Source organism: Brevibacillus laterosporus DSM 25, from assembly GCF_002706795.1.
Classification (GTDB): domain Bacteria; phylum Bacillota; class Bacilli; order Brevibacillales; family Brevibacillaceae; genus Brevibacillus_B; species Brevibacillus_B laterosporus.
Genome location: NZ_CP017705.1, coordinates 2912501 through 2966565, shown reverse-complemented (window position 1 = coordinate 2966565; position 54065 = coordinate 2912501). Strand labels below are relative to the sequence as shown.

The window sequence follows — 54065 nt, the reverse complement described above, 5'->3', positions numbered from 1 at the left end:
CAACTTCTCAACACGCAAGCGTTGTTCTTCGGTCGCCAGTGAACTGTTAAGCATCTCTTCATACCGTTTAATCAAGCCTTGTAGAGTTGTCATAGCCCTTGATTGGGCGTTTAGGAATGCAGCCTGTTTATCCCAGGCATGTTGATACTCCCATTCTTCTTCTGTTCCAAACATACCTGGCTTATCTTTCTTTAAAACTCTTGTCTCATCGTCCTGATCTCGTACAAACATAATACGTTGCGCTCTCACAATCGCTGTGTACTGGATAACGATGTTTTCCCAAAGCATGTCGATAGAAGACTTGGTTTCTATCTCCAGCATGATATCTGCTGTTTCTTCTGGGAAGTATTTACGGAAGAAGCCGTGGGTTACAGCGTTGCTATTTCCTTTTGGAGCTGATCCTCCACGATTGCCTACGGCGTTTTTATTTCCCTCTGGCGCTCCAGCATTTGACTCACTTTTCATTGTAGTACTACATTGACCTGATTGTAGTACTACATTCCATTTGTCTCGGCTTTTCCAGTTGCTTATTGTTTTTTCTTTTTCGCCTAGTTGGTCAGCAAGCTCTCGATTGCTAATGTTTCCGCCACTTTCGAACCATAACTCCAAGGCTTTGTCGCGGTTTGGACTTCTTGCTTTTGCCATTACATGATCACCACCACCTATTGAGTTTGTTTTGCAAATACACTCTCATTTCCGACCACCTGATTAGATTTAGAGAGATTAACGTTTGCGAATTAGTCTAGGTTCCCAATTACCCATTTTCTCTCTCACTCGATTCATTCGTTCCTGCATTTCTTCAAATTCACATTCGAACTTTCCGATCTCTCTATTAAGTTCTTTCAATTTCTCTAACCCCTCAATATCAATACTAATTGTTGCTTTTGCTGTAGTGCTTGCCACATTAATCATCCTTTCTACGCATACCATTTACTTGCTTTTTCAAACACTTCAACACCTGATCCATAGCCAAGAGAACGGAGTAGATCACACATCAGTTCATCTGCTTTTTGATGTGCTATTTCCTCATCGTAGGAACCTTTTGGAAATATCTCTTTCATGCGCTTTTCAAATTCATCTGGAGTCATGTTCCTTATCCCTCCTGATTTTCACTTATATGAATTAAATAGATTAAAATTGGTAACCACCCTATTAGTAGCACCACCTTTTCTTTAAAAGAGAACTTAAAATCTGGTAGTAATGATGCTGGAATTAAGACCATACAACCAAGCATGAGGTAACACGATAGAAAAAAGAGAAACACTACTAAATCTTCAATCACCATTTACCCCCTCTGAATCTGGTTGATTAAGACGTTTCTCTAGCTTTAATTTAAGATCGTAATGACCTGAATCATCCTCATAGGTTGCAAATTCATAGTTTTGATAGTCAAGAGCGCTAATGATTAATTCAATTTCTTTATCGCTTAAAGAAACACTTTTCAATTCAGCACCTCCCTATCGTTTTACCCTTCTACATATAGGTGGCTTTTGCATGACAAAAAAGCCACTCATCAAGAGTGACTTCTTTTTTATGAAACATTTTTAAAGCAAAAATTCAGCCATACGTTTTTTAAATGGCTTTCTTAATATTCAACATATCCAAAACCGTGAATCGGAAAATCAGAGTTGTTTATAATATGGATATAGTAACTCCCAGGAGGAAGATTGGGAAATGTTATCTTAAAATCTCCTTCAATTGTAATTTGACCATATACCTCCTTAACGGATACTTCTCCATTAGGATTCATAAGCTTGTATGTCACCTTGGGGTACCCATCTCTCTTGCCATCCCCCCTCCATTGAAGAAGTGTAAAAGTAACATCAGTTGTTGAGCCCACCCAAAATTCTTTTGTTTTTGTTTCCCTCATAAGACGGCTCAACTCATAACTCATTCTTAATTCTTGTGTTGATGCAGTTTGAAGACTAACGCTCTTAGGTTTAACCTGCTGATTTTCACTTGCTGACACGCCAACAGAAAAAGTCGATAATCCAGCTACTAGAGCCATAGCTACTGCTGTAGATTTGAATAGTTTCACTACATTCAACTCCTGTTATTTTTTGTAATATATGTATTATATTATAATAAATTAAAAATATTTTGAATCATTTTTTGAAATTTATCTCTATTTATTCAAAAAATAATAAATATACGATTCTTTTATGATCAAAAAAGCCTATCCGACAAGGAATAGGCTTGAAACTACACGATTTGCAATTTTATTTTGTGCCCGTGTTACCAGTGTTTGAACACTACTTCTCGAAATACACAAAAATCTAGCCGTTTCCTCAAATGAAAATCCTTCACCGTGAGTTAGGATATAACACTCTTTTTCTCTTGGTGACAGGCAGCATAACGCGTCCTCTAGCTGTTCTTTTTCCCACTCTGTAAGATTACACGGACTGCCTGCCGTGCCTCTATAAACAAACGCCTGCATTCTTAATGGATCTACTAGTTTTTCTCTTTGATAGGCTGCTCTTCTCTCAATTCCACGTTTACTCTCTGGTCTACGTCCTGTTTCCAGCCATTCAATTACATACTCTACATCGCTAATCATTTCAGAGAGGTAGCGTCTTTCTGATTCTGTCACATCATCAAGAACTGTCTCTGTTGCTCTTAGATCAGCGTATGCTTTTTTCAATTTCTTTCTTGTCTCTTTGTACTCTTTTAAAAGTTCTTGCATTGTGTTCATCTTCCGTTCCCCCTCACCATCTGCTCATGGTATAATAGTTTTAGCGAACACATGTTGCTCCCGGTGAGGGGGCTTTTTTATTGCTCATTTTCTTATGAATTGTTGTAACAATCCAAGCATTTAACCTCTTCGCTTTCATCTACATTCACTCTATCTAAAACCTTTTTACATCTGATGCATCTCAGTTTTTTGGTTCCGTCACCAAATCTCAGCAAAAACGTTAATGGCAATATATTGATCTCAGTAATGACGTAGCCGTAACCATCTCTCAAATCATGTATTTGTAACCCAATGCACCAGCTCCGCCAATTAACCCCAACAACAAATTTCTTCCAATTGTTTATTTGTAGTGTTTGGGCCATTCCGCATCCTCCGTCTTCTCAGCTGCCAAACCAACCTCGTACATTATCGTCCCTTCCGTTCCTTCTATTACCCAATCGTCGCAATAGTGATCATGCTCTGTCATAACTACCCCTAGTTGGCTATATGCGCCATCTATGAACGCTTCTTTCCAGCATCCACCACCTATTAACCAGTGACTGCAAGTCCAACAGTTTTTCTCTTGATCAATCTCTCTGCTCATTGGCTGCCACCATTCCTTTTCTGGAGCTTACGATAAAATTCTGCGTTTCCGAAACCCGTCACATCCTTGAAGTCAAATAATTGTTGGCATGAAGGGCAATAAGGCAGCATTTTTCCCTTTTGATAAGACCGTTCAAGGTTTTTAAACAAAACTGAATGTGGCTTTTCTTTGAACCATTGCAATCTTTGCTCTTCCATGAGTCTATGCTGATAATTCAAGTGATCGTAGTGTTTTGCCATATCCAACATTGCTTCAAATGGATCTACAACCATGCCACACTCGCAAGTGATTTCACGATTAACCGTATCCACGGTGTATTTACGGAATTCACAAGTGCATTTTCGTTCTTTATTGCGTTCAAGCCGGATAAAATTGAGCTGGATAAGTTTGTCAGATTGGTTCTCACTCACTCTGTTCATTGGCTACCCCCTCGTTCTCTACCATTCCGTACTGTAATTTTCCGTTTCAGCCATATAACCGCACATTCTATAAACCCGTATATTGTCCATCCAATACACAAAGCAATTATTAATGGGTAAAACCAGAGTTTGTTGTACCACTTATCAGGAGTTATATCTATCCCACCGATCATCCCGCATCCTCCCTTATCACAAGTAATGGTTTGTTAGAATATTTCCCCACACTTATCACACAGATAAAACAATGCTATTTCGCCTTCGTAAGGATCGATATAATCTTGAAATTGGCAATGCATCAGCCCTCCACAGTCGCATGGTTCTGGTTTGTTGAAACAACCATAGCAATCTGTGTCTCCAATTACATGCTCTGTTGCTTCGATTTCAAATTTTAATTTCACTCCGCACTCTCCTTATCGCAAGCAATGGTTTGTTAAATCAATACATCGCTACACATCCATCTGTTCGGGGTGCTTCCCTTTGTTCCAAAGTTCAAGATAGTATTCAGAATCGTCCAAAGTGCATTCAATATCACTGATCCGTTCTTGCAACTCGACAATCCGCGCCTTTCCTTTCTGGATAGACGTCTCTAAGCAAGGTTTGCATTTAGAATCTGTAAACGGTGTGCCTCCGCAAGTGCATGTATTCATATCGAACTCCTCCCTTTCAGCAATGGTTTGTTAAATCGCTTGAACAATATAAATTTCTTTGATGTGTGATTTTCCTATGTCGTAACACTTCGACCCTTGGCACCATGAATTCTTTTTCTTGTTGTAAACCAGTTCATCGTAGTGGCTAAGATAAATCCAATGATCTGTGACAATTACCCTTCCATCTTCATGAACCAAAATGATAGGCACGCCCTTTGTCCACTTTTTACTAGAGCGTGTTGTTTCAGAGTTCTTTGAGTCTTCATATTTCGTCATTTCTTCCAACTTCTCGATTTTGATTAGGTTGACCATTCCTGCACCCCCATCTGCAAATCGCGGTTCGTTTTTTCAATTTTTTCTCCATGAATTTCGTTGTACGAGACATCTACATAACGAATGGGGTTTGAACCGTCCTCATATGCCATAGAATCAATGAAGTTTCCAAGCTCTTTTCTTTGTCTATCCCCTTCATTCGATTCTTCCCATCTCTCTTTACTGCCATCTGGAGCAACAAAGAAACTTTGATAACCGTTCAAGTGGCTTTCTATTATTGGAGAAACTAGTGATCCAAATAGCTCCTGGGCCTTGTTATGAACCAGCTCCAATTTGTCCATTGCATAGTCAGAACCTGTTACCACAATAGCGTTGTGTTTGATAGTCCCCATTCTTTCCTCCCATTTATCGTGCGTTGTATTTAGTTCTCATCTGGCGAGCAATCTGGGCAGCATTCATGAAGTGAATCCCGAATCATCCGCAACTGCTTTTGCAAATGAAGCGAATCCCGAATCATCCGCAACTCCTCTTGCAAGCCATGAATCTGTTCGTTGATTTGCTTCATTCTTGCTTTCAGCTCTTCAGGCACATCTTCAATATCCGCGACGCAATTATTCGCCCGTGACATATGACCAGAACCGTGACCCATGCTTGCTATAGCTTTGAATAGAAAGTTCTTCTTGTGTTCAACGGTCATTCCGATCTGAACAAGCTTAAATCCGCTATCTAAATTTAGATTTTCATGAATGTCTAACTCGCCCACATACATATCCCTGCCCTGTCTATCTTTTACAAAGTATTCTCCAGACCCCTCATGAAGGTAAGCTAGCAATACCTCTCCCTTTTCTACTTCACTTAACAGTTCCGTCTCGTCCTTGTCATGATTATGGACAGAAAACGATTCAAGAGTGCGTACCGTGATAATTTTATCCATTTCAAAAGCTCCCCTTTTCAATTTACAAATCGTGTGTTGTTAAATTAGCTTTTCATCAAGTAACCCCAATTCGTAAGCAACTCGCGCTGTTTGATGATCTACAAGTTTGCCATTAACCGTATTTGCATAAGGGGAACTTTCTTGCTTTTAGGATCGTACCACCCCGTTTCAATCTCCTTTTCAGAGAAAGGGTGTCCCTCCTTCCAGATCGCTTTATCCTCCTCAAAATCGTAGGCATGCCATTTCTTTATCTCTGGCCCTATCTCACTTGCATGGCAATTTTCACAATGGTATGGACCACATTGCACCATTCCAACACCAACATCCACCCAATCAGCTTCACACTCAGTTCCACAATAAGGGCACTTTTTCGACGGCGTGTCATAAGCTCCCATTTTAAATCCCTCCTACAGCAGCTCTGGATTTTCGTAGATATTGCCGATAACTTCTGCATAATGCTTCACTCGAAATAATAACCAGCTACCACAACAAAGCTCCATTTGCTCGTTGTAACCTACTTCATAATTGCCATTGACGGTTATCGAATCATAAAAAGGATGATCGCTTATTTGAACAATATCTCCTTTATAAATCTCTTTGCCTTTCCAATCCTCTTGAGTCTTTCCTTTGTTTAGCCATTCTTGTTGTTCTAGCTTAGTTAAATCATCCCATTTGGTCTTGTCGTGGAGTCCGGTGTATTGGCGCATCTCAACTTCATCGAGGTATAAATTAAAATTAGTTCCCTTTGGGAGGTAGTTTGATTCATCCTCAAAGTCATCAAGAGTGTAGAACCGTGAGAGGTTAGAACTTTTTCCATCACTTACATAGGTACTAAAATCAATTGAAGAAACCCCTAACATAATGCCTTTCTCTTTCCAATATGCTTGAAACTTTATCTCCCTCATTCTAGCGCCTCCTATTTTTGTCCCAAATGATAGAGATATGCTCTATCAAAAGGAGTGTGATATCATGCAATCACAATATCGTGTCTAAATAGTCCGTCTTCGGCAGGTTGTAGAGCTGGTGGCATCCGATCTTTAGGTAATTGCAAAAGTAATTTACCTTTTTTACTCCAACCAGCCTTTTTAAAACCTGCCGCATGAAAGCATCCGCCCTTTAAATGAGCCCCTACATAAGTAATGATTCCATCTGCTGGAGGCTCACCCCATAAATGCTTAGTAATACCCAAAGCCATAACTATGAGGTGGCTTGATAGATAACTTCCCTCGTTGCGAAATATTGTGCATTCCCATGCGTTCCATCCATCATCCCGTATCCCGCACCATGTTACCCATAGAGCCTTTTCATCTTCCGTGAGCAAAACTAGATTTTTACCTGGTCTACAAAATTGATTGCTTCCTGGCTTTTGACGGGTGTAATGCCTGTCAGCCAGCTCCAGCGCTCGTTTATCCCCTTTATGAATCTGTACCCAAGACATTGCTGCCCCCTTTCTTTTTTCTCAGTTAGATGAAATAACCGTACTTATCTATCGCTTTATATGAATGTTGAGATCCTACTTTCCTAAAAATCACTACAGCATTAGGAAAAGGTGCATTCCATTTACTGCCGCCGAACTTCAGACGTCCTTTAACTAATCGAATTTCACCTTTCATACAATGGGCATGCCACCAACTTGCATCTGTTCTTGCTGGAATTAAACACACTACAGTAGCTCCATTAAGAGACGATTCGTAAGCTTTCTTTATCCACTTACCTATCTGTCTTCCATAAGGGGGATTCATCCAACAAATGCCCGTCCATTCTTGCTGTAGACCATCCTCATCAGGGGAGAAATACCTTTCGCATTTTGCGTTTTCTGGTAGTGCGCAAACGTCTAACTGGAAGCCAAACTCTTTGTTTAACTGGTTGAAGAAATCTTGCGGTGTCTCCCATAAATCAGTACTTGAAGTAAACATTCCCTCGTTTATAGCCATTTCTCATTCTCCCTATTTTTGTCCCAGCTCCTCGCACTACAATGGCAACAAGGAGTGATATATCATGCAAAAATCGTTTTATTATCTAGTGCCGTGTAGCCGATCTGCTAGGCTAATTCGAAAGTTTCGACTACACAGCATCCCTTTTGAAGTTGAAGCTATTCCAAACAGAGATAACGTTCGTTTTGTTTTTCCTGATCTACCCGTGCGGCAGTATCATGTCGTGCATTTGGTGTTTGGAAGAGCTGGTGAAGCTTATCCATTGTCTGGAGAGTAACTCTTGCACTCCGCCCACTCTCTAAGCGCCTGAGCATCGTCAATCTCTATCCATGTAAAGCCGTAGTTCATTCGGTTTCCATCTCCTCACGAATGACTTGTTTCTGCCAATCTAGTTGCTCTTTGTTCAACATTTCTTTAACTATTTGATTGTCCTGTGTATTCATCAAGGCTCACTCCTCTTGATTTATTGACTTACCTAGCTAACGTGTCCGAACACGCCACCTCTACGGTTTCCAATCTCTCCATGTTCGTTTTGATCCATGATGAGTATTGCTACCTCGTTAACATGTCTTTTTACCGTTTTAGCGATATCGACAATAGATTCTCCTTTTCTCCATAACTGCCGTACCGTATCTATTTCACTTTCCATCCAGATGAAGTCGTACTCTTCACAAGCAATGTATAATGGACGGCCTTTGAAATTACCTTCACCAGCTAATTTGTTAGCTTTTTTCGCTGAGATGTACCCCATTCACGCCACTCCCATCATCCGATCTACGTATACCAGGTAATCCAGTGAGGCCCTTTGAGATTTCTGAACCAAGTAAGCGTAAACTTCGAACTCGTCATAAGGGATGCTTTTACGGCCTCCTAGACGGGCGTTAAGCACGTAAATTCGAATGAATGAGTATGGGACAAAGTAAACCTCCCTCTTACTTGCAAACTCGATTAGAAAGAAGCACAGGGCGCCATTTAATTCTGTCTTTGCCAAATGTTCTAACTGGTGATCACCGATGTTTGCTAGTGAAAAGCTCGTATGACTTTTAGTAGACTTTGCCTCAAAATAAATTGCTCTGCCTTTGTATACTCCGTAATAATCGACTGTTGATTTTGAATCATAAACAGCTTTTTTGATGTTTGTTCCTTCTGTTTTCAACACTTTTACAGGAGTGGGGCGTTTATTAATTACTGCAATATCTTTTCGTTCGTATTGCTTATTTGCTAGTTCTAGCATTTGCTCAAATGCCATTCCTCTATTTGCATAGCTCGTGTTCACTCTCATGCTCTCCCTCCGTTTGCTCAAAATTCTTTCAATGCTTCACTTGCAATTATCCAGCAATTTTTCTGTAAACGTCCCCAAGTCTCATTCGATGTAGCTGCGCAAAGTTCAATCTTTAATAGCGCTTTTCTCAACCGATCAATTTCTGAGAGTAAGTTCGGGATATCCTGCCGAGCATTTATGATAAAATCAAGATCATTCTGAGTTCCTGCTATAATAAATCCCCTATCAATGAGCATAAAATCTCCGTTCCTTGCTCTCTCTTTCCAAGAGCCTGAAGTAGCTTTCCCTACACGTTCACGGATTTCTTGCAACTCTTCCTTGGTCATCATGACCTAATGCCTCCCATCTAGCTTGAACCTCTGCCAAGCCCTTCTGATAGTCTTTCAAACTGCCCTCCAGAATTCTTTTGGAGTAGTCATACTGCACGTTTTTAATATCCTCTTCTAGCTCATGTACGTATTTTTTAAAGTAGTTAATTTGTATAGCTAATACTGCTTTATCGTCGTTCATCTTCTATGCTCCTTTAAATCCACCGAACATGTTCATTTGACCATTCGCATCTTCAATCTCCCGAAGTAATTTGCCTCGTGGGGTCCATCTCTGTAAAAACTCTTTTGCCTTTTCAAAATCTTTAGTTGCAGTGTTCCGGTAAGAGTTAACAGCGAAATACTCTTGGTAATCATTCCACACTGCTTTAAACACTTTGAACACAATTTGTTTATATGCTGGACTTTCTTTACCGCCGATAATCTCCATCACTTTGCGTTTGCAGAGCGAGTTTAAAACTTGTTGTTGGCTGTAATCTACTGTCTTGGTTTGCTCAAGGTTGAACAATCTATTTTCGATTTCTACCGTCCGTTTATCAATCATCACAATGGCTTGAAGCTCTTTACTCATTCCAGCTAGAGGGTTATTTATTTGCTCCTTCATCTGCTTGAACTGGTCCAGGAACTTCACTTTCATTTTCATCGCTTCCGGTGTTACATAACTCATGGCCACTAGAGCAAAAGCATCCTCGGTAAGGTCATATTTGGGATACCACTGTTTGTTTTGTTGGTGCTGATACTGGGTGTGTGCAAAGTTGCGTAGACCCCATTCACTTTCTCCTGCTTGGTCTAATTTCTCGATTTGACCGTCGATATCTCTCAATACATCTGCATGACGCTTATCGAATACCTCAGCGATTGTTAGACTATCAGTAACTACCTGGTTGTTTTGAATAAAGACTAATTGATTCATGCTTGATTCCTCCTAAACAGCCTGATTTAGTGAAGGCTCATATTTTTCCAACCGTTGTTTAAGCTCCTTAATCTGTTCTTCCAATTGACTTTGAATCTCTAAGACTGTCAGGAACTCATTGATTCGTTGTTGCCCAGCTTCTTGCTTTTTGACCATAAATTCAAATGCATCACGTTCGTTCATGAGGCGTTGAAGATCAAAAAGTGAGATTGCATCTAGCTGACCCTGAACAATTTTTGCTCTTAAATCATTGATTTCTTCTTTAGAAAATCGTTTAAACATTTGATAAAACCTCCGCATCTCGTGTTCTATAGTTCAATCCTTCACCTTCTAGGGTCGCCCGGTAGTCTGCTGTCATTTGGTACAACCTAGAACCTGTAGCTTCGTCAATGACGCACATATCCTTAAAAGTACGTTCTGATGAAACCAATATGGGCAATTTGTTTAAATAACGATAGTTAACGATTGCGAATAACTGCTCAGTCTGGAAATCCGTGGGTTTTTCTCTCCCTTTGAATAAGTCATCTAAAAATAGCACCCTAACCGTTTGTAATCGTCTAATCTTCGTATCCAGAAGATCAAAGTCATTCTTCAACTCATTAAATCCTTCAACCCATGGGAAGTAGATAACAGGTATACCTTTCTTAATCAGGTTGTTTGAAATCGCCATGAGAAGGTGAGTCTTTCCTGAACCTGGCCTACCTAATAGGGCTATGCTATTTTTCCGTTCCTTTTCGATTTCTTCAAAATTCCTAAAATATGTGGCTGAGATATCGAACGCTTCCCGTATTACGTTTGGCATTCCATCCACGCTAAAGTTTTTAAAACCAAGCTTTCGGAACTCTTCAGTAATTTGACTGGATTTGAACATACGCTCTATTCTCTTGTTTTTCTGACATTCACACTCTTTCCAAACCTCGTATTTTAGAGAACGATCCTTTTCTATCCCAAAGGCATATTCCTCATATGACATCGTCCCCCCAAGATCCTTGCACTTTGGGCACTGGTGTTGAATTTGTGTTGAGGTGGGCGAAACGTTCCGTGTTGCTTGTGCCTTTTTTTGCAATTCCTGAAACATCTGATTGAAATCTCGTCCTACCCTTTCCATTTTTCCCCTCCTGTTTGGAGTTCTGTAGTCTAATCATTCCTTGTCTTGCTTCAGGCTCGCTTGTATTGCTGATGATACCGAATGCGTACTCGGCAGGCTTATGACCGTAGTTCATGATGTATGTAGATAGTGCATAGGTTACGATCGCCTGATTTGCTTCTGCTGATTGTTTTGCATTAGCAGCCTGTTTAGCTAACCTACCCCATAGTCCTTCAAGAACGCTGTTTGCTATCTTTCCTGATTTTCTTTGAAGTCTCACCAGATCGAAGTATTCAACAAACAAACGATTCGGTAATTCAATCCGGTTGAGGAGCTGTTGCGAGTCAACAAAAGAGGTAATGTCTTCGCGACTCCGACAAGATTCTTTTATATGTTTTACTTGTTGTTTAACTGATGTTCTATTAGCGTTGTTCGGTGCGCTGTTCGGTGCGTTTGTACCTGCGTTGTTCGGTGCGTTGTTCCCATCTTCTTCATCACCCAAAACGCTTGGTACAACGTCGTTTTCAGGTTCGTTAGGTGCGTTATTAGGTGCGTTAGCACTTGCGTTGTTCGGTGCGTTGTTCGGTGCGTTAATTTTTGAGTAGTTTTCTAGCTGCTGAAACCCGTCATAATTTACAATTGTGATTAGTGAAGCTTTGTTGCCTTTGTATTTTATCTGCTCCATTTTGATTAGGTGGCTCTTCGATAATCTGTCTAGTGAAGTCCTGATCTGCTGGTAAGTCCATCCCATTACTTCAGGTAATTTCCTAACCGAAACAATAATTTGTCCTCTCTGACACTCGTTAGAAGCCTTGTAATTCGCACCTTTCATCAGGAAGTTATAAAGCACCTCATCTATAAAATGTTCAAAGGTTATACGGGGGATGACCACGAAGCCCGCCCCGTATTTATCTGTTGTGTCCATCCTTCGTGCTCCCCTCTTGTTACGATGCTCCTCGATACAATGGAAGCAGCACCTTTTCTCTGTAATCCCGAAACGCTTGACGCCCTTCTTTCGTGTGGTGAGCCTTCCAATGACACGTACCTGTTTGAGTAGATGGCCCGCAAGCTAAGGCAAGGTTATGGGCCTCTCCAGTGCCTCCCTCGCTTCTAAAAATGATGTGGTGTGCTTGTAACCATGTAGTCTTACCACACAGCACACAACGCCCTTTGTCTCGCTCCATTACTTCTTTGTAGACCTGGGGAGTAATTCTCCCCTGATCTACCCGTTTTTTCGTTCTACGCTTGAAATTTGGCTTTTGTACGGCTCTTACTTCATCAAACATTCCCATGTTATCAACCCCATTCTTACTCCGTTTCTTCTTGTGCCTCTGGCTCCGTTTCTTCCTCTGCTTCTATCACTTTGTAATCTGCATCAAAGATATTGTCTGACTCAATTCCGTTATCTCTACGTGGTTTTAATACAGCTTCATCAAGTGCTAATTTCTCTTGTACCTCAATGCTGATAGGCATGTATTTTGCCATTTCTTTAATGCATGTTTTCTTTGCCATAGCATCAAAGTGATTTGTCCATGGTCCCACTAGCTTATTGTTTTTCTTTGACTTCGAATGTTTCAAAGCATGTAGCTGACATTGTTCTGCTGTGAGTGTCATGAAATCAAATGCTCCGTCTTTTAACCTATAAGCTGAATAATATCTGACTGCTTTTCCTTCATCTTTAGGATTGCGTTCTTTGATACGGGTAATTGCTTGAGCCATCATGATTTCTAAGAAGTCATCTTTATTAGGTTGAAAATTTTCTAGTAGATGTAACATGTCAAAAGGGACATGGACTAACCTTTTATCTTCACCTTTTAAGTAGATAAACAGATCGTTCTCGTACACTGTTTCTGCATAGATTTTTGATACATCACCTGTGCGCCGAATCAAGTCGATCTGCCCTTTATAACCGATTTGGAATTGACATTCCCATTTTCCAGTTTCGTTATCCTTAAATGGAACAAGGTACGCATGTCCCATTAAATTAGGTTCAAGTCCAAGCGTTGCGCAATTCATCACAGCCCCTACTATTGATGCTGAAGTACATTCTGCTAGCTTTGGAGTGCGGCTGATTGCTGTTAGTGTTATCCTCGCAAGCCTTTCTGGTGTCATATGCTTAGGAACAATTGATTTAATCGCTTGGAAGTTATCTGCAAGCTCCTTTTTGATTGTCATGTTGAAGTTCTCGGCTTTGGTTTGCGTTCTGGCCGCAAGTTGTTTTGAGATATCAGACTGATCTACTTTTTTATCAGTTGTCATTCTTATTCGTCTCCTCCAATAACCCTAAATGTTCTGCTTCTCTTTCCGGTTTTCCAAGAGAACTTTAATTCACCCTGAAAGTAAGCTAACTCATGATTTTTCATGTATCCTTTGATTTGGTTCACGGCTGTCTCTTCACGTTTCATTGCATCCTTCTTTTCGGCCCTTGCTTGATAAAGCATCTGTATACTGTCATAGGCTTCTTCTGGAAGTTCAATGCTAGATTGTGAGATAGATTCAGGATATTGGTCACTCAGATACTCAGTGTCTTGTTGAGAGTATGCTGGAGGTACTTTTGCTTTTATATGGTTATTCCAAAACTCACGTTCCACCGTAATTAGGTTTTTGATTAACTCATCATCTCTCTCGATGACTCGCCATTGAAAATCCCAACCACCGATAAGCACTGCTATAAACCATCTATCTGCTCCTGTAACAGCCATATAGTGATTGCACTGAAGGATATATTCTGTAGGAGCTTGTGTTCCTAACCAATCATTCCGACAATACTCAGCCGTGTTCTTGCATTCTAGCCCTGCATTTTGACCTGGGAGCCATCGATCAATATTAGCTAGCATAAAATCATGTTCCGGATGCTGAAATATTGCGTTTTGTCGCCATACTTTATATCCGGTGTCTCCTGCAAACCAATCAGCTATAAGTGGCTCTAACATACGTCCTGCTTTCATTTTTGGATTGTCTTCTACTGGTGAAGCTTCACCTAATTTCTCAAGGTACACAGCCATTGGTGATCTATAACGGCTCATCTGGCAAATAGCTGCTACATCAGAACCACCAATGCCTAAACGTCTATATTCAAGCCATTCCTCATATCCCATATTCCTTGTATCTACTAATCGTTGGGCTAGCACCTCTTTCACCCCTTCTCGCCAAGTCCTGTATATTCAGCAAGCACTTTATTACTGATAATTTGAACCGGCTTCCAATTTGGGAAGTTCCGTTGCATGTATGCAATTGCAAACCGTTTTAATGTTTGTTCATCACTTAAAGCTCTGTATAGCTCAGGGAGAGGAAAAGTGTGCTTCATTACCCCAGTTCACTTAGAAGTTGATTTGTAAGGTCTTTAACTGCTTGTCTGTTTTCTTGCATAGAGCGATCTGCAAGTGTGTCTCTTAGGTACAACATTTCCTCAATATGGCTATCTAAATGTCTGAATAAGTTATCTGCTTGCTCATCAAATGCTGTAATTCCACGTCGTATATAACGTTGTCTGGTTGGTTCAACACGATCTGTATACTCTGGAAAATCAAGCAATGTTGGCATGATGTTTTCCCTCCCGTACTAAGGCTGCTACATGATCTTCACGACGCCATAACTCTTCCCGTAAATCACTTCTTGTTGATTCCATTTCAGCAAGCTCTCTACCGATCTTATTGATTTTTTCTTCTAAAGCTCGCATGTCTTCATCCATTGATATAATTTCTGTATTCAAGCGCTCGATAGCACGATTTTGTTCATTTAGCTCCATTTGAACGGTTCTAATATTTCGTTCCATGCTTGTCCAACCTCCGATTATTTGGTATTGTAGAGGTACAAATTTTTGTTACGATGCCGTCTGTTGCGAGCAGGCGGTTTTTTCATGCTCTTTTATCTGTTCTGTAATCCAACGGGTAACTTGGCGATAGTTCTCATGGGCTTGATGATCTCCTGCTGTTTTAGTAATCATCATCAATCGCTGGTATCTTTTTAGATCAGCAATTAAGTCCTCATAGTTCACGCTGTTCCCTCCTTTGTAAGATTCTTTCAATTTGTTCAACTTGTCTTGCTAACTTAATGTTTAAAACCTTTTCTGCTATGATTTGCTTCTTTTTAGCGTCAATAGGATCGCCATTCTGGAGGCTTATCGTAGATTGATCGAGCATCCCATTTACAATGTGATATAGCTCCTCTTCATCCAAACCATCCAGCATTTCTTTCACCCTCTCAACTCCTTTACACCATTACTGATAGAACATTTTGCATGATGGACATCCCATCCATTCCACAGAAGAACGCTACAGCCACCTCCTTCGCTCCTGTGGCTTCTATCCACGCTAGTCCCGTTTGGAAATCCAACGTTTTCTTATCTGTCTCCAGCTTGCTTATGCAACTTCTTGAACGATTGAGCTTTTCGGCTAATTGCTCTTGGCTTAACCCTGCTCTTTCTCTGCAAGCGTGCAGTATCGCTCCGAACTTCTTCACTTTTCTCTCTCCTTCTTCAAACTTGTTCCAATTTGTTCCAAATAAGAACAGCTAAATTTGATAAGTTGTTTTACAATTAAAATGTGTTCATCTTTCATGCTTTCCCTCGGGCTGCTCACCTGGGGGAATTTTTGTAAGCTTGTCCACCATGCCCATACTGGGCATTTAAGCTGTAGTTGCATTTTTTTGTTGCTCTCTTTCGTGAATATAAATATTCGCTTCAGCTAAAGCTCTACGATAGTTCTTCACTTCTGGCAGATCGGCATTATCGTCATACCACTTGTCTCTTTCATCTGGTGTCATAAACGGAAGTGCAGACCTGATTTTTATTGTCGTTAATCCAAGTTTTTTTACATATAAAGGCCGATCTTCTCTTTTTGCTAAGAAGCTTGCTTTGGATATGAGGTCTACAAAGTCCATTTCTAAAGCGCTGGCTAACTTTCTAAATGCTTCTGGTTCAATCAGGAATCTTTCTTCTTCCTCCATCTCTGTAATGTAATCAATGCTTACATCTGAGATGTTAGATAGTTCATCAACCGTCATCTTTTTTGACTCACGTAGTACTTTGAACCAAGGACCGAATTTTTCCATTTTCCCATCACCTCTTGACCTATTTATATGTGGTGATGTTAATGGGACAACCCTAGATGATATTGACATTTGTTTTCTCCTTTCAGGTAATTATGGTTGGTGTAATCACCTATGCTGGTTGTTTAGACTTAAATTTCTTTTTAATAGCATCATTAAGGACAGTTGCAATTAATGCGTTCTTAGAAACCCCTATTTCTGAAGCTGCGACTTCTAATTGCTTATCAAGTTCGAACGTGATCCTAAGTGACAAAGTTTTTTTCTTAGGTGACATCACTTTGAAATCACCTCCTTGGATTTTATTGTAAAGTGATATCACTATGATGTCAATATGGTTGCATACATTTATTTTTTGATTTGCTATCTTAGTGACATCAAAATGAATATGAGGTGACGTCAATGGCTACTGATAAACGTCCTTTTACATTGCGTTTACAAGAAACTAACTTCGAAAAGATCAAATATATTGCTGATAAAAACAAACGATCAATCGCTATGCAAATCGAACATCTTATCGAACGTCATATTGATGAGTTCGAAAAGAAAAACGGAAAAATTAAGGTTGATGAGTGATTACAGTACATGTGATCACTCTTATGCAGATCGCTTTCTTTTGTTCGTTTTTCGCACTTCATTCCCAAAAAAAATTTCTTCAATGTGTGTATCAAGGGCATTAGCGATCTTGTAAGCGACTTCTAATGAAGGAGAATACTTCCCCCTTTCTATGTTAGATAAAAAACATCTATTGATCCCGACTAGATCAGCAAGAGCTTGCTGTGTAAATCCTTTGCTTTTTCTCAAAGCTATCAAGGAAGTACGGGGCTTTGTTTTTGTCATTTAAGCACCTCCTCGCCGTTCGTTTTAAGCACCTTACACTTTATATAATACTTGCGTTAAACGCACATGTCAATAGTTTTTTGTTCTTATAACGCACTGTTTTTTTTACGAACATCAGATGGTAAAATTACATCTATACAAAGGGGTGAATCTCGTGGGATTTCCTGAAAGACTCAAGAAATTAAGAGAAGAAAGAGGCTTATCTCAAGAAGAATTAGCTTTAAAGTTAGATATCCCTCGCACTTCTATTACACATTATGAAAATCCTAAAGGTGAAGTGCGTTTGCCAAGAGGGAAACGTTTAGAGAGCATTGTAGATTTTTTTGGTGTGACTGTTGATTACTTACTAGGTCGTTCTGATGAACCATCGCCTTCAATAAATAAGAACGAGCATAATAACTACGAAAAGCCGTTGGATAGTTCTTATAAATTAGTTGCTCAAAGATTACGTGAAGCAAGAACTAAAAAAGGCCTGCAACAAAACAAAGTCGCAGAGCAATTGAGTATAGACAATAGCACATTAGCTAAATATGAATCTGGACAACGCGAACCCGATCTTAGCACCTTGAAGCAACTAGCAACTTTATACGAAGTTTCTATTGATTGGCTGGCAGGAATGGATACTGTTTTTGTGCCTAATCAATTAAATGAGATTCAAAATCCAGATGCTGAAGAAATAAAAGAAATCTTAAATTCTCTACCTAATAATAAACGAAGAGAGCTTCTTGACCAAATGTATGTAGTGGCTGCTGGCATCGTTGCCCTAGAAAACAAAAATAAAAAATAAATTTATGTAGTCGTAACCGTTCATCAGAACGGTTTTTTATTTATCACCATTGTATTTTTTCTCAACAGCAATAATCCCAGCAGCGAAAATGGAGATTTGTTCTAAAAAATGTTTGTGTTTATTTCTAGGAAGAGAAGCTAATATCATTTTGAACTTTTTGATCTCTTCGGTATATGAAGTAGAATCTTGTATATCAATATCGCAAATATTGCCAACTAACCAATCAACAGAAACATCATATAAATTAGCTAGTGTTCTCAACGTCTCTACATCTGGTTCACTCACTCCATTTTCATAACCACTCAGCGTCTTGTTGTTAATACCTGTATAAACTTTCACTTGGGTTTGCTTTAAATTTTTATTTTCACGAGCTTCCTTTAATCTATCTCCTAATTTACTCACGGTTTCCACCTCGTTGTGCCATTCATCCTGAACGGCATTCCTTTATCTCATCAATAACTCGTTTTGCATCAGGGTTTATGGAATAATTACAGCAAAGTATCGCTATAATTTTATTAGTAAGTTCCTCAGATTGCTGTTCATCTATTTCAACTATTTTAAGCTCTCTCATGTTTACTCCCCCTCTGATGCGAACTTTAGTTCTCATTATACAATACTTCAAAAGCATACAAAACAATTATTTGATCAATGCTCAACTTTTCAAATTATCATTTTGATTAAAAATCATACTTATGTACACCGCCCTCAGTAATAAAAACTGTAGTCAATCCCCAAATAATTCTACTTATTAAAATCGTAACATCTAAATGGCGGCTTTTGAATATCAATAGACCCATGGGGCAATTTAACTTTACATTTACACTATATTGATGTATAATACCCGACTTCTAAGACACAAAAAAACCACCTTATTTAGGTGGCCTTTTTGGTAAGTCTTTCAAGAATTGCTTATACTTCATTCGAGATGCAGTTGTTTGCGTTCCATTCGGAAAGTGAACAGTAATACCATATGGAGTAACTTCCACGTCTTCTATATTTTTTAGATTTGTGACATTTGTAGAGTCTAAGTTTGTAAATCCGTATTTATCGAGACAAATATTATATCCCTCTAACGAATTCACCGGAAGGAATATCCCCATTTTAGTGTGATAGGCAACGGTAATATCGTTGAATCTATCAATAGTATTTATGTCCTCAAGTGGTATTTCGACATATGCAGACCTATCGCTACGGTTTCCTGATGGCGTTATACCAAATAGCTTTATATCACCCATACCTTAGCTTACTATTTTAATTCTTTAGGTACAGACGGGCTACCGATTGTAACTTTTGCAAGTTGTGCATAAACTTTACCCAAAGTACCTAATCCCTTCGAAATTGTTTTCGCGAACTTTTTATTCATTGCCCTCACCTCCTTCTAGGGAGTAATAATAATGATTGTGCAAAAAAGGAAAGAGCCACAATATGTGACGAGATAATAAAATTAGATAAGACGATAACCAATGAAATTACTTTAAGTAAATAAACTCGTTTTTTAAGAATCGCTTCTTCCTCATAGCTATCATTTGGCGCTAAAAATAACACAAGGAAAACGTTTACTATATTTATAACATCCGTATATTCTTGTGCTTTTACGTGAGGAATCGTTGCAATGATCGCTGTTGTCAAAATAAAACATGTAGTTAGAGATTTTGCATGGTACCCCTTCGAGAAAATGCGTAGAACGATAAAACTTACCATTGAAATGATTGTACTCACAAATTCATTTGTTGAATAACCGATCAATAGGGAAAAGGAAAATACTAGAAAATAATTTAGTGTAATGGATAATGAATACGATAAAACATCTATACTCTCTTTTTTATCGGGATTCGCTTCATAAATCTTAATTGCAAAAAAATGGGACAGTTTTTCAATCATTCATTAGTCAATTCCTTTTTCTCCAATAGTTTAAGAAGAATAACTAAATACAGGATAAACACAGGAATCAAACTAGTAGGGTTACCATTAAAGGTCAACATCCAGTTTGTTACAAATAAAATTGTAACTGTAGATAAAAAGACCATTATCATTATTAGGAATTTTAAAGGTGTCATTTTAGTTCTGATGTGGACATCATGTGGTGGAACCATAATGAAAGAAAATCCATGGTTATACCTGTAAATTAACCAAGCTGCTAGAAAAACAAATATATGAGTTGTCAACTGTATTATGTAAGTACCTAAATTTACAAGAGCTTGACCATCTGCAAACGATACTACCCCTGTCCATAACAGAACAACATAAGTGCTATATTGCACAATATTAAAACCTAGATATCCTACAGTCGCCAGTATGGTACTGTCAAATAGTCGCACCTTTAACATATATCTAAAAAACAAAACTAGTATAGAGTATTGTACCCATCCATCAACATTAGGTATTTCAAGTATTACCCTATTTAGATATGATACTAGTGATGCTGTGGTTGATATAATTAAAAACTCTTTCTTGTATATCAACGGGAAACGAAATACCTTAAAAGACAGCACTAATATGGATAAAATGTCGATGATGCCTAAAATTATGTACATGAAAGTATCCATTCATATTACCTCAATCTATCAGTAGTAAAATTTATCTTATAACTTATCTCCTTTCGTTCAGTATCTTTTTTCACTCAATTAACATTTTACACTTCCTTCTCTTTTCTTTCTACACATAAAATATTGAATTTTTAACCATCAGATCTTTCATGGTCTTTTAAAATTCCTATAGTATGGTATTGTATGAGTATAAGCTTGAGTATAATTAAAATGTCTGCAAAAATTCTATCCACATTTAATATTTTTACTTTCAGTCAATATTTTCATTAAATAACCTCCTGGAGGAATTTATGACAAATTATAATATTGTGTGTTCCTATACAAACAAAGAGGGACTAGAGATAAGCAAAACTATAGTTGAGGAATTTTGGGCCTGTGGAATAGAAGAAGTTATGTACTTATTAAAAAGAAAAGCTGATACAAGTAAGTCGATAGACATAAAAATAAAACAGCAAAACCGTTCCTGATGAACGGTTTTTATTTATTGTCTTTTCCCTCTTTCTCCATTACTTTGATTCCAGCAGCGAGAATAGATATTTGCTCCAAAAAATATTTGCGTTTATCACTAGGAAGAGAGTCTAAAATATTTTGAATTTGTTCCGCATCTGAAGTAAACTCTTTTGGCTCTTTCGTTGATGAAGAGGTTATTCCTATTAACCAATCTAATGACACTTCATAAACACCTGCAAGTTGGGATAATGTTTCTGTATCAGGGTCGCGGTAATTTCTTTCATATCCAGATAGAGTGCCATTTGAAATACCGAGTTTTTTTGCTACATGAATTTGAGTAAGACGTTTATTCTCACGTGCTTGTTTTAATCTGCTTCCTAAACTAGACATGGCTTCCACCTCTTAGATAAATATAACAGTATTGTGCGTAAGGCGAAATAAATTAAGCAAAACGCCCAATTTAAAGATGGAAGAAGTGCCTATACTCTACTGTTTATCTATTCCCTTAATGTGGTATTATAAGAGTACAAGCAACATATAATAAAAAGACCGCAGGTGCTGGTAACACCTACGGTCATACAATAGACTGTCCTTTTAAAGGGGCGGCTCGTTTTCTGGGTGAAGTAGATCATTGAGTTGTGTGGCTCAAGGGTGATCTACTTCTTTTTATGGAAGGACAGTACGGCAACAATTAATAACCCAAATGTGAGCATTAATGAAATTGCTTCATATACCGTCATAGCTTCACCCCCTTCCATTCGGAATAGGAGTGAGCCGACCACCCTTGAAAGAGCCGATTCTATTGTACATGGCTATTGTAACATGAAAAATTTTACTATTCTCTACTTTTCTACAACCCTGTGTATAATGGACGGAGAGGTGATTTGATGACTAGACCTATAAACCTTGACGTAATTATTCATCTACGAAAAAGCAGAAAAGATATCGAGGAAGAAAAAAAGGCCCTTGAAACGGGGATACCTTTTGATACTCTCGATAAACACAAACGCGAACTTATGGAGCTTGTACGAAGAGAGCAGCATAATGTTATTAAAATCTTTGAGGAAATTGTTTCAGGCGAATTTCTATCCGAAAGACCAGAAGCACAAGAAATGCTACGTAACGTTGAAGATGAAGAATGTGATGCTGTAATCGTAATGGACTTAGATCGTCTTGGTCGTGGGGATATGATCGATGCAGGAACGATCTTTAGGGCTTTTAAATACTCTGAGACGCTCATTATCACCCCTACCGAGGTCATCGACTGTAATGCTGAAGGCGCTGAGCTTTTATTTGGCGTGAAGTCAATTATCGCTCGTGAAGAGTTAAAACAGATCAATAAGCGTCTGCAAGGTGGTCGAAGACGTGCAGTAAAAGATGGTAGACATATCGCAAAAAACCCTCCATATGGATATTTAAGAGACGAAAACCTAAAGCTCTATCCTCATCCTGAAGAAGCTCCAGTTGTGAAAAAAATATTCGAACTACTCGCTGAAGGTTCCGGGCGTTATAAAGTAATAGATTATCTTATGCGCTCAGGATATAAAGCTCCTTCAAACAAAGATATTTGGGAGCAATCTACTATAAGTTATATAGTGAAAAATGAAGTTTATCTTGGTCACCTAGTATGGGGTAAAAAAAAGCATACGAAACGTAACGGAAGAAGAGTAACGAAAAAACTCCCTCCAGAATTATGGACTAGACACGATAACGCACATGAACCGATAGTTAGCCAGGAATTATTTGATAGAGCTAATGAAGCTCACACAGGGCGCTTACGTGTTTCCAGAAAAGAAGGTACAGCTATATCTAACCCTCTTGCTGGTATTGCTAAGTGCGGAGTATGTGAACGTACTTTAACACAAACTCATTCTTACGATAGGCCAAATCCTCAAATAAGATGCAACAACCCAGCATGTAAGTCTGTACAAAAAGGTTCCCTAACTCACTTTTTTGAAGAAAAACTCATATCTAGCTTAGAAGAATTAGTAGAGCAAAGGAAAATGACACAATCAGAATTAAGTAATAGTGCGGAACGAAAAAATAAAAATGAAGAACGAATAATTGCTTTAACTAATTATATTCAAAAAGCCACTACTGAGCTGAACGAACAGCACAGCATGAGGGAAACAACCTTTGAAATGTTAGAACGAAAAGTTTACACTGAGGAATTGTTTTTACAACGCCATAAAATCATTTCTGATAAGATAAAACAACTTGAGGCAGAAATGGAAAAGTCTCAGGAAGAAATTGCTCAATTGAAAATTCGAATGAAAATGCAGGCTCAACTTATCCCTAAAATTCATAAGGTTATTCAAGCATATAAATCTTTAGAAGACCCTGAACAAAAAAATAACCTCCTCAAAACTGTTATTGAGAAGGTTATGTATATTCGTAAGAAAGAATGGTTGAAGCCTGAGCAATTTGAACTTGAAGTTATCTTACGGTTCCCTACATAGGGGACCGTTCCGTATATATCTCAGTGAGTTATACTGGTTTACTTCACCATATCCAAACATATTCGATCTCTCCATTAATTCCTTCACCAATTTTACGCACCGCTCATTATCTGACGTGAGGTTATCCCCATCTGAAAAATGAAACGGATAGATGTTATACTGGCTCACCGGGTATCGTGCATCGATAATTTCCAAAGCTTTACGATAGGCCGATGAACAGATGGTTCCGCCGCTCTCTCCTTTAGAAAAGAATGCATCCTCTGTAACTTCTTTCGCTTCCGTATGATGAGCAATAAAAGCAATTTCCACCTTTTCATATTTGGTACGCAAAAAACGAAGCATCCAAAAGAAAAAGCTACGAGCTACATATTTTTCAAAAACTCCCATACTTTAAGGTGTTTCATAATTAACTAAATAAATTTACTAAGCCAAATACTCTGTATTTCTAAGCGCTATCACCAGAATCATCTAAAGTCGTAATTAAATTCAATTTGCAAATGCTTTTCTTTTAACTCAATACTTTTGATAATATCGTGCAACAGCACTCTTAACTTCTCTGGATCATTTAAAGATATATTTTTTACTTCTTCAATTAGATAGTCAAGTGTTGATGATTCTGCCACTTGTTCCATTAACACCTTAATTTGGTTTTCAATAATTTGTATTTCTTCATCTATATGGTTTATTTGTGACTTAATTTCGAGCATCTGTTGTTGATAAGTACTTTCGTCAAACAATTCTCTTTGATTAAAGATGTCTATTTGATCTTTTTTTAACTTTTCCCTTTTTACGTTGTTTTTCTTTATCTCTTTACCCAAACGTTCTATATCATTGGTCTTACTTCCTGTAATTTCAACTTTATCGGCAGGGATAGAATTTAGTTCATTCTTAACAATATCAATAACATCCTGTTCTAATACATCAGCATTTACATTTGCTTGTGAGCACACACTTCTACCGTACTTATGATACGTCTTACAAATGTAATATCTGTATTCTTTATCTTTACATGTTCGTTTTTGACAGACCATTCCTTGTCCACATTTAGCACAAAACAAAATACCAGTTAGTGGATGGTATGCGCGTCTAGGCGTTCTTCCATGACTTTTAGAAAGAAGAATTTTTTGAGCATTATAGAACGTTTCTTTCTCAATGATCGGCTCATGGACATCTTCTGCGACCTCCCATTCAGTTTTATCTATCTTGATCTGAACTTTCTTTTTGCTCATCTTTCCTGTATCGTCATATTCCCTTTGAAGTGCATTTCTTCTCGTGCCATAGACAACATTACCAATATATGCTTGGTTTCTAATAACTCTGTTTATAGATACTCTTCCCCAAAGATTTCCGTTCTTTGTTCTTATTCCATGCCCGTTAAGATGTTCAGCCACCTTGAACGTTCCTAATCCGTGATTAACATACAAGTCAAAGATTAATTTGGGTATGTAACAATTTTCTGGGTCAATTTCTAATTTCTTAGTCTCTCTGTTCACCTTGTAACCTATTGGAGCCTCTCCGCCCCATTGTCCCCTACGTGCTTTTTGTCTTCTTGCACTGCTAACCCTTGAGGATATTTTTTTGCTCTCTTGTTCAGATAGAACAGATAAAATATCGAAAGTTATATTGTCTTTATTCAATGAATCGTAGTTATCGTTAATTGCTATAACCCTAACACCATACTGTTCAAAAACCCCGATAATGGCTGGATTTTCTTGTTTATCCCTACCGACACGACTGACTTCTTTAAAGATTAGGAGCTTGAACTTATTTTCTTTCGCATCTTGTATTGCCCTCTTCATTTCAGCTCTGTCGAATACACTGGTGTAATAACCTGATACAACTTCATCTCGATATACAATTATGTCAGTCTTGTCATATTCCGGCCCTAATCTGCTTATATACTCTCTGCCTTGTGCTTCCTGATTTATTGTAGAATCTGCTTGGTGGTCGGTACTTACACGGGTATAAATGGCACATTTAATTAACGGTCTATACATAGTAAACCACCTTCCATTTTTAGTTAATTATATACACACTCATAAAAATATATGAATGTCATATTAACTAAAAAACACCAGACTTACTCGTCCGATGCTTCTTGTTCTTCTTCATTTATTGTTACTTCAACATCTAAACCGTATTTTTCCTTGGCTAGTTCTTTTATTCTTTGTGCAAACCACTTATAAGGTTTTTCTGTTCCATAAATTTTAGTGTAAGTAAATTCCAATCCCCCTCACCATCCATTCCACTTTCTAAATCCTATGAATAGAGGAGCTTGTCTTATTCGGTGGTTTTCTCTACAGCTTTTTGTGTTTTTCTTCGATCCAGTTCAGGTAAAGACTCAATTGCTGCATGCCCCCTTGGGAAATAATTGTTGCACTTGCAGAGGTTTTAAATTACACGACTGATTATCTACTATGTAAATCAGATATGAATCTATATGATTTTTAGAAATCCTTCTATAATCACGAATAGTAAAATTACGATATCCATATTCTTTACGTATTTCGGGACTTATTAATCGAGTAGATTCATAATTATAGTTGAACATAAAACCAATATGCGATATATTGGTTTTATGAAAAGAGATACTATTAAACCCATTAAACGTATATCATTTAGAGATGAAGTATATTTAACTCTAAAAAAAGCAATTGTTACATTAGAACTACAACCTGAGCAACGCTTAAATGATAAAGAATTAGCAGAAGACTTTGGAATTAGTCGTACTCCGGTTAGAGAGGCATTGAAACGCCTTGAGGATGAAGGACTTGTTGAATCTATTCCTGGTTCGGTTACTCGTGTTGCTCCATTAAACCTTGAGGAGGCAAAACACGCATTTACTGTGGTAGCAGTTTTACACTCTTTAGCTGCTCGTTTAGCAGTTCCGCTATTAAAAGAGTCAGATATTCAAGAATTAGAATTCGGCAATAAAGCTTTATTATTAGCTATTGAGAAAAAAGATATTATAAAAGCAATTGAAGCTGATGAGTTATTTCACAATGTTTTTTTAGATGTGGCAGGAAATCCCGAAATCATTCGTGCGTTAGAACGAAGTATATCTAAGATTCAGCGTCTCGAAATTTCTCAATTTACTTCTATAAATGGCTTGAAGTCAGTAGAACAACATCAGCAAATTATAGAGGCGTGTAAAAATAAAGATAAAGAAACAACAGCCCATCTTGTGGAACAAAACTGGTTAAGTCTAGGGAAGTTACTAACTTATGAAACAGATTGAGGTGGAAATTTGCGTCCTATTTTTTTAGGTATTTGTGCTGCTTTCTTTTTTGCTTTCACATTTATTCTTAATCGAGCGATGGAATTATCAGGTGGTAACTGGATATGGAGTGCCTCACTAAGGTTTATTTTCATGATCCCCTTTCTTTTACTTATTGTGATGAGTAGGAAAAAACTACAATCGTTATTACAAGTAATGAGAGAAAATCTAGGAACATGGTTTTTATGGAGTTTTGTAGGATTTGGCCTATTTTATGCTCCATTATGTTTTGCGGCTGCACATGCACCAGGATGGATAATTGCTGGAACATGGCAAATTACTATTATATCAGGATCTTTATTAGCTCCTCTTTTCATCCAAACGATTCAAACATCAGATGGGGTTCTTGAGAAAAGAGGGAAAATACCAATAAAAGGAATGGGTATGTCACTTATTATTCTTCTTGGTATTTTCCTTATGCAAGTGGAGCAAGCGAAATTTCTTGCTGTGAAAGATATTTTGTTAGGCATTATACCTGTAATTGTTGCTTCTTTTGCTTATCCACTCGGTAATCGTAAAATGATGGAGATTTGTGGAGACCGTCTGGATGCTTATCAACGTGTACTCGGAATGACATTAGCTAGCTTACCATTTTGGTTTTTACTATCCTTGTATGGGCTTTTTACAACAGGGGCACCTAGTAAAGAGCAAACGATACAATCTATCTTAGTTGCCATTTGTTCAGGTGTAATTGCAACAATTTTATTTTTCAAAGCAACTGATATGGTAAGAGGAGATATGCAAAAACTAGCTGCTGTTGAAGCAACACAATCTATGGAAGTACTTTTTGCTATTATCGGAGAATTAGTTTTATTACATTCTTCATTTCCTTCCATTTTATCTTGGGCTGGTATGTTCATAATAATGTTAGGAATGATATCACACAGCTATGTATCTCATAAAGGTGAAATGACACACAATCAAGATAGTAGTGCCTAAATCAATAAAAACCAGTATAACGCTGTAAAGTGTATATTGGTTTTTATTGATTCCTTTTCTTATTTTTGATCATTAAATTTCAAATTAATGGATATATGAAGGCTCTCCTTTTGAATATAGGAAAATTCATTTTTTAGGTATAAATTCTTCGTTCTAGGACTTACTAAAATCATAATTTAATGACAATGAGGTACTGTCAAGAGAGTGAAAAAAGTCCGTTTTTAAACCTTTTTTTGGGTTTATATCGGACTTTTTTGTATTAAATGAAATTTAATTATCATAAGTGATACAACATAAGTTCTATTATTAATTATTTATTCACGATGCTTAAGTATACTTTTATTACGGGAATAACTAAAATAAATAAGTAAGCCTACTGCTATCCAAGAAAAATAATAAATCCATGTTTTTACTGATAAATTAAAAGCTAAAAATAAGCAAAAAAGGATTGCCAGTATTGGGAGAATTGGTACAAAAGGCATTTTAAAATTACGTTTTAAATTTGGTTGAGTTTTTCTTAATACAATGACTGACAGTGCTACGAGTGCAAAGTTTAAAATGGCAGCCATATTGGCGATATCTGCTAATTCTTTTAAATCAATTAATCCTGACACTATTGCCCCTAATAAACAAATCATCCATGTAGAGGATGTAGGAACGTGAGTTTTACTATTGACTGTCGAAAATAATTTAGGTAATAATCCATCACGACTCATTGAAAGTAGAACACGTGGCACGGCAAACATATATGCAAATAAAACAGCTATAATTCCAATTACTGCGCCAACAGATAAAATAACAGCTGCCCAACCTTGACCTACACTGTCAAGTGCATAAGCCAAAGCGTCTCCAACATTTAACTCTTTATAGGATACCATTCCTGTTAAAATAGATCCTAAAATAACATAAATAATTGTACAAGCTAGTAAAGATCCTAAAATTCCCCGAGGTAAGTTTCTTTGAGGATCTTTCACTTCCTCAGCTGATGTTGAAATAGCATCAAAACCAGTGAATGCGAAAAATACTGAGGCTGCTCCAGCAAATACACCACCCATTCCAAATGGCATAAAAGGGTTCCAATTTTCAGGTTCGATGAAAAATGCGCCAATAATAATAAACAGTAAAACAATAGAAATTTTGATAGCCACTGCAATATTATTTACTTTTTTACTTTCTGTTAGACCTCTTGTTAATAAATAAGACATACATATTACGATAAATACTGCCGGTAAATTTATAAGCCCTCCTTCGCTAGGGGTAGTGATTAGCCTACTCGGAAGGTAAATTCCTACCTGTGTTAGTGCACTATTAAAATAAGCCGACCATCCCCCGGCAACAGATGCTATTGACACTGTATATCCTCCCACAATAGACCATCCTACCAAGTAAGCTACTATCTCTCCTAGTGCTACATAGGTGTAGGCATAGGCACTTCCTGAACTTGGAATAGCCGATGCAAACTCCGCATAGCATAAAGCTACTAGACCACATACAATTGCAGAGAGAATAAAAGAAAGAGATATGGCGGGACCTGAATTTCTTGCAGCTACTAACCCTGTAATAACTAAGACACCTGTACCAATGGTTGCTCCCATCCCCATTAATATTAAATCAAAGGCACCAAGTGACCTTTTTAATTTTTTTGATTGGTTTGTATTTGAAATGTCCTCAATATCTTTTTTTCTGAATAAGTAGTTCATAATTTGTCTCTCTTTCTATTAATAGGAATACTTGAGTAATGTTGTTGAATGAAATTCATGTTGTAACCTATTTTTAAAGATCACCCATCTAAATTTCTGGTTTAAAAAAATCAATATTATATTAAGTATCGCCAACTCATACAAGTTTTTAATTATATATTATATATTACTTTTTTTGTTGTAGCAAAAATAACATTAAACCAATAGAAATGAGAATGATACCTGTACCTTGCTGTAGCGAGATAACCTCATCCAAAATGAAATAAGCTAGTATACAAGTTCTAATTATTTCTCCTAAAATATGTTAATTTTTTATATAAAAAAAGAGGATGCATCCCCTCTTTTTTACCAATCAATTACTTTTTGTACCTTATCTACAGCTGCTTCTATTTCCTCTAAATTAGAAATTAAGCACTATATTGTGTAAAAGTGAAACTTTGCGTATTCAGAGGGTAATCCCGCCTAATAGGTTTTATTAAATTTGTTTTTCTTGTGTCAGTTGAACTCCTTTTTGATAGTACAATTTCATTACCTCTTTAGGAACCATACTACCACCTGTTCCCCAGACAATATGTGTACCCTTACTCATTTTTTGTATCAAATTATTCTTCTGTAGATATTGAATTCTTGCTTTACATAATTGACTAGGTCCTAATATACCAGCTAGCGCAGATGGTTCAAGATAAATTCCTTCTGTATCAGCTAATCCCTTTAATAACTTATAAAGTTGATTGTCGCTAACTGTATAAGATCCACTTAAAAAAGGTTCTATGATTTTCCCCACGAACCCAGATGCTCTTCCGACTGCCAGTCCATCTGCATCTGTTACATTATCAATGCCGAAATCTTGTACAGATATACCATCATGCAGTCCAGTCATTAAACCTAGTAGCATACACGGAGAATGGGTAGGTTCTGCGAAAAAAACGTGCGCATTATCTTGGTATAATAATTTCAAACCAAATGCTACTCCTCCTGGACCTCCGCCTACCCCACATGGCAGATAAACAAATAAAGGGTGATTTTCGTCCACTTTTATTTGAAGGTCATCTAATTGTTTTTGTAAACGGGAGGCTGCTACTGCATATCCTAAAAATAAGTGTCTTGAATTTTCGTCGTCAATAAAATAACACATAGGATTCTCAGCTGCTTGCTTTCTACCTTCTTCTACAGCCTTACTATAATCAGCTGTGTATTCAATAACTGTAACATCTTTACTTCGAAGTAAATCTTTTTTCCACTGTTTTGCATCTGCTGACATATGAACTGTGACATTAAATCCTAATTTTGCACTCATGATACCAATGCTTAATCCTAGATTTCCTGTTGAACCCACTGCAATAGAATAGTTTGAAAAGAAATTACGAAACTTATTACTCTCAAGAATTGAATAATCATCTTGTACAGTTAATAAATTATGTTCAAGCGCCAAATCTTCAGCGTGTTTAAGAACTTCATATACTCCTCCCCTTGCTTTAATAGACCCTGATATAGGAAGGTGACTATCACACTTTAGTAATAATTGACCTAATATTTCCTGTTCATACTCCTGTTCTAAATGTTGTTGCATAGAAGGAATTCTCACTAAACGAGATTCAATAATACCGTTCATCCCTTTTGTTTCGGGGAAAACTTTTGCAATATATGGAGCAAATCTCTTTAATCTATCTTCAGCATCTTTAACATCATCTTTAGTTAAAACGGTGTTTTTAATTCCTACTTCAAAATCTTTCTTATTTGGATTAATCCAAAATATTTCCTCGGTTGAAATTAGTTTATTTATTAATGGGTATTTTTCTTTCAAACTTTCTTTAGTTTTTGTTGAAATGTCGCTCATTTATAAAGCCTCCTTATTGTTCATATAATAAATATAACTGTTTTAAAATTAAGGTATATTTATTATAATTAAGTATAGATTAACACGAAATTAAACAAAATCAAATTCAGTTTAATTTTATTTAATTAAATTGAATAAGAAACTCTAAGGAGAATACGTATATGAATGAAATAAGTGTTGCTCGAAAAATTACTGAATTCAGGAATAGAAAAGGATTAACTAGTAAAGAATTAGCAAAATTAGCTGATATAACACCTTCAATGCTAAGCCAAATTGAAAAAGGCATCGCGAATCCATCTCTCCAGACTCTTAAACTAATTTCTGTAGCATTAAACATTCCTTTGTTTAATTTTTTCTTAGAAGATACAAATACTGAAGAATTGGTTGTAAGAGCTAATCAAAGAAAGAAAATCTCTTTCCCAGAAAGTGGGGATGTATCGTATGAATTATTATCCCCTAATTTAAATGGTGCTCTAGAGTTGGCCCTTATGAATTTATTACCTCAAACCGCATCTTCCAAAGAGCCGATAGAACATAAAGGTGAAGAAGTAGCGTTCGTTATAGAAGGAGTTGTTAATCTTTATTTAAACAACGAAATGTTGACCCTTAATAAAGGAGATAGTGTAAAAATCCCATCGTATGGCAAACATAAATGGGAAAATGTCTCTTCTGAAAACGTCATTGTAATATTTGGAGTAACTCCTCCTTCTTTTTAATTTCTAATTTTTTTGTAGTTAATTGTAATCAAATGCAAACTAGTAGTTGCTTCATATATTGAATCTACAGATAAAGAATCCTGAATCTGTTATATATAGAAAGACTAATTATTTAAGGTAGTATACCTGTTGAATACAAGCTAAGAATCTTGTGAGTAAAAACAATTTCATAAGCAAACTAGATAACAAGTAAAATGAACCCTATTAATGGGATATAAACAACACCCTCCTACTTAATTCGCATATTAAATACAAATTAAGTAGGGGGGTTGTTTATTTAAAGAGAGGTACCGCCCCATCGCCATCAAGTAAAGAAATTGGGTTGTTCCCAAAATCAAAAAAATGAGCTGAATTGTCATAAATAACTGTAAAGATATAAATTTTTCGTTTTGGGGATACTTCACTTGATGGGCATGTGGTGCTACCCCTATTTCCCTTGATAATCTAGATATATTTTTTATTTAAACATTCACAAAAATTAGCAAATACATTAATATGTTGTTATACCAAATATTAGGGGGTATTTAACAATGAAAAATAAATTCATAGTTTTAGCTTCTGCAATTACATTAGCTTTTAGTGGTCAAATTGCTTCAGCAGAAGAAGCGACTTCTTCTCCGAGCCGAGTTGATACTGTTGATTCATCCATTTCTATTGCTTCTCAAGTTCTAATAACCTACTTTATGTATTGGAATGCATATGATGGAGCTAGTTACTATGAAGTGTCACTAAAAGATGTATCTGAAAATACGAAACCTGTAAAGCTCGAACAAATTAAAGAACGTAAATTCACTCTTCCAGTATTAAAGTCTAATCATGATTATTCATTCTGGGTTGCAGCATACAACAGCAGTGGTAAGAAAATTGCACAAGGTACAAAAGACTTTAAGATGGGAAAAGTATACGCTGATAAAGCTGAAGCAGTTGGTTAACAGGTAACACTGAATAAAAACTAGTAAAAGTAAGGATTTAACCTTATAAAGATAACAAATAATAGATATCATAGAATCACCGCGAAATGTTGCGAAGATTCTCAGGATTCTAGATATTAGAAATGCCAGTTACACTGTTAACGTGGTGAAAACCGGATTTTTCTGTGTTCGTAATTCCTTACCGTTGTAAATCCGCAATTTGTTAGCGGTACCTCTATAGGGAATGAATGTAATGGCATCTTACCTACATAGGGAATGCCTATTACAGCCCGTTCTGAATCAAATTGGTATGAAACAAGCTGAGTTAGCAAGACAAATAGGTTTTTCAGCTAGAATGATCTCGCATTATGCCACAAACCCAAAACCAATGTCTCCAGAGGCTATGTAAACCATTACTACTATCATTCAAATGTACTTGCCAAACTTTCGCATGGAACACCTCTATGATTGGGAACGGGAACAATAGGTATAGATGAGTAGAGTCTCTACTCTCTCCTACAATTTTTAGGAACCTATAGGTACTTAATATTTTTAAAAACATTACTCATTTACTTTCATTTTTATTTACAATATTATCTAATTCAAGTATCATATGGGAAGTTATATTTTTCCTTATATTTCCAACATTAAATAAGGGGGATAGGTACATGCAAGCTTTGGAATACAATTATCAAGAGGCACAAATAGAACTACGTCAGCATTTGCAAGATGCACTTGATAAAAAGGAATGGAAACAAAAAAATTTGATTCTCGCCACCGGAATTGATTCAGTTACTTTGAGTCAAATAATGAACAACAAACGGGGATTGACATTACCTCAATTAGACGCTATTACAGAAGCTTTAGGATTACCGAAAGATAACTTCTATGAGTATTTTATTGGGGAATGCTTTAACGAATCAGGAAAATTGTCACCTGTTAAAACTGCTGATTTTTTCACAAGTTGTATCAACGTAGAACGATATGACATTACAAAGAGGATCATAGAATTGATCAAAGATGATACTGATAGAAGAAGGCTTCTTGATAACACCTTTAAGATGGCAGAACATATTTTTGCATCCGATCAAAGAAACTACAGTCTGCCCTTGTATGATATCGTAATCGCGAACAGTACAACACGTAATGAACGAGCAGCCATTTCTTATTTTAGGCGATTTGTAATAGCTAGAGATGTAGACCTTACTGTCTCTGGATATGAAACGTTGCATCAACTCCAAGAATACCTTCCTATACTTCCACAAGAATATAAATTTGAGGCTTATTATAAAATATTGACTTTCTATAATGTGGTAGAAAAATGGGATAGGTTGTTAAATTATTCAAAAGAATTAAAAGTATTAGCAATTGCGGAACGCAATGATAAATATATTGCAGAGGCTCTCCTTCATGAATCTTTTAGTTATAAAGAAACAAAAGATATTGATACCGCTTTGCGTATCACTAAAGAATACGCTACTTATGGTGACTACTATAAGAGAATCTCACATTTGAATGAGCTTCTGATTTTGGTAGAAATGGGCCAGCTAGAGTTTATTGACGAAATCTTAAAATTAATCTCCCCCGATCTATCAAAATTATTTTCGTTTTTACCTGTAGCATTTGAATCTTATCTTCAAAATGAAATGTTTCAAAACATTGAGGTACTATTGGGAATATACGCAAAAGAAATCGAGCAGTTATCTTGTAAGACAGATAAACTTAATCAAAAATATAAATTAAGGTTATTTCAGGTGTTATCCTCATATTATTTTATGAGGGAGGAAAAGGAGAAGGGATTCCAGTATAATTTGGAGGCCCTGGAATTAGCACTTATGTTTAAAAATGTAGAGCGAATCAGAAACATCATTCTCATGCATTATCAATACGAACCATCAGAAGAACACAAAGAAATGTTTATTAACATTATGGCAAGGGGGAATAATCAAAATGAAAAAAATATGGGTATTATCACTGGTGACTCTTTCCTTATTAGGCTTTATCGGAATGAGTTTTGAAGCATCAACATCAAGTCAAATTACAAATCAATCTGCTTCGACAAATAGTTTTGGTGAAGGTTGGTAATTAGAGAGGGCATCCTCTCTTTTTTTTGAATGAATTGCGAAGCGAATCAAAAAAAGGCTTAATTAATTAACAGAAATTTCTATTAGGAAAATTTGTTCCTACTGATATATAATTAAGTAAACAAATGGTAATACATTAAAAATATGGAAAAATACATTATTTTTATCATTTTTGTGGTTGCCAGAGAAAGGAGGATAGCAAACAAGAAATACTCATAGAAAGGAGTTGAAAGATGTTAGCATGGGACGACGATAGACGTCGAGAGAAGGAATTTAAACAGGTAATAAAAACGGGATGTTCCCATAGGCCCGACGAAAGCTTTGGAACACCCCATAACAAGCATTTAAAAAATGCTCCATTCAAGTTTATCATGCCCTTGCGCTCAAAGGGGAAAAAATATTTTTTATTGGAAAAGTAGTTGTCGCTCATGTGAATAAGCTGTACGGGAAACTTTGTAGAACAAATAGAGCCGTTTTTCAGCTATTCCTTTAAGACAATTAAAATGTCCATTATGTTGATATGGGGTGACTCCTATTAAGAAATTGAAATTGCAAGAACCAGCTATCAAAAAACAAAATCACAATAATCCAGACAGTTTTGATAATCATTAAAAACTATTGGAGGAATAAAAAATGGGTTACAGAAGGTTCTATTCAAAGTTTTTGTTTTTAATTATTTCTTGTTTTATTCTATCTTCTACATCGTCCTTAGCATTTGCTTCAAATGTAGAGAATAGTAATAGTAAAAAAATAACTCCGACAGTAGTTGATTCAGGTTATTACTATCCAGGTACAAACATTGCAGTTCGAATTGGAGATGTTTTGGTAACTAATAATACAAGCTCAGCCGGTCTCACAGGTCACGCAGGAATAGTGAACGATAATTATGAAGTTACCTCAATTGCTGGATACGGATACCATCCTGATAACACTAGTATTGAACAATGGTTCCGTGAATATCCAAATGAAAAAGTATATCGTTATAATGGTGGCAAAAGAGATGCATATAATGCAGGAAACTGGGCGCGTCTCTATGTGAAGAACTATAAAAATGCTACTTATGGTTTAACAGCAAAATTATCTAGTTTTACTCAAACTTATTGTTCTAAAATAGTTTGGCAAGCATATTACTATGGTGCTGGTATCAATTTTAGGCATCAAAATCCAACTGCTGCTATAGGTGGATACGCTCCTTATGATATTTATGATACAGATGAGTTAAGTCGTATCTTGAAACAAGGTTCTTGGTAGAAACAAAGAGACCGCAATAGGTTATATGCGGTCTCTTTTTCCTCATATAAATTAGCGCTAATTAAAAAGGAAGAAGGGATACCAAAGATGGTTATTTTTAAAAAATTTTGGTTTTGGTTAGGAATTTTAAGTATTATAGTCTGCTTAAACGATTTTTATGGAAATGACCAAAAACATATATTATTAATTGGATTGAACCCTCTTCTAGATTATATGGTCTATAAGGAATCATTTCGTGATTGGATAATAAATGATAATCAAATTGAAGGAAAAATTTTATTGGGAGGGTATGTAATACATTTTGTATCATACATACTACTTGGAATCTTAATTGATCTGTTATTTTTCTTTAACAAACAAAAAAAGTAAACCGGTATACACCACAAAGAAAATACTGTGAATTTGGCATGGTATTTATTCTCACTATTAAAGAACAAAAAGGAATTATCTAAAATATGATTTTCAGAATAGTGCTTATGGTTCTATTGGCTATTAGTGTAATTGGAATTTCATATGGTATCTTGTCAATATGCAATAAATATAATCAATAATATATAAGAAGGCGATTCTTACAATGAAAATAATTTCTTTAGGTGTCCTTGCACTACTGACCACACTAAGCCTTTCCACATCTGCCTTTGCATCAGGAGCGATAGCTAATAACAATCTTCCTATTGAGCAGAACAAAGAGGTATCGGTTAGTAAAAATCAATATTCTTATACCTATAATGGCATAACGTTCACAGGCCTTAGTCCATTAAAAGAAAATTACTTGCATAGTATGTATGACAGTTTGATAAATCACAATAAGGCATCAATAATTGATGGCCCCGGGCCCAAGTGCGGAAATTATTCATGGCCCAGAATACAGATCACCCCATTCATTCAAAAAATTTGTACTAGATTTCATATACATGGCTAGTCATTTATATCGCTTATTTCCTGTTTTTTATTTTTGTTATGGCATAAAATCTAGTTATTATGAGAGCGAACGTCCGAATCCCTTATATTCGGACATTTCTTTGTTTTGATTCACTCCTTTCTACCTTTTGTTCTGCGGTTCCTGTCCACTTGCAATCCTAACCCGATCGGCAAGCTCCCCAAAATATTTAGCCTGCTCCTTCATCCCCATTACGTCACTAACTTCCATTGTGTTTTCAAAACCAAAATAATTTCGTCTGCCAGCATTCTATCCATAGTTGTTTCCCCCTTTGTAATTGCATTCCAAAAGTCTTTTTCCATACAGTTCATATCTACGTTGCCTTTAATACCAGCCACTTTCTCACAATCGGAATACTGAAAAACCGCCCAGCGGGCTCCATGTAGGGTTTAGCATAGGTTGGTTTGTATTGTAATGGGCTACCCATAAAGGGAAGCTAGCGAGAGCTTTACCAAGGTAACGTTTAGCAAAATAAGCACCTGTATAGATCATAGGCGTTTTTCCTGTGTGTCCCTTAACATGGTTAAGAAACGTAAGACAAAACGTTGTAATCTGTTCAGGTGTTAACCCCTTGTCCGTCTCGATATCAAGCACTAGCGGCATATCACACGGTAGCCCTTTAACTGTTTGTACAAAATGTTCTGCTTATACTTGGGCAGATAAATCAGGGTGGGCAAAATGATAATACCCCACTTTAATTCCTGTATTATTGGCTCCCTGAGAACTTTCTTTCTGCTTCCTATCAACTAGGCTAATAGTATCCAGCATGTGAGCAATAGCAATGATCCCAAAAATAAAAAGTTTGCTTCCTCCCATTCGTTTATGTCAATTACTGCCCCGTCATCATCATGAATTGCTTGTTTGCATCACTGTCAATTCCGTTTCCAACAAAGCGTCTGTGACCTTTATATACATCTTTCGGGCATATAAAAAGCGAGCCAACGCATCTACATCAAGATTAGTCATGATCCCGATATACAGTAGCTCGCTTGCAATCTTTTTAAATTCTTTTTTCAAGTCTTTCGGTAGGTAGCTAGGTGGCTTAACTTTGTCGTTTGCCGCCTTTATTTCTTGGGCCTTACGCTGTTCTACTTCTGCTTTTGTTAGGTTTTTTTTCCTTATATAGCAAATGAAAACCATCTATACGTGTGCAGGTTCAGGTATTTCTACGTGAAGAGGTGGAGGAATTAACCATCCTTTTTCTTTGTTTATCCGTAGTAATCTTACACCATATTGTGCTTTTGTAATATGGAATTGCCCAAACATCATGCCAATGTCTTCTCTAATCGACTGACCCATAACTTGACTACACGCAACTAATCCAGCCGCTATATCTTTAGTTACAGACGCAGCAATTTCAGGATCACTAAACCTAGCACCAACAGGAATACTTTCTAATGATGCTGATGGTCTTTCTGGTGGAGAAGGGGGTAGAACAATACCATTCACTTTTAACAAATTTTCGATTTGTTCAATTTCTTGCTTCATGGTTTGGATAGTATCTTCAAGAAATTTTTTAAGATCACTATCACCAGTATGGTTAATGAATGTTTGGTACCCAGCTAAATAACCCTTTGTACCAGATAGATAACTCCATACACCAAACACTTCGCCGTAGTGCATTGGTTCATTTTGTGGATTACCACTTAAAATTCCCATGATTGTCCTCCCTAGTTGAAAAATATCCATTGAGTGACCTTCCTTTCTTAATGATTGGTCACATCCTTATAATTCCTAAAAAAATTGACCCTATTCATCATTTCTAACGGTAAAAGGAATATGGTAATTTTAACCTAGTGAAATATCTTTTTGTTTTCACTAGACATCTTCTATCGGAGGATCATGCCTTGGATAATTGAAAGCCAAGCGCCTTTATCCTCTCTAGCAGTCTTCCGGTTATGACACCACTCACATAATGGCTGCCAGTTGTTCCGATCCCAAAACAACGTCTTATCTCCCTTAATTAAAATTCTCTTTTTCATACCCCTTAATGATGTGAGGCATAGCCAAGTCTATCTCATAACCCCCTATTGTTTTAAATATTTCTACATAAGTAGCTTGGATATTATTTTCATTTCTAACATCATTGAATAAATTATAGCCACGTTTCCTCTCGATTTTCTTCACCACCTATATATAGATAAAGCTATTTTAAATAACGGAAGAAATAAGTTTCTAAACCCCTAAAAAAGTACCGCTTCAATAGAAAAGGCGATATTACTACATTTATCTTTTAGTTAATTATGGTTCACTCATACTACCACTAGTATCCATCATAGCCAAAATTACAGCATTGGAATGGGGCTTCACAATCTCCTCCCAGGTTTTAAATCGTAAATCATCCATCGAGATACCTAGTTCCAGATCGTCATACCCGGCTAATGCATTCCGGCGAATGGCGGATATTAAGGTGCGTTTTTTATCAATATTACCCATCAAACCTTTTTTACGAACATCGTTAAATTGAATATCTTCTATGGTAATTTTCTGTTCGTCTTTTGTTTGAAGGTTAGGTAACTCCAACTCCGAAAACAGCATTTCCTGCAACTCTTCAACTGTAATCTCCGCTTCATAATAATCATTACCAGGTTGATCGCCAGCTCCTTGCCCTTGACCTGCCCTAGCATCAGCCGGGTCACCGTCTTTAGCTATTACATCTCCTATCTTGGAATTGCCTTTACCTTGGCCTGTATGTTGTCCTTTATTAAAATTGTAACGAAAGCGATACTCATCAAGCGATCTGATTGGTATTTTAATAATTTCTCGACCATTAGACATTATGATATTTTCTTCGCTTACTAAATCAGACAGGTTTTTCTTGATCGCCTCTTTTACTTTTTCCTGATGTCTGCTCTGGTCCTGATGACCTTTTCTGTGCAGAGACCAGTCTTCTTTGGAGACGATAAACGATGAATCGTTCATCAAGCTCCCCCCTAGCGATTCAGCAAACTACCCACGTAACGCAGCAGTTCATTTGCTGAAATTGGCGTATATCCGTGTTCTTCTACTAAGCGACGTGTTACTTCATTAATTTTTTTCAATTGGTGCTCATCTGGCGTTTTTGTAGAGGTAGTTATTTTGACCACATCTTTTAAATCCGCGAATAATTTTTTCTCAATCGCTTCACGCAGACGATCATGCGTATTGTAGTCAAATCGTTTACCTTTACGTGCATAAGCTGATATCCGAATAAGAATCTCTTCACGGAATGCACGTTTGGCATTTTCAGAAATACCAATTTGCTCTTCAATCGATCTCATGAGGCGCTCATCTGGTTCCAATTCCTCACCTGTTACTGGATCACGCAAGCGATTAGAATTGCAATACGCCTCAACATTATCCAAGTAATTATCCATCATCGTTTTTGCTGATTCCTCATAGCTGTACACAAATGCCTTCTGTACTTCCTTTTTCGCAATATCATCATACTCTTTCCGTGCAATAGAGATGAAATTTAAGTAACGCTCTCGCTGTTCCTTACTGATGGAAGCATGCTGATCGAGCCCTTCTTTTAATGCCCGCAAAATATCCAGAGCATTAATAGACTCCGTATCACGACGTATCAGTGCGCTGGATATCCTATTTATGACATAACGAGGATCTATCCCAAACATACCTTCGTCTGCATACTCATTCCGTAATTCCTCAATGTCCGAGCCTTTGAATCCTTCTACGGATTCCCCATTGTACAAACGCAATTTTTTTAAAAGATCGGCACCTTGTTTTTTGGACTCTTTTAAACGGGTTAAAATAGAAAAAATAGCTGCTGTATATAACGCATGTGGAGCAATATGAACATGACCTAAATCAGATTGCTTAATTAATTTATCATAAATTTTTTCTTCTTCTTTGACTCGAAGATTATACGGAACTGGCATCACAATCATTCGAGACTGTAATGCTTCATTCTTTTTATTCCCGATAAAGGTTTTGTATTCCGTTTCGTTTGTATGAGCAATTATCAGCTCATCGGCTGAAATTAGGGCGAATCTACCCGCTTTAAAATTGCCTTCTTGAGTTAGGGACAATAAATGCCACAGGAATTTTTCATCGCATTTCAACATCTCTTGGAATTCCATGAGCCCACGATTCGCTTTATTCAATTCACCATCAAACCGATAGGCACGAGGATCAGACTCAGAACCATACTTCGTGATCGTAGAAAAGTCGATCGTCCCCGTTAAATCGGCAATATCCTGCGATTTTGGATCAGATGGGCTAAAGGTACCAATTCCCACCCGTTTTGACTCTGAAAAGAAGATTCTCGTTACTGGAAAATCTTCCATCCGACCACCATACTCTGTTTCTAATCGCATCCTGTTGTATGGAGTAAGCTCTCCTTCAATCTTTACACCAAATTCTTGCTCAAATTCGGGACGTAATTCATTAGGAATCAAATGGAGAGGTTCTTCTTGCATAGGGCAGCCGTCTAGCGCATAAATTGAACCTTCATCTGTACGGGAATACTCCTCCAAACCACGCTTCAGCATCGTTACGATTGTCGATTTCCCCCCGCTGACCGGACCCATTAGCAATAGGATTCTTTTTCTTACGTCCAATCTTCTTGCTGCAGAATGGAAGTACTCCTCCACCAGTCGCTCAACACTACGATCTAAACCATAGATTTCACGTCCGAAAAATTTGTAACTCCTGCTACCATCTTCATTTTCTTCAATCCCATGGCTTTTAATCATGTTGTAGACACGTGAATGAGCAGTCTGTGCAATTTGTGGATGTTTGCGAACAAGCTCAAGATATTCAGCAAACGTGCCTTTCCACGTTAACTTTTCTTCACGGGCCCGGTGCTCTGCAATTCTTTTTAAAATATCCATGCAAGTCACTCCTCCCTAAACCGGCCAATTCTCAACTCGCAACTGTAGGTTATCTTTACAACTATATGTCCCGATATTTTTCAGCATTCTTGAAAAACCTCCAAATATCAGGTGAAAATTAAGTTCTCTCCTATGAATATGCAGATGTGCCCATCATGTTTCTTTTAAAGTAGCTAGAAGTTTTTGTGAAAGATGAAACAATTCTGTCAAGTCATGCAATAGGCAAAAAAGTCAGTCTACGTTATAATGGATGTACTACAGTAAAGAAAGGAGCTCTACTCTATGGGTACGTTTATTGTTGGGGGAGTATTCGTCGTCTTTCTATTCTTCATCTTGACGGCAGGATATAACGAAGATAAGACCTGGAATATGTAAAGTAAAAGTTCGTACGATTCTGTGGTTTTATTCGTTTTGAGAATTTGATGCGCTTCCAAATTCTTATACGTTTCTAAATATCTCAATGCTTTGATAACCAGACGAGCCACACATTCCTGTGAACTTGAGCTGGTTATTTTTAATAGGTAAAGAAAAGAAAGGTGAAGCGAACATGCTCCTCGTCCGCTCCTGTCTAGCTGGCCTCAATTGCCGTTATAACGGTAGCCACAGCCTTAACGAGAAGGTGAAGGAATTAGTCGATCAAAACAAAGCAGTAATGGTTTGCCCTGAACTACTCGGCGGTTTTATTACACCACGAGAGTCAGCTGAAATTATCGGGGGTAATGGGAGCGATGTCTTACGCGGCACAGCAAAAGTCGTGGAGAAATCTGGACGTGATGTAACCCATTTATATATAGAAGGAGCTTATCAAACTCTTTAGCTTGCTAAACAATACCAAGCAACTCATATCATTCTAAAAGAGAATAGTCCATCTTGTGGAAGCCAGAGGATTTATAACGGGCAATTTTCCAATCAGCGTATTCCTGGTCAAGGAGTAACATCAGCCTTACTACGCCAAGAAGGCTATATTGTTATTTCAGAAAATGAAGGAAACAATGTTCTAGAACTTTGAAAGAAATAGTCATACAAAAAAGCTGCCGATTGTCTGGCAGCTTAGTTTTTCTTTTGATTTCCTTGTTCTCTGATTCCTTTTTCGTTCCCTTTTCTTTTGAACACTTCTATTGATGATCGTTAAGCTTTAGCAAAAACACCTTGACGATTTATAATTGCTTGATATAATTCCTCAATCGTTCCCCGCTGATCTACCTGATAGGTAGGCTCCCCTCGATCTTCCATGTAATTGGTCACCAAAAAGGTTTTTAGACCTAGCTGACTTGCTACCATGTCTTCCTGCATATGATTCCCTACCATGATACACTCTTCTGGCTCTACTTGTAGACGCTCACAAACTTCATGATAATACTCCACATTTGGCTTCGTGAAGTGAGAGGTCTCATACACCGTTACCCATTCAAAGTCTTCAGGAGTTAATTCAAGCCAAGCTAATCTCCCATATATAGCTTCTTTAGGAAAAACAGGGTTGGTTGTAACAGCAACACGATAACCTGCCTCTTTAGCTGCTTGCACTAATTTTTTTCCCCAAGGTGATGGATTTGTGTAGTGTGATAAATTTGGAAATAGCTCCAGATAAAATTTTTCAAAGATAGGCCATACATCTTCTTTTTTCGCTCCGCTATGTTTCAAAAAATTCTCAATGAATATTTGTTCGTTGGTTTTATCTGCTTCCTTATTAATAATCATTGCTTTTGTAGACTCCCATAGCCACCCAATCAACTGCTTTGATTCAAAGGCATCTCCAACAAACATCGCTAACTCTTTTAAATAGTTCTCCACGAATTGATCTGTATGCATTTCTAATAATGTTCCATCTAAATCAAAAAAAACTGTGGTTGCCTGTGACATGTGTTCCTCCCTTTGAATACCCTACCTTATATTTATCTTCAAAAAAACAACGAGCTAGCTTAATCCAATCCTGGAAATCCAATCTGCCGTAGCCCTTCAAAAGTAACAATGGCAGCACAGTTGGATAAATTCATAGATCTGGTTGCGCCTCCCATAGGAATACGAACAATTTGACTAGAATCGTATCTATCCATAATCTCTTGTGGGATGCCACTAGTTTCTTTACCCAAGATAATAAAATCACCAGGTTGAAAATCGATATCGCTATAAGACCTCGTCCCATTTGTCTCTACGAAGAAAAAGCGATCTGTTTTATGCTCATGAACTTGGGCAAAATGTTCAAAATTATCGTAGTAACTGATATTTACGGCATGCCAATAATCCAATCCTGCTCGTTTAAGGGCTTTGTCATCAGTTGAAAAGCCAAGTGGACGTATGAGATGCAAATGAACACCAGTTGCTGCGCAAGTTCTAGCAATATTCCCTGTATTGGCTGGAATTAATGGTTCATGTAGTACGATGTGTAAAGACATAGACGCTATCTCTCCTCTAACAAGCTCACTATCATCTTATCGCAAAAAAGATCATTTCGATATGTTTGAAAAAGCATTAGTAAGAAAACCCTAAAGAACAGTCTCCTCATCTAAAAAGAAGCAAACTACTCTTTAAGGTTTTTGATCATTTTTAGTGATTTTACCAACAATAAATGATTTGGTTCAAATCCCCTAGTTTGTGGCTTTCCTTAATCTTAACTCTTGTATGGTAGTAACAACAAGCGATGTTTCAATTTTCTACAGCCATCACATGAAAGAAGCGATATTTAATAGCAGGCGTATAAGCAGTGGAATCTAAGTACTCCCAAAAACGATACTGAGCATTAAACGTGTGCGCATTCACTAACGGAAATCCCTGTTCATCTTTTGCTACTACAATTGTATTATGATCCCATCTACCATCCCCAGTAAAATCATAACAAATGATGTCGCCAATCTCCAATTCCTGCGGAGTTCCTCTTTGTTGAGCGTAAAAAGGAGCCCCTCCTTTAGCCAACAATGATTCTAGGCTATTTGCAATGGCCCAACTAAAACTCCACCCCTCTTTGCGATGACGATACCACCATCCTTTTGCTCTACTATTAGTAAATATCATTGGAATTCCACCTGCATGCAAGCATTGAGAAATAAAGTTGGTACAATCATCTTGAAAATAAGGATATGCTGGGTTGGGAGTTTCCCAAAACTGATTTGCATAAGCAACAGCAGCTTCACGATTATAACTATAGGATAGAACAACCGGATGGATCTCTGAATCCACTTCAGGATTAGGTAAATTGTTATGTGAGGGATTACGTTTCTCTTTGCTATTCATGGAATTCGTCAAGTCGGAATCACTGCCATGAAATAACGGCATTGGCATTCCCCATACCTGTTCAAAATTCCACAGGCTACCGTCATCAGAGATTAATTTAATCTGTTCGGTGGTCTGCATTTCATAAAACTCAAGAGGTGCAGATGGGGCCGGTCTGAAATAGATCCTTCTATGAAGAAGTCCTGATACCATAACATTGGAAGAGCACACAGCCTCATAAATTGGTGTTAACTTTGTATGAACAGCCTGTAATGACCAGCTGTCTGAATCGTGTTGTACACTCTTCCATCGAAGCCAAGCTGCTTGCCAATACCTAATAGCCTTCTTTGCTTCTTCGGTAATTTGCAATTGTTGGGGCGAAATAGAAAAATCTAGGCTTAGAAGTGCCCTGTCTACTTCTCCGAGATATTGGTTTACTTCCTTCCTCCAAGCTTCTCCAACCATACGTATGCTCCCTTCCATTTCGGGATGTACGCTTCTGATCAAGTATTCCCCATGCTTACAGCAATCTTGATCGAGCAACTAGCATCTATTGCTAATTATATGGATAAGAGCCTTGACCCATGAACATGCATGAAAACAGACATGCAGCTAGTAAACCTATTTCATTATTGGCTATTTAACAATTGGTAAAACACCTTCTAATGTAAGCAATTGTTCCTTTATTGATAAACCTCCGCCGTATCCGACCAGTGCGCCATTCGCCCCAATTACTCGATGGCATGGAACAATCAATGAGACTGGATTTTTGTTATTAGCCCCGCCTACTGCTCTTACCGCCTTATCTGAACCAATACTACAAGCAATATCTTTATATGAACGTGTCTCACCATAAGGAATAGTAAGTAATGCATTCCAAACTTTTTTCTGAAACATTGTTCCATGCAGATCTATTGGAAAGGAAAATATTTTACGTTTCCCTCGGAAATAATCATGCAATTGTTGATGAAGTTCATGATGTTTTTCTGGAGTGGGCTGATCAGCTAATGTATATTTCCATTTTTTTGCCCAGCTTTGGATGGCATGCATGCTTGTCTCATCTTGTCCAAATTGGATATAACAGACACCTATTTGATTAGTAACTAAAATTAATCCCCCAATGGGTGCATCCATATAAGAGTAATGCAATACATTCATCCCTTACTCACTCCTTTATATTCAGCATTGATATGCGCTAGATACTACGGACGCAACCCTCCAGATATGATTACTTGTTGTCACGTTCTTTATCTTCTAGCTTTTTTAATGCTTTTTTAATGCTTTTTGTATCTCTTGCATAACAGACTCATCTTGTTCCTTGAGATTGGCTAATTCTAATGCGTCCATTGCTAGCTCTCCACCAATTCGCCCCAATGCCCACGCAGAAGTTCCTCGGATAACTGGACGTGAATCTTTATTCAAAAGCTCGATTAAATCTGGTACTGCTGACTTATCTCTAAAATGCGCTAAACCTAAAATGGCATTTCTTTGTATAGGCTTTTTACCACGCCAAGCAGCTGAAGATGTTCCAAATCTCGTCTTAAATTCTTTGTTTCCAATTGTAAGTAAAGGCTTTAGCAAAGGTTTTACTAGCTCTGGGTCTGGTAAAGTCTCTGGATGATGTGTAAAGTTCATACCTTTGTTTTTAGGACATATCGTCTGACAGGTATCACAACCATATAATCTATTTCCTATTTTTTCTCGGAATTCTTCTGGGATTTCATTCTTCACTTGAGTTAGAAAAGCTACACATCTCTGTGAATTTAGTTGTCCACCTTGAACTAAGGCTTGAGTAGGGCAAGTATCCAAACAAAGTGTACATTCTCCACACTGATCCTCCATTGGCTGATCCGATGGTAGCGGAAGGTTCGTAATCATCTCTCCCAGATAGACATAAGAGCCGAATTCCGGGGTAATGATGGAGCAATTTTTCCCTACCCATCCTATTCCCGCTCTTTCAGCCACAGCCCGATCAGATAGGACACCCGTATCTACCATAGATTCTAAACGTGCATCTGGTTCCAACGTTTGAATAAAATCAGCAAGTTGGTTCAATTTATCACGTAGAACGTGATGATAATCTAATCCCCATGCAGAGCGTGCTAGAATTCCTCTATACGCCTCAGGCTCTGATTTGGGAAAATTGGTCATCTTGGAAGGATAGGCAATCGCAATAGCGATGATAGAACGTGCTCCCTCAAGAGTAAGCTCAGGATACACACGCTTATCAATATCCTTCTCTTCAAATCCTGACTCATATCCTTTCTCACGATGAACTATCAGTCTGTCTTTTAATTCCAAAAAAGGATCTGCCGAGGTAAATCCAATTTTATCAATGCCTATTTCTGCTGCATATCGTTGAATGGTTTCTTTTATTTGTTGCCAATATGTTGTGTCTAGAAGAGATGGCTTCACCGGTGTTTAATCGCTCCTGTGGCCAATTCATCACAACGATTATTCCATTCATTGTCAGCATGACCCTTTACTTTTACATAATCGACCTGGTGTATTTCCATGAGTGACAGAAGCTCTTTCCATAGCTCCTGATTCTCTACAGGTTGGTTTTTACTATTTTTCCATCCTCGCTGCACCCAACCCACATGCCACCGCTGTTGAAAGCAATTTACAACATAGGCACTATCACTATATATAGTAACTTTACAGGGCTCCTTGAGAATCTTCAGAGCTTCGATAACCGCCTGCAATTCCATTCGATTATTCGTCGTTTGTTCAGCTGATCCTGACATCTCTTTTTTATGCTCACCATAAAACAGAACCGCACCCCAACCACCTGGACCAGGATTACCCGAGCATGCTCCGTCTGTATAAATTGTTACTTCCTTCATCGTCGTTCTGTTCCCTCCTTGGTTTCTATTTCTATTTTACAAAAGGACAGAGCCCTCTACAAAAATATTTTCATTGAAATCTCTTTCTCATGTTACGTGATCTGTTACATAAAAACAAATAATTTACCCTTTATTTTCCATGTTTGTTATTGGCTTTTACTGCTATAGAGGAATTTTATAAGTCTATAAACAGTGATATACTATTTTTATAAGGTTGTATTTGAAAGGAGCCTTTTTCATGTACATAACCATTGATGCCACTCTGTTAGAAAAGCTTCCGGGTTTTTCTTTGGGGATGATTCATTATTCGGGAATGTCACTTTCTAGTTCTCCTAAGATGCTAATGGGTCGTATGAATTATTTTATCGAATCTCTTCGAATAGAGCATTCTCTTGAAACCATGAAGAATATTCCTAATCTCAGCTACTGGCGTGCAGGGTTTAAAGCATTAGGTATTGACCCTAGTCGATATCGTCCTTCTTCTGAGGCATTGTTACGCCGAATTTTGCAAGGAAATCCTTTTCACTGGGTAAATTCGGCAGTGGATATCAATAACTTTTTGTCAATTATGCATTTTCTTCCTTTTGGTCTATATGATGTTCACAAGTTACAACTTCCGATACGTTGTCAATTAGGCACAGAAAATGATGTATATTCAGCCCTAAATGGACGGGATGTTACCATGAACGGAAAAATTATTTTAGCTGATGGAAATGGAGCCTTTGGGAGCCCTATTGTTGATTCTCTTCGAACCAGTGTATCAACAGACAGTACAGAGCTACTACAGATTATCTTTATTCCACCAAATGTATCACCAAATGAACAGGAAAAAATTATTGGTTCCTCTGCTAGAATGATTATCGAAATAAATGGCGGTGAAGTTGTGGAATCTGCTATTGTTTCAACAAAGTAACTCAAAAAAGACGAATTGCCTAGGAAGCAGATTCGTCTTTTTTTATATCTACAGTTTGTACAGCACGATTAGGATAAATAATGTGTTCTAATAATAAAACTAACAGCACACCTACCAGTAGTCCATTACTACATAAAAAACTCAGCATAGGATGTAGAGTTTTCCACGCATCGGGAGCAACAAACATGATACCTAAGCCCAATAATAAAGAACATCCTACCACAATAATCGTTCGTTCATTAAAAGGAACTTTTTTAAAATCTCTCAAACCAAACCCTAGAATTTGAGCATACGCAACAAACATAGCAGCATATGCAACTGGTGTTGGCAATGTTGCTAGTATATTAGAAATAGAAGGGAGAAGCCCGATTATCATCATAAAAGTCATGGCTAAAATAAATGGCAATCTGGATGCAATTTTTGTAGTTTGTATAAACGCCGCAGCAAGTGTAAGTGGTATCATACCCACAACTCCTGCCAGACCAGAAATGAGATGGGACACACCTGTAAATACCCCACCTTTATCAAAGTGTCTCTTTTCTGCCTTTTCTTCCGTTGTTTCCCCAATTACTGCAATACTAGTAATCAAATTAGTTAAAAGAATTAAAGTGGTAAGTACACACGTTACTACAATTCCTAAATCCCAATGAAAAGGTCCCCAAAAAAATAAACGTGGTACAGTTATCAAAGCCGTTGATTCTCTAATAGGATCTGTCCACCCCATTAAAGCATATGTTCCCCAGCCTGCCAACATCCCGATTAATACTGCAAAGCTAGCAACAGCTTTTATTTTTTGACATAGTAACACAATCATAATAATAACAATAGAGGTTAAAGCGATGTTAGGAAGTACGGTAGTTGCACCATGATAACCTACCCCTAGCATCCCTTTAATAAAATTACTAGCTAGTGATATTGCTAGTAAAATCATATAGGTACCTGTTACAGCAGGGGTAAACAGTTTTTGCAATTTACTTATAGAACGTGTGAGACCTAAAATTAAAAAGATCAAACCAGAGATGACCATTCCTACTTGAAAGGATTGTCCGATTTCCATTGGAGCTAATCCCATCGTGGCACCTATTTGAGCTAGCATAAGAAAAATACTCCACCATAACCCTGCAGGCGCCTCCATCATAGGATATCTATGTCCAATCCAAGCCTGAATAAGAGAGGCTAATCCAATATAAAACAAAGTCTGTTGAATAAATAAAGCTGTTTGAACCTCACTTAAACCATAAACTTCACCAATGACAATAGGTACTGCAATGCTGCACGACAGAGTTACAATAAACCACTGCACAGCTGCTGGTATTGTTACCTTCCAAGGTGGTGTACTATTTAAACCGTACTTCACACCGTCTTCCCCCTTACCATCTTCCTATCGAATGACTCTGTGTTTATTGTTTGAATCAAAATAGCTTATGTTGCAACTAGAAATATAGTAATAAAAATAAAAATGCTTTCTTCTTTTTTGAAGAAAGCATTTCCTTACGTATGGTGCCGGTAGAGGGACTTGAACCCCCACGGTTTCCCTCACGATTTTGAGTCGCGCGCGTCTGCCAATTCCGCCATACCGGCATGTTTTATTAAAAATAACCATTTCAATTTCCTACTCTATAATTCTATCATACTTTTCTATTAAACATAAATTGTTAATATTTATAGAAAAATACCTAATAGTTTGAAATGGAGGAGGTACCCGGATTTGAACCGGGGATGAGGGTTTTGCAGACCCGTGCCTTACCACTTGGCTATACCTCCATATATGGAGCGGACGACGGGTCTCGAACCCGCGACCTTCGCCTTGGCAAGGCGACGCTCTACCAATTGAGCTACGTCCGCATAAAAAAAGGGGCGATCGATGGGAATCGAACCCACGAGTGTCGGAGCCACAATCCGATGCGTTAACCACTTCGCCACGACCGCCATACTAAATTTATAATGGCAGGGGCAGTAGGAATCGAACCCACGCCAAAAGTTTTGGAGACTTTTGTTCTACCATTAAACTATGCCCCTACATAATAAAGGTGGCTCGGGACGGAATCGAACCGCCGACACGAGGATTTTCAGTCCTCTGCTCTACCGACTGAGCTACCGAGCCAAACATACTTGCCATATTTTGAATAAGAAATGGCGGAGCTGACGGGACTCGAACCCGCGACCTCCGGTGTGACAGACCGGCGTGAACTCCAACTTCACCACAGCTCCATACTTTGGTTGCGGGGACAGGATTTGAACCTGCGACCTTCGGGTTATGAGCCCGACGAGCTACCGAACTGCTCCACCCCGCGACAATATTAAAATAAAAATGGTGGAGGATGACGGGATCGAACCGCCGACCCTCTGCTTGTAAGGCAGATGCTCTCCCAGCTGAGCTAATCCTCCAGATAAATGGTGACCCGTAGGGGATTCGAACCCCTGTATGACAGCGTGAAAGGCTGCTGTGTTAAACCGCTTCACCAACGGGCCTTAAATTATGGCGGATGGAGTGGGATTTGAACCCACGAGACGAGTTGACCCCGCCTACACGATTTCCAATCGTGCTCCTTCGGCCGCTCGGACATCCATCCATATGGCTCCTCAGGACGGACTCGAACCGCCAGCCTACCGGTTAACAGCCGGTTGCTCCACCATTGAGCTACTGAGGAACAGTATGAAAGAGTTGTTCTTTCAAAACTAGATAATGAAGTCAGCATAAAGGCAATGTGGATAAGTCCTCGACCGATTAGTATTCGTCAGCTCCATGCATTACTGCACTTCCACACCGAACCTATCAACCTCATCGTCTATGAGGGGTCTTACTAGCTTGCGCTATGGGAAGTCTCATCTTGAAGGGGGCTTCACGCTTAGATGCTTTCAGCGCTTATCCCGTCCGCACATAGCTACCCAGCTGTGCCACTGGCGTGACAACTGGTGCACCAGTGGTGCGTCCATCCCGGTCCTCTCGTACTAAGGACAGCTCTCCTCAAACTTCCTACGCCCGCGACAGATAGGGACCGAACTGTCTCACGACGTTCTGAACCCAGCTCGCGTACCGCTTTAATGGGCGAACAGCCCAACCCTTGGGACCTACTTCAGCCCCAGGATGCGATGAGCCGACATCGAGGTGCCAAACCTCCCCGTCGATGTGGACTCTTGGGGGAGATAAGCCTGTTATCCCCAGGGTAGCTTTTATCCGTTGAGCGATGGCCCTTCCATGCGGAACCACCGGATCACTAAGCCCGACTTTCGTCCCTGCTCGACTTGTAGGTCTCGCAGTCAAGCTCCCTTGTGCCTTTACACTCTACGAATGATTTCCGACCATTCTGAGGGAACCTTTGGGCGCCTCCGTTACTCTTTAGGAGGCGACCGCCCCAGTCAAACTGCCCACCTGGCATGGTCCTTCCACCCGATAAGGGCGGCAAGTTAGAAACTCCGTACATCAAGGGTGGTATCCCAACGACAGCTCCACGAAGGCTGGCGCCCTCGCTTCACAGCTTCCCACCTATTCTGTACATGATGCACAAAGTTTCAATACCAGGCTACAGTAAAGCTCCATGGGGTCTTTCCGTCTTGTCGCGGGTAACCTGCATCTTCACAGGTATTATGATTTCACCGGGTCTCTTGCCGAGACAGCGCCCAAGTCGTTACGCCTTTCGTGCGGGTCGGAACTTACCCGACAAGGAATTTCGCTACCTTAGGACCGTTATAGTTACGGCCGCCGTTTACTGGGGCTTCGGTTCAAAGCTTCGCTTGCGCTAACCCATCCCCTTAACCTTCCAGCACCGGGCAGGCGTCAGCCCCTATACTTCGCCTTGCGGCTTCGCAGAGACCTGTGTTTTTGCTAAACAGTCGCTTGGGCCTTTTCACTGCGGCCTCCTCGGGCTATAAACCCTACCGAGGCGCCCCTTCTCCCGAAGTTACGGGGCCATTTTGCCGAGTTCCTTAGCAAGAGTTATCCCGCGCACCTTAGGATTCTCTCCTCGCCTACCTGTGTCGGTTTGCGGTACGGGCACCTTGTTCCTCGCTAGACGCTTTTCTTGGCAGTGTGAAATCAGGGACTTCGGTACTTAAATTTCCCTCGCCATCACAGCTTGTGCTTACTAGTGTGCGGATTTGCCTACACACCACACTTACTGCTTAGACGGCCATCCAATAGGCCGCTCACCCTATCCTCCTGCGTCACGCCATTGCTCAAACGGAACAGAGGTGGTACTGGAATATCAACCAGTTGTCCATCGCCTACGCCTTTCGGCCTCAGCTTAGGTCCCGACTAACCCTGGGAGGACGAGCCTTCCCCAGGAAACCTTAGGCTTTCGGTGGACAAGATTCTCACTTGTCTTTTCGCTACTTACACCGGCATTCTCACTTCCAAGCGCTCCACCGCTCCTCACGATACGGCTTCACTGCTGCTTGGAACGCTCCCCTACCCAGTCCATAAGGACTGCCATAGCTTCGGCGGTATGTTTAGCCCCGTTACATTTTCCGCGCAGAGTCACTCGACCAGTGAGCTATTACGCACTCTTTAAATGGTGGCTGCTTCTAAGCCAACATCCTGGTTGTCTGGGCAACTCCACATCGTTTCCCACTTAACATACACTTGGGGGCCTTAGCTGATGGTCTGGGCTGTTTCCCTTTTGACGATGGATCTTAGCACTCACCGTCTGACTCCCGGATATAAGTACTTGGCATTCGGAGTTTGACTGAATTCGGTAACCCGATGAGGGCCCCTAGTCCAATCAGTGCTCTACCTCCAAGACTCTAAATCCGAGGCTAGCCCTAAAGCTATTTCGGGGAGAACCAGCTATCTCCGAGTTCGATTGGAATTTCACCGCTAGCCACACCTCATCCCCGCACTTTTCAACGTGCGTGGGTTCGGGCCTCCAGTAGGTGTTACCCTACCTTCACCCTGGACATGGCTAGATCACACGGTTTCGGGTCTACGACAACGTACTTTCGCCCTATTCAGACTCGCTTTCGCTGCGGCTCCGTCTCTTCGACTTAACCTCGCACGCTATCGTAACTCGCCGGTTCATTCTACAAAAGGCACGCCGTCACACATAGAAAGTGCTCCGACTATTTGTAAGCACACGGTTTCAGGTACTATTTCACTCCCCTCCCGGGGTGCTTTTCACCTTTCCCTCACGGTACTGGTTCACTATCGGTCGTTAGGTAGTATTTAGCCTTAGCAGATGGTCCTGCCAGATTCACACGGGATTTCACGTGTCCCGCGCTACTCGGGGTTGGTCTCGGAGAGACAGATGTTTGGGTTACGCGACTATCACGCTCTTTGGTCAGTCTTCCCAAACTGTTCACCTACATCTGTCTTTTGTAACTCCTATATGAAACGCCCCACAACCCCGTAGGATAAATCCTACGGTTTAGGCTCTTCCGCGTTCGCTCGCCACTACT

70 protein-coding genes, 12 tRNA genes, 1 rRNA gene and 6 pseudogenes (2 of these 89 running past the window's edge) are annotated in these 54065 nt (G+C 38.4%); 14 read left to right on the top strand and 75 right to left on the bottom strand.

Features of this window, described 5'->3' with window-relative positions; translation table 11 throughout:
- From terS to BrL25_RS14420, 17 genes are all read right to left on the bottom strand, one after another.
- Positions 1-645: the 5' portion of a phage terminase small subunit gene (gene terS, locus BrL25_RS14500; protein WP_018673234.1), read on the bottom strand. 90 nt of this gene lie to the left of the window's left edge; 645 of the gene's 735 nt are visible here — the first part of the coding sequence; the start codon lies at positions 643-645; the stop codon falls past the left edge of the window.
- Positions 646-723: 78 nt separating this feature from the next.
- Positions 724-903 carry a hypothetical protein gene (locus tag BrL25_RS14495; RefSeq protein WP_018673235.1) on the bottom strand — a complete coding sequence of 60 codons (180 nt, stop codon included), beginning with the start codon at positions 901-903 and terminating at the stop codon, positions 724-726.
- 14 nt (positions 904-917) lie between these two features.
- Positions 918-1088 (bottom strand): hypothetical protein, encoded by a 171-nt coding sequence (locus BrL25_RS24855; protein WP_018673236.1) that lies wholly within the window; start codon positions 1086-1088, stop codon positions 918-920.
- Between the two features lie 186 nt (positions 1089-1274).
- Positions 1275-1445, bottom strand: a complete 171-nt coding sequence (locus BrL25_RS25205; protein WP_018673238.1) for a hypothetical protein — start codon at positions 1443-1445, stop codon at positions 1275-1277.
- A gap of 140 nt (positions 1446-1585) precedes the next feature.
- Positions 1586-2038 carry a prealbumin-like fold domain-containing protein gene (locus BrL25_RS14485; protein WP_018673239.1) on the bottom strand — a complete coding sequence of 151 codons (453 nt, stop codon included), beginning with the start codon at positions 2036-2038 and terminating at the stop codon, positions 1586-1588.
- Positions 2039-2176: 138 nt separating this feature from the next.
- Entirely contained in the window at positions 2177-2692 is a 516-nt protein-coding gene (locus tag BrL25_RS14480; protein ID WP_018673240.1) for a sigma factor-like helix-turn-helix DNA-binding protein, read from the bottom strand.
- A gap of 340 nt (positions 2693-3032) precedes the next feature.
- Positions 3033-3275, bottom strand: coding sequence for a hypothetical protein (locus BrL25_RS14470; RefSeq protein ID WP_018673242.1), 243 nt, complete (start codon positions 3273-3275; stop codon positions 3033-3035).
- Positions 3272-3694, bottom strand: a complete 423-nt coding sequence (locus BrL25_RS14465) for a hypothetical protein (RefSeq protein ID WP_018673243.1) — start codon at positions 3692-3694, stop codon at positions 3272-3274. The genes BrL25_RS14470 and BrL25_RS14465 overlap by 4 nt, the downstream gene beginning before the upstream one ends.
- 206 nt (positions 3695-3900) lie before the next feature.
- Entirely contained in the window at positions 3901-4092 is a 192-nt protein-coding gene (locus tag BrL25_RS14460; protein WP_018673245.1) for a hypothetical protein, read from the bottom strand.
- A gap of 48 nt (positions 4093-4140) precedes the next feature.
- Positions 4141-4341, bottom strand: a complete 201-nt coding sequence (locus BrL25_RS14455; RefSeq protein WP_018673246.1) for a hypothetical protein — start codon at positions 4339-4341, stop codon at positions 4141-4143.
- Between the two features lie 30 nt (positions 4342-4371).
- On the bottom strand, positions 4372-4653 hold the full coding sequence (locus BrL25_RS14450; RefSeq protein ID WP_018673247.1) for a hypothetical protein: 282 nt from the start codon (positions 4651-4653) through the stop codon (positions 4372-4374).
- The gene (locus BrL25_RS14445) at positions 4641-5006 is read right to left on the bottom strand and encodes a hypothetical protein (RefSeq protein WP_018673248.1); all 366 of its coding nucleotides are present in this window, start codon (positions 5004-5006) and stop codon (positions 4641-4643) included. The genes BrL25_RS14450 and BrL25_RS14445 overlap by 13 nt, the downstream gene beginning before the upstream one ends.
- A 29-nt stretch (positions 5007-5035) precedes the next feature.
- Positions 5036-5548: a hypothetical protein gene (locus BrL25_RS14440; RefSeq protein ID WP_018673249.1), complete on the bottom strand. Its 513-nt coding sequence runs from the start codon at positions 5546-5548 to the stop codon at positions 5036-5038.
- Between the two features lie 98 nt (positions 5549-5646).
- Complete coding sequence (locus tag BrL25_RS14435; protein ID WP_018673250.1) at positions 5647-5943, bottom strand: hypothetical protein; 297 nt, start codon at positions 5941-5943, stop codon at positions 5647-5649.
- A 12-nt stretch (positions 5944-5955) separates the two neighbouring features.
- Entirely contained in the window at positions 5956-6453 is a 498-nt protein-coding gene (locus BrL25_RS14430; RefSeq protein WP_018673251.1) for a YopX family protein, read from the bottom strand.
- A gap of 62 nt (positions 6454-6515) precedes the next feature.
- On the bottom strand, positions 6516-6986 hold the full coding sequence (locus BrL25_RS14425; RefSeq protein ID WP_018673252.1) for a hypothetical protein: 471 nt from the start codon (positions 6984-6986) through the stop codon (positions 6516-6518).
- A 25-nt stretch (positions 6987-7011) separates the two neighbouring features.
- Positions 7012-7482, bottom strand: coding sequence for a DNA N-6-adenine-methyltransferase (locus tag BrL25_RS14420; RefSeq protein WP_018673253.1), 471 nt, complete (start codon positions 7480-7482; stop codon positions 7012-7014).
- A gap of 64 nt (positions 7483-7546) precedes the next feature.
- Here BrL25_RS14420 and BrL25_RS24850 point away from each other — a divergent pair, with 64 nt between their 5' ends.
- Positions 7547-7759 carry a hypothetical protein gene (locus tag BrL25_RS24850; RefSeq protein ID WP_018673254.1) on the top strand — a complete coding sequence of 71 codons (213 nt, stop codon included), beginning with the start codon at positions 7547-7549 and terminating at the stop codon, positions 7757-7759.
- 198 nt (positions 7760-7957) lie between these two features.
- Here BrL25_RS24850 and BrL25_RS14415 read toward each other — a convergent pair whose 3' ends face one another.
- From BrL25_RS14415 to BrL25_RS14335, 19 genes are all read right to left on the bottom strand, one after another.
- Positions 7958-8233, bottom strand: coding sequence for a hypothetical protein (locus BrL25_RS14415; protein WP_018673257.1), 276 nt, complete (start codon positions 8231-8233; stop codon positions 7958-7960).
- Positions 8234-8764: a Holliday junction resolvase RecU gene (locus tag BrL25_RS14410; RefSeq protein WP_018673258.1), complete on the bottom strand. Its 531-nt coding sequence runs from the start codon at positions 8762-8764 to the stop codon at positions 8234-8236.
- Between the two features lie 17 nt (positions 8765-8781).
- Positions 8782-9093 (bottom strand): hypothetical protein, encoded by a 312-nt coding sequence (locus tag BrL25_RS14405; RefSeq protein WP_018673259.1) that lies wholly within the window; start codon positions 9091-9093, stop codon positions 8782-8784.
- Positions 9059-9274 (bottom strand): hypothetical protein, encoded by a 216-nt coding sequence (locus BrL25_RS14400; RefSeq protein ID WP_018673260.1) that lies wholly within the window; start codon positions 9272-9274, stop codon positions 9059-9061. Before BrL25_RS14400 ends, BrL25_RS14405 begins: the two co-directional genes overlap by 35 nt.
- Positions 9275-9277: 3 nt before the next feature.
- Entirely contained in the window at positions 9278-10003 is a 726-nt protein-coding gene (locus tag BrL25_RS14395; RefSeq protein WP_018673261.1) for a Rha family transcriptional regulator, read from the bottom strand.
- 12 nt (positions 10004-10015) lie between these two features.
- Positions 10016-10285 carry a hypothetical protein gene (locus BrL25_RS14390; RefSeq protein WP_018673262.1) on the bottom strand — a complete coding sequence of 90 codons (270 nt, stop codon included), beginning with the start codon at positions 10283-10285 and terminating at the stop codon, positions 10016-10018.
- A complete protein-coding gene (locus BrL25_RS14385) occupies positions 10278-11081 on the bottom strand; it encodes an ATP-binding protein (protein ID WP_236848043.1) in 804 nt (267 codons plus the stop codon). The genes BrL25_RS14390 and BrL25_RS14385 overlap by 8 nt, the downstream gene beginning before the upstream one ends.
- Entirely contained in the window at positions 10966-12015 is a 1050-nt protein-coding gene (locus BrL25_RS25700; protein ID WP_018673264.1) for a hypothetical protein, read from the bottom strand. Before BrL25_RS25700 ends, BrL25_RS14385 begins: the two co-directional genes overlap by 116 nt.
- 19 nt (positions 12016-12034) lie before the next feature.
- A complete protein-coding gene (locus tag BrL25_RS14380) occupies positions 12035-12382 on the bottom strand; it encodes an HNH endonuclease (protein WP_018673265.1) in 348 nt (115 codons plus the stop codon).
- 16 nt (positions 12383-12398) lie between these two features.
- Positions 12399-13349, bottom strand: coding sequence for a recombinase RecT (locus BrL25_RS14375; RefSeq protein ID WP_018673266.1), 951 nt, complete (start codon positions 13347-13349; stop codon positions 12399-12401).
- 2 nt (positions 13350-13351) lie between these two features.
- Positions 13352-14221, bottom strand: coding sequence for a YqaJ viral recombinase family nuclease (locus BrL25_RS14370; protein WP_026315298.1), 870 nt, complete (start codon positions 14219-14221; stop codon positions 13352-13354).
- A 5-nt stretch (positions 14222-14226) separates the two neighbouring features.
- Entirely contained in the window at positions 14227-14397 is a 171-nt protein-coding gene (locus BrL25_RS25200; RefSeq protein WP_018673268.1) for a hypothetical protein, read from the bottom strand.
- Positions 14397-14633 carry a hypothetical protein gene (locus BrL25_RS14365; RefSeq protein ID WP_018673269.1) on the bottom strand — a complete coding sequence of 79 codons (237 nt, stop codon included), beginning with the start codon at positions 14631-14633 and terminating at the stop codon, positions 14397-14399. The genes BrL25_RS25200 and BrL25_RS14365 overlap by 1 nt, the downstream gene beginning before the upstream one ends.
- On the bottom strand, positions 14617-14865 hold the full coding sequence (locus tag BrL25_RS14360; RefSeq protein ID WP_018673270.1) for a hypothetical protein: 249 nt from the start codon (positions 14863-14865) through the stop codon (positions 14617-14619). Before BrL25_RS14360 ends, BrL25_RS14365 begins: the two co-directional genes overlap by 17 nt.
- Positions 14866-14913: 48 nt before the next feature.
- Positions 14914-15087: a hypothetical protein gene (locus BrL25_RS24845; protein ID WP_018673271.1), complete on the bottom strand. Its 174-nt coding sequence runs from the start codon at positions 15085-15087 to the stop codon at positions 14914-14916.
- A complete protein-coding gene (locus BrL25_RS14355) occupies positions 15077-15280 on the bottom strand; it encodes a hypothetical protein (protein ID WP_035312211.1) in 204 nt (67 codons plus the stop codon). The genes BrL25_RS24845 and BrL25_RS14355 overlap by 11 nt, the downstream gene beginning before the upstream one ends.
- A gap of 22 nt (positions 15281-15302) precedes the next feature.
- Positions 15303-15551 carry a helix-turn-helix domain-containing protein gene (locus BrL25_RS14350; protein ID WP_018673273.1) on the bottom strand — a complete coding sequence of 83 codons (249 nt, stop codon included), beginning with the start codon at positions 15549-15551 and terminating at the stop codon, positions 15303-15305.
- 165 nt (positions 15552-15716) lie between these two features.
- Complete coding sequence (locus BrL25_RS14340) at positions 15717-16142, bottom strand: helix-turn-helix domain-containing protein (protein ID WP_018673275.1); 426 nt, start codon at positions 16140-16142, stop codon at positions 15717-15719.
- 109 nt (positions 16143-16251) lie between these two features.
- Positions 16252-16413, bottom strand: coding sequence for a toxin-antitoxin system HicB family antitoxin (locus BrL25_RS14335; RefSeq protein ID WP_236848110.1), 162 nt, complete (start codon positions 16411-16413; stop codon positions 16252-16254).
- 125 nt (positions 16414-16538) lie between these two features.
- On the opposite strand from BrL25_RS14335, the gene BrL25_RS24840 reads away from it, so the two are divergent.
- Positions 16539-16712 carry a hypothetical protein gene (locus BrL25_RS24840; protein WP_018673277.1) on the top strand — a complete coding sequence of 58 codons (174 nt, stop codon included), beginning with the start codon at positions 16539-16541 and terminating at the stop codon, positions 16710-16712.
- 21 nt (positions 16713-16733) lie between these two features.
- On the opposite strand, the gene BrL25_RS14330 is transcribed toward BrL25_RS24840, so the two are convergent.
- The gene (locus BrL25_RS14330) at positions 16734-16976 is read right to left on the bottom strand and encodes a helix-turn-helix transcriptional regulator (protein ID WP_018673278.1); all 243 of its coding nucleotides are present in this window, start codon (positions 16974-16976) and stop codon (positions 16734-16736) included.
- A gap of 154 nt (positions 16977-17130) precedes the next feature.
- Between BrL25_RS14330 and BrL25_RS14325 the strand changes: the two genes are divergently transcribed.
- On the top strand, positions 17131-17763 hold the full coding sequence (locus BrL25_RS14325) for a helix-turn-helix domain-containing protein (protein WP_018673279.1): 633 nt from the start codon (positions 17131-17133) through the stop codon (positions 17761-17763).
- A gap of 36 nt (positions 17764-17799) precedes the next feature.
- On the opposite strand, the gene BrL25_RS14320 is transcribed toward BrL25_RS14325, so the two are convergent.
- The 4 genes from BrL25_RS14320 to BrL25_RS14310 all read right to left on the bottom strand — a co-directional run bounded on the left by BrL25_RS14320 (position 17800) and on the right by BrL25_RS14310 (position 19644).
- Positions 17800-18165: a helix-turn-helix domain-containing protein gene (locus BrL25_RS14320; RefSeq protein ID WP_018673280.1), complete on the bottom strand. Its 366-nt coding sequence runs from the start codon at positions 18163-18165 to the stop codon at positions 17800-17802.
- A gap of 22 nt (positions 18166-18187) precedes the next feature.
- Complete coding sequence (locus tag BrL25_RS24835) at positions 18188-18334, bottom strand: hypothetical protein (protein ID WP_018673281.1); 147 nt, start codon at positions 18332-18334, stop codon at positions 18188-18190.
- Between the two features lie 298 nt (positions 18335-18632).
- Entirely contained in the window at positions 18633-18998 is a 366-nt protein-coding gene (locus BrL25_RS26540) for a LytTR family transcriptional regulator DNA-binding domain-containing protein (RefSeq protein ID WP_018673282.1), read from the bottom strand.
- 133 nt (positions 18999-19131) lie between these two features.
- A complete protein-coding gene (locus BrL25_RS14310) occupies positions 19132-19644 on the bottom strand; it encodes an accessory gene regulator ArgB-like protein (RefSeq protein WP_018673284.1) in 513 nt (170 codons plus the stop codon).
- 955 nt (positions 19645-20599) lie between these two features.
- On the opposite strand from BrL25_RS14310, the gene BrL25_RS24830 reads away from it, so the two are divergent.
- Positions 20600-20776: a hypothetical protein gene (locus BrL25_RS24830; protein ID WP_018673286.1), complete on the top strand. Its 177-nt coding sequence runs from the start codon at positions 20600-20602 to the stop codon at positions 20774-20776.
- A 10-nt stretch (positions 20777-20786) separates the two neighbouring features.
- Here the strand turns inward: BrL25_RS24830 and BrL25_RS14300 are convergent, their stop codons facing one another.
- Positions 20787-21149 (bottom strand): helix-turn-helix domain-containing protein, encoded by a 363-nt coding sequence (locus tag BrL25_RS14300; protein WP_018673287.1) that lies wholly within the window; start codon positions 21147-21149, stop codon positions 20787-20789.
- Between the two features lie 266 nt (positions 21150-21415).
- The gene (locus BrL25_RS25695; protein ID WP_236848109.1) at positions 21416-21472 is read right to left on the bottom strand and encodes a hypothetical protein; all 57 of its coding nucleotides are present in this window, start codon (positions 21470-21472) and stop codon (positions 21416-21418) included.
- 174 nt (positions 21473-21646) lie between these two features.
- On the opposite strand from BrL25_RS25695, the gene BrL25_RS14295 reads away from it, so the two are divergent.
- A complete protein-coding gene (locus BrL25_RS14295) occupies positions 21647-23218 on the top strand; it encodes a recombinase family protein (RefSeq protein WP_018673288.1) in 1572 nt (523 codons plus the stop codon).
- A 27-nt stretch (positions 23219-23245) separates the two neighbouring features.
- Here BrL25_RS14295 and BrL25_RS14290 read toward each other — a convergent pair.
- The 3 genes and pseudogenes from BrL25_RS14290 to BrL25_RS24825 form a co-directional block, all read right to left on the bottom strand.
- Positions 23246-23608, bottom strand: a pseudogene (locus BrL25_RS14290) (DUF444 family protein); the annotation flags it as partial.
- A 74-nt stretch (positions 23609-23682) separates the two neighbouring features.
- A complete protein-coding gene (locus BrL25_RS14285; RefSeq protein WP_018673290.1) occupies positions 23683-25215 on the bottom strand; it encodes a recombinase family protein in 1533 nt (510 codons plus the stop codon).
- A gap of 83 nt (positions 25216-25298) precedes the next feature.
- Positions 25299-25445 (bottom strand): hypothetical protein, encoded by a 147-nt coding sequence (locus tag BrL25_RS24825; RefSeq protein ID WP_018673291.1) that lies wholly within the window; start codon positions 25443-25445, stop codon positions 25299-25301.
- A gap of 351 nt (positions 25446-25796) precedes the next feature.
- On the opposite strand from BrL25_RS24825, the gene BrL25_RS14280 reads away from it, so the two are divergent.
- Complete coding sequence (locus tag BrL25_RS14280; RefSeq protein WP_026315301.1) at positions 25797-26456, top strand: GntR family transcriptional regulator; 660 nt, start codon at positions 25797-25799, stop codon at positions 26454-26456.
- Between the two features lie 9 nt (positions 26457-26465).
- Positions 26466-27434 carry a DMT family transporter gene (locus tag BrL25_RS14275; protein ID WP_018673293.1) on the top strand — a complete coding sequence of 323 codons (969 nt, stop codon included), beginning with the start codon at positions 26466-26468 and terminating at the stop codon, positions 27432-27434.
- A 314-nt stretch (positions 27435-27748) separates the two neighbouring features.
- Here the strand turns inward: BrL25_RS14275 and BrL25_RS14270 are convergent, their stop codons facing one another.
- The 3 genes and pseudogenes from BrL25_RS14270 to BrL25_RS14260 form a co-directional block, all read right to left on the bottom strand.
- The gene (locus BrL25_RS14270; protein WP_018673294.1) at positions 27749-29134 is read right to left on the bottom strand and encodes an APC family permease; all 1386 of its coding nucleotides are present in this window, start codon (positions 29132-29134) and stop codon (positions 27749-27751) included.
- Positions 29135-29300: 166 nt separating this feature from the next.
- Positions 29301-29435: pseudogene (locus BrL25_RS14265) on the bottom strand (EamA family transporter); the annotation flags it as partial.
- A 174-nt stretch (positions 29436-29609) separates the two neighbouring features.
- Positions 29610-30971 carry a D-serine ammonia-lyase gene (locus tag BrL25_RS14260; protein ID WP_018673296.1) on the bottom strand — a complete coding sequence of 454 codons (1362 nt, stop codon included), beginning with the start codon at positions 30969-30971 and terminating at the stop codon, positions 29610-29612.
- A 161-nt stretch (positions 30972-31132) separates the two neighbouring features.
- On the opposite strand from BrL25_RS14260, the gene BrL25_RS14255 reads away from it, so the two are divergent.
- The 5 genes from BrL25_RS14255 to BrL25_RS14230 all read left to right on the top strand — a co-directional run bounded on the left by BrL25_RS14255 (position 31133) and on the right by BrL25_RS14230 (position 35933).
- A complete protein-coding gene (locus tag BrL25_RS14255) occupies positions 31133-31687 on the top strand; it encodes a helix-turn-helix domain-containing protein (RefSeq protein WP_018673297.1) in 555 nt (184 codons plus the stop codon).
- A 530-nt stretch (positions 31688-32217) separates the two neighbouring features.
- Positions 32218-32619 (top strand): fibronectin type III domain-containing protein, encoded by a 402-nt coding sequence (locus BrL25_RS14250; protein ID WP_018673298.1) that lies wholly within the window; start codon positions 32218-32220, stop codon positions 32617-32619.
- Between the two features lie 232 nt (positions 32620-32851).
- Complete coding sequence (locus BrL25_RS14245; protein ID WP_236847721.1) at positions 32852-33007, top strand: helix-turn-helix domain-containing protein; 156 nt, start codon at positions 32852-32854, stop codon at positions 33005-33007.
- Positions 33008-33266: 259 nt separating this feature from the next.
- Positions 33267-34616 (top strand): helix-turn-helix domain-containing protein, encoded by a 1350-nt coding sequence (locus BrL25_RS14240; protein WP_018673299.1) that lies wholly within the window; start codon positions 33267-33269, stop codon positions 34614-34616.
- A gap of 699 nt (positions 34617-35315) precedes the next feature.
- The gene (locus BrL25_RS14230) at positions 35316-35933 is read left to right on the top strand and encodes a C40 family peptidase (protein WP_018673301.1); all 618 of its coding nucleotides are present in this window, start codon (positions 35316-35318) and stop codon (positions 35931-35933) included.
- A gap of 1282 nt (positions 35934-37215) precedes the next feature.
- Here the strand turns inward: BrL25_RS14230 and BrL25_RS24820 are convergent.
- From BrL25_RS24820 to BrL25_RS14195, 6 genes and pseudogenes are all read right to left on the bottom strand, one after another.
- Positions 37216-37476 carry a GH25 family lysozyme gene (locus tag BrL25_RS24820; protein ID WP_026315302.1) on the bottom strand — a complete coding sequence of 87 codons (261 nt, stop codon included), beginning with the start codon at positions 37474-37476 and terminating at the stop codon, positions 37216-37218.
- A 279-nt stretch (positions 37477-37755) separates the two neighbouring features.
- Positions 37756-38013, bottom strand: a pseudogene (locus tag BrL25_RS14210) (phage terminase small subunit P27 family); the annotation flags it as partial.
- Positions 38014-38532, bottom strand: a complete 519-nt coding sequence (locus BrL25_RS14205; RefSeq protein WP_026315303.1) for a DUF3231 family protein — start codon at positions 38530-38532, stop codon at positions 38014-38016.
- Positions 38533-38702: 170 nt separating this feature from the next.
- A pseudogene (locus tag BrL25_RS24815) lies at positions 38703-38834 on the bottom strand (HNH endonuclease); the annotation flags it as partial.
- Between the two features lie 292 nt (positions 38835-39126).
- Positions 39127-39795: pseudogene (locus tag BrL25_RS14200) on the bottom strand (DUF444 family protein); the annotation flags it as partial.
- Between the two features lie 11 nt (positions 39796-39806).
- On the bottom strand, positions 39807-41705 hold the full coding sequence (locus BrL25_RS14195) for a PrkA family serine protein kinase (protein WP_018673310.1): 1899 nt from the start codon (positions 41703-41705) through the stop codon (positions 39807-39809).
- A gap of 547 nt (positions 41706-42252) precedes the next feature.
- Between BrL25_RS14195 and BrL25_RS14190 the strand changes: the two are divergent.
- A pseudogene (locus BrL25_RS14190) lies at positions 42253-42714 on the top strand (2-thiouracil desulfurase family protein).
- Between the two features lie 119 nt (positions 42715-42833).
- Here the strand turns inward: BrL25_RS14190 and BrL25_RS14185 are convergent.
- The 6 genes from BrL25_RS14185 to rnhA form a co-directional block, all read right to left on the bottom strand.
- Positions 42834-43565, bottom strand: coding sequence for an HAD family hydrolase (locus BrL25_RS14185; protein ID WP_018673313.1), 732 nt, complete (start codon positions 43563-43565; stop codon positions 42834-42836).
- A gap of 59 nt (positions 43566-43624) precedes the next feature.
- Positions 43625-44098, bottom strand: coding sequence for a tRNA (uridine(34)/cytosine(34)/5-carboxymethylaminomethyluridine(34)-2'-O)-methyltransferase TrmL (trmL, locus tag BrL25_RS14180; protein ID WP_018673314.1), 474 nt, complete (start codon positions 44096-44098; stop codon positions 43625-43627).
- A gap of 250 nt (positions 44099-44348) precedes the next feature.
- On the bottom strand, positions 44349-45419 hold the full coding sequence (locus BrL25_RS14175) for an amidase domain-containing protein (protein WP_236848042.1): 1071 nt from the start codon (positions 45417-45419) through the stop codon (positions 44349-44351).
- A gap of 129 nt (positions 45420-45548) precedes the next feature.
- Positions 45549-46070, bottom strand: a complete 522-nt coding sequence (locus BrL25_RS14170; protein ID WP_018673316.1) for a methylated-DNA--[protein]-cysteine S-methyltransferase — start codon at positions 46068-46070, stop codon at positions 45549-45551.
- Between the two features lie 105 nt (positions 46071-46175).
- Positions 46176-47327 (bottom strand): tRNA epoxyqueuosine(34) reductase QueG, encoded by a 1152-nt coding sequence (queG, locus tag BrL25_RS14165; protein ID WP_018673317.1) that lies wholly within the window; start codon positions 47325-47327, stop codon positions 46176-46178.
- Positions 47324-47758, bottom strand: a complete 435-nt coding sequence (gene rnhA / locus BrL25_RS14160; protein ID WP_018673318.1) for a ribonuclease HI — start codon at positions 47756-47758, stop codon at positions 47324-47326. The genes queG and rnhA overlap by 4 nt, the downstream gene beginning before the upstream one ends.
- Positions 47759-47996: 238 nt before the next feature.
- On the opposite strand from rnhA, the gene BrL25_RS14155 reads away from it, so the two are divergent.
- Entirely contained in the window at positions 47997-48671 is a 675-nt protein-coding gene (locus BrL25_RS14155) for a B3/B4 domain-containing protein (protein WP_018673319.1), read from the top strand.
- Positions 48672-48690: 19 nt separating this feature from the next.
- Here the strand turns inward: BrL25_RS14155 and BrL25_RS14150 are convergent, their stop codons facing one another.
- The 14 genes from BrL25_RS14150 to BrL25_RS14085 form a co-directional block, all read right to left on the bottom strand.
- A complete protein-coding gene (locus BrL25_RS14150; RefSeq protein WP_018673320.1) occupies positions 48691-50028 on the bottom strand; it encodes a purine/pyrimidine permease in 1338 nt (445 codons plus the stop codon).
- A 141-nt stretch (positions 50029-50169) separates the two neighbouring features.
- Positions 50170-50252 (bottom strand) — tRNA-Leu (locus BrL25_RS14145).
- 109 nt (positions 50253-50361) lie between these two features.
- Positions 50362-50435 (bottom strand) — tRNA-Cys (locus BrL25_RS14140).
- Between the two features lie 5 nt (positions 50436-50440).
- Positions 50441-50516 (bottom strand) — tRNA-Gly (locus tag BrL25_RS14135).
- Positions 50517-50527: 11 nt separating this feature from the next.
- A tRNA-His gene (locus tag BrL25_RS14130) sits at positions 50528-50600 on the bottom strand.
- A 16-nt stretch (positions 50601-50616) separates the two neighbouring features.
- Positions 50617-50690, bottom strand: a tRNA-Trp gene (locus BrL25_RS14125).
- 12 nt (positions 50691-50702) lie between these two features.
- A tRNA-Phe gene (locus BrL25_RS14120) sits at positions 50703-50775 on the bottom strand.
- A 30-nt stretch (positions 50776-50805) separates the two neighbouring features.
- Positions 50806-50882: transfer RNA gene (locus tag BrL25_RS14115), tRNA-Asp, on the bottom strand.
- Between the two features lie 6 nt (positions 50883-50888).
- A tRNA-Met gene (locus BrL25_RS14110) sits at positions 50889-50965 on the bottom strand.
- An 18-nt stretch (positions 50966-50983) separates the two neighbouring features.
- Positions 50984-51059, bottom strand: a tRNA-Val gene (locus BrL25_RS14105).
- A 7-nt stretch (positions 51060-51066) separates the two neighbouring features.
- Positions 51067-51143 (bottom strand) — tRNA-Glu (locus BrL25_RS14100).
- An 8-nt stretch (positions 51144-51151) separates the two neighbouring features.
- A tRNA-Ser gene (locus tag BrL25_RS14095) sits at positions 51152-51244 on the bottom strand.
- Positions 51245-51247: 3 nt separating this feature from the next.
- Positions 51248-51322 (bottom strand) — tRNA-Asn (locus BrL25_RS14090).
- Between the two features lie 57 nt (positions 51323-51379).
- A 23S ribosomal RNA gene (locus BrL25_RS14085) occupies positions 51380-54065 on the bottom strand (it continues 243 nt past the right edge of the window).

Excerpts from the sequence above, each read along its gene's own strand:
- BrL25_RS24855 (WP_018673236.1), bottom strand. The coding sequence starts at position 1,088 with ATGACTCCAGATGAATTTGAAAAGCGCATGAAAGAGATATTTCCAAAA.
- BrL25_RS14480 (WP_018673240.1), bottom strand. The coding sequence starts at position 2,692 with ATGAACACAATGCAAGAACTTTTAAAAGAGTACAAAGAGACAAGAAAG.
- BrL25_RS14470 (WP_018673242.1), bottom strand. The coding sequence starts at position 3,275 with ATGAGCAGAGAGATTGATCAAGAGAAAAACTGTTGGACTTGCAGTCAC.
- BrL25_RS14465 (WP_018673243.1), bottom strand. The coding sequence starts at position 3,694 with ATGAACAGAGTGAGTGAGAACCAATCTGACAAACTTATCCAGCTCAAT.
- BrL25_RS14455 (WP_018673246.1), bottom strand. The coding sequence starts at position 4,341 with ATGAATACATGCACTTGCGGAGGCACACCGTTTACAGATTCTAAATGC.
- BrL25_RS14450 (WP_018673247.1), bottom strand. The coding sequence starts at position 4,653 with ATGGTCAACCTAATCAAAATCGAGAAGTTGGAAGAAATGACGAAATAT.
- BrL25_RS14445 (WP_018673248.1), bottom strand. The coding sequence starts at position 5,006 with ATGGGGACTATCAAACACAACGCTATTGTGGTAACAGGTTCTGACTAT.
- BrL25_RS14440 (WP_018673249.1), bottom strand. The coding sequence starts at position 5,548 with ATGGATAAAATTATCACGGTACGCACTCTTGAATCGTTTTCTGTCCAT.
- BrL25_RS14435 (WP_018673250.1), bottom strand. The coding sequence starts at position 5,943 with ATGGGAGCTTATGACACGCCGTCGAAAAAGTGCCCTTATTGTGGAACT.
- BrL25_RS14430 (WP_018673251.1), bottom strand. The coding sequence starts at position 6,453 with ATGAGGGAGATAAAGTTTCAAGCATATTGGAAAGAGAAAGGCATTATG.
- BrL25_RS14425 (WP_018673252.1), bottom strand. The coding sequence starts at position 6,986 with ATGTCTTGGGTACAGATTCATAAAGGGGATAAACGAGCGCTGGAGCTG.
- BrL25_RS14420 (WP_018673253.1), bottom strand. The coding sequence starts at position 7,482 with ATGGCTATAAACGAGGGAATGTTTACTTCAAGTACTGATTTATGGGAG.
- BrL25_RS24850 (WP_018673254.1), top strand. The coding sequence starts at position 7,547 with ATGCAAAAATCGTTTTATTATCTAGTGCCGTGTAGCCGATCTGCTAGG.
- BrL25_RS14415 (WP_018673257.1), bottom strand. The coding sequence starts at position 8,233 with ATGGGGTACATCTCAGCGAAAAAAGCTAACAAATTAGCTGGTGAAGGT.
- BrL25_RS14410 (WP_018673258.1), bottom strand. The coding sequence starts at position 8,764 with ATGAGAGTGAACACGAGCTATGCAAATAGAGGAATGGCATTTGAGCAA.
- BrL25_RS14405 (WP_018673259.1), bottom strand. The coding sequence starts at position 9,093 with ATGATGACCAAGGAAGAGTTGCAAGAAATCCGTGAACGTGTAGGGAAA.
- BrL25_RS14400 (WP_018673260.1), bottom strand. The coding sequence starts at position 9,274 with ATGAACGACGATAAAGCAGTATTAGCTATACAAATTAACTACTTTAAA.
- BrL25_RS14395 (WP_018673261.1), bottom strand. The coding sequence starts at position 10,003 with ATGAATCAATTAGTCTTTATTCAAAACAACCAGGTAGTTACTGATAGT.
- BrL25_RS14390 (WP_018673262.1), bottom strand. The coding sequence starts at position 10,285 with ATGTTTAAACGATTTTCTAAAGAAGAAATCAATGATTTAAGAGCAAAA.
- BrL25_RS14385 (WP_236848043.1), bottom strand. The coding sequence starts at position 11,081 with ATGTTTCAGGAATTGCAAAAAAAGGCACAAGCAACACGGAACGTTTCG.
- BrL25_RS25700 (WP_018673264.1), bottom strand. The coding sequence starts at position 12,015 with ATGGACACAACAGATAAATACGGGGCGGGCTTCGTGGTCATCCCCCGT.
- BrL25_RS14380 (WP_018673265.1), bottom strand. The coding sequence starts at position 12,382 with ATGGGAATGTTTGATGAAGTAAGAGCCGTACAAAAGCCAAATTTCAAG.
- BrL25_RS14375 (WP_018673266.1), bottom strand. The coding sequence starts at position 13,349 with ATGACAACTGATAAAAAAGTAGATCAGTCTGATATCTCAAAACAACTT.
- BrL25_RS25200 (WP_018673268.1), bottom strand. The coding sequence starts at position 14,397 with ATGAAGCACACTTTTCCTCTCCCTGAGCTATACAGAGCTTTAAGTGAT.
- BrL25_RS14365 (WP_018673269.1), bottom strand. The coding sequence starts at position 14,633 with ATGCCAACATTGCTTGATTTTCCAGAGTATACAGATCGTGTTGAACCA.
- BrL25_RS14360 (WP_018673270.1), bottom strand. The coding sequence starts at position 14,865 with ATGGAACGAAATATTAGAACCGTTCAAATGGAGCTAAATGAACAAAAT.
- BrL25_RS14355 (WP_035312211.1), bottom strand. The coding sequence starts at position 15,280 with ATGCTGGATGGTTTGGATGAAGAGGAGCTATATCACATTGTAAATGGG.
- BrL25_RS14340 (WP_018673275.1), bottom strand. The coding sequence starts at position 16,142 with ATGGAAAAATTCGGTCCTTGGTTCAAAGTACTACGTGAGTCAAAAAAG.
- BrL25_RS14335 (WP_236848110.1), bottom strand. The coding sequence starts at position 16,413 with ATGTCACCTAAGAAAAAAACTTTGTCACTTAGGATCACGTTCGAACTT.
- BrL25_RS24840 (WP_018673277.1), top strand. The coding sequence starts at position 16,539 with ATGGCTACTGATAAACGTCCTTTTACATTGCGTTTACAAGAAACTAAC.
- BrL25_RS14330 (WP_018673278.1), bottom strand. The coding sequence starts at position 16,976 with ATGACAAAAACAAAGCCCCGTACTTCCTTGATAGCTTTGAGAAAAAGC.
- BrL25_RS24835 (WP_018673281.1), bottom strand. The coding sequence starts at position 18,334 with ATGAGAGAGCTTAAAATAGTTGAAATAGATGAACAGCAATCTGAGGAA.
- BrL25_RS26540 (WP_018673282.1), bottom strand. The coding sequence starts at position 18,998 with ATGGGTGATATAAAGCTATTTGGTATAACGCCATCAGGAAACCGTAGC.
- BrL25_RS14310 (WP_018673284.1), bottom strand. The coding sequence starts at position 19,644 with ATGATTGAAAAACTGTCCCATTTTTTTGCAATTAAGATTTATGAAGCG.
- BrL25_RS24830 (WP_018673286.1), top strand. The coding sequence starts at position 20,600 with ATGACAAATTATAATATTGTGTGTTCCTATACAAACAAAGAGGGACTA.
- BrL25_RS14300 (WP_018673287.1), bottom strand. The coding sequence starts at position 21,149 with ATGTCTAGTTTAGGAAGCAGATTAAAACAAGCACGTGAGAATAAACGT.
- BrL25_RS14295 (WP_018673288.1), top strand. The coding sequence starts at position 21,647 with ATGACTAGACCTATAAACCTTGACGTAATTATTCATCTACGAAAAAGC.
- BrL25_RS14285 (WP_018673290.1), bottom strand. The coding sequence starts at position 25,215 with ATGTATAGACCGTTAATTAAATGTGCCATTTATACCCGTGTAAGTACC.
- BrL25_RS14280 (WP_026315301.1), top strand. The coding sequence starts at position 25,797 with ATGAAAAGAGATACTATTAAACCCATTAAACGTATATCATTTAGAGAT.
- BrL25_RS14270 (WP_018673294.1), bottom strand. The coding sequence starts at position 29,134 with ATGAACTACTTATTCAGAAAAAAAGATATTGAGGACATTTCAAATACA.
- BrL25_RS14260 (WP_018673296.1), bottom strand. The coding sequence starts at position 30,971 with ATGAGCGACATTTCAACAAAAACTAAAGAAAGTTTGAAAGAAAAATAC.
- BrL25_RS14255 (WP_018673297.1), top strand. The coding sequence starts at position 31,133 with ATGAATGAAATAAGTGTTGCTCGAAAAATTACTGAATTCAGGAATAGA.
- BrL25_RS14250 (WP_018673298.1), top strand. The coding sequence starts at position 32,218 with ATGAAAAATAAATTCATAGTTTTAGCTTCTGCAATTACATTAGCTTTT.
- BrL25_RS14245 (WP_236847721.1), top strand. The coding sequence starts at position 32,852 with ATGGCATCTTACCTACATAGGGAATGCCTATTACAGCCCGTTCTGAAT.
- BrL25_RS14240 (WP_018673299.1), top strand. The coding sequence starts at position 33,267 with ATGCAAGCTTTGGAATACAATTATCAAGAGGCACAAATAGAACTACGT.
- BrL25_RS14230 (WP_018673301.1), top strand. The coding sequence starts at position 35,316 with ATGGGTTACAGAAGGTTCTATTCAAAGTTTTTGTTTTTAATTATTTCT.
- BrL25_RS24820 (WP_026315302.1), bottom strand. The coding sequence starts at position 37,476 with ATGCCGCTAGTGCTTGATATCGAGACGGACAAGGGGTTAACACCTGAA.
- BrL25_RS14205 (WP_026315303.1), bottom strand. The coding sequence starts at position 38,532 with ATGGGAATTTTAAGTGGTAATCCACAAAATGAACCAATGCACTACGGC.
- BrL25_RS14195 (WP_018673310.1), bottom strand. The coding sequence starts at position 41,705 with ATGGATATTTTAAAAAGAATTGCAGAGCACCGGGCCCGTGAAGAAAAG.
- BrL25_RS14185 (WP_018673313.1), bottom strand. The coding sequence starts at position 43,565 with ATGTCACAGGCAACCACAGTTTTTTTTGATTTAGATGGAACATTATTA.
- trmL (WP_018673314.1), bottom strand. The coding sequence starts at position 44,098 with ATGTCTTTACACATCGTACTACATGAACCATTAATTCCAGCCAATACA.
- BrL25_RS14170 (WP_018673316.1), bottom strand. The coding sequence starts at position 46,070 with ATGAATGTATTGCATTACTCTTATATGGATGCACCCATTGGGGGATTA.
- rnhA (WP_018673318.1), bottom strand. The coding sequence starts at position 47,758 with ATGAAGGAAGTAACAATTTATACAGACGGAGCATGCTCGGGTAATCCT.
- BrL25_RS14155 (WP_018673319.1), top strand. The coding sequence starts at position 47,997 with ATGTACATAACCATTGATGCCACTCTGTTAGAAAAGCTTCCGGGTTTT.